This is a genomic window from Dyella japonica, from assembly GCF_040545895.1.
Lineage (GTDB): Bacteria > Pseudomonadota > Gammaproteobacteria > Xanthomonadales > Rhodanobacteraceae > Dyella > Dyella japonica_D.
Genome location: NZ_JBEPMU010000005.1, coordinates 1 through 57,671, shown reverse-complemented (window position 1 = coordinate 57,671; position 57,671 = coordinate 1). Strand labels below are relative to the sequence as shown.

At 62.1% G+C, this 57,671-nt stretch carries 46 protein-coding genes (1 of these 46 running past the window's edge); 23 read left to right on the top strand and 23 right to left on the bottom strand.

What is annotated here, in order from left to right:
* Both ABIC75_RS16120 and ABIC75_RS16115 read right to left on the bottom strand, forming a co-directional pair.
* Positions 1-222, bottom strand: partial view of an SO2930 family diheme c-type cytochrome gene (locus tag ABIC75_RS16120; RefSeq protein ID WP_354014911.1) — the 5' end (the start) only. 924 nt of this gene lie to the left of the window's left edge; 222 of the gene's 1,146 nt are visible here — the first part of the coding sequence; its start codon is at positions 220-222; the stop codon falls past the left edge of the window.
* Between the two features lie 11 nt (positions 223-233).
* Positions 234-1,472 (bottom strand): parallel beta-helix domain-containing protein, encoded by a 1,239-nt coding sequence (locus ABIC75_RS16115; protein ID WP_354014910.1) that lies wholly within the window; start codon positions 1,470-1,472, stop codon positions 234-236.
* A gap of 613 nt (positions 1,473-2,085) precedes the next feature.
* On the opposite strand from ABIC75_RS16115, the gene ABIC75_RS16110 reads away from it, so the two are divergent.
* The gene (locus ABIC75_RS16110) at positions 2,086-3,309 is read left to right on the top strand and encodes a sulfotransferase family protein (protein WP_354014909.1); all 1,224 of its coding nucleotides are present in this window, start codon (positions 2,086-2,088) and stop codon (positions 3,307-3,309) included.
* 398 nt (positions 3,310-3,707) lie between these two features.
* Here the strand turns inward: ABIC75_RS16110 and ABIC75_RS16105 are convergent, their stop codons facing one another.
* From ABIC75_RS16105 to ABIC75_RS16090, 4 genes are all read right to left on the bottom strand, one after another.
* Entirely contained in the window at positions 3,708-5,309 is a 1,602-nt protein-coding gene (locus ABIC75_RS16105) for a tetratricopeptide repeat protein (protein ID WP_354014908.1), read from the bottom strand.
* 884 nt (positions 5,310-6,193) lie between these two features.
* Positions 6,194-6,817 carry a lysozyme inhibitor LprI family protein gene (locus ABIC75_RS16100; protein ID WP_354014907.1) on the bottom strand — a complete coding sequence of 208 codons (624 nt, stop codon included), beginning with the start codon at positions 6,815-6,817 and terminating at the stop codon, positions 6,194-6,196.
* A gap of 129 nt (positions 6,818-6,946) precedes the next feature.
* Positions 6,947-8,221, bottom strand: coding sequence for a PQQ-dependent sugar dehydrogenase (locus tag ABIC75_RS16095; RefSeq protein WP_354014906.1), 1,275 nt, complete (start codon positions 8,219-8,221; stop codon positions 6,947-6,949).
* A 172-nt stretch (positions 8,222-8,393) separates the two neighbouring features.
* A complete protein-coding gene (locus ABIC75_RS16090; protein ID WP_354014905.1) occupies positions 8,394-9,614 on the bottom strand; it encodes a DUF418 domain-containing protein in 1,221 nt (406 codons plus the stop codon).
* A gap of 305 nt (positions 9,615-9,919) precedes the next feature.
* Between ABIC75_RS16090 and ABIC75_RS16085 the strand changes: the two genes are divergently transcribed.
* The 5 genes from ABIC75_RS16085 (at position 9,920) to ABIC75_RS16065 (ending at position 27,523) form a co-directional block, all read left to right on the top strand.
* Positions 9,920-10,870, top strand: a complete 951-nt coding sequence (locus tag ABIC75_RS16085) for a helix-turn-helix domain-containing protein (protein WP_354015293.1) — start codon at positions 9,920-9,922, stop codon at positions 10,868-10,870.
* Positions 10,871-11,343: 473 nt separating this feature from the next.
* Complete coding sequence (locus ABIC75_RS16080) at positions 11,344-22,290, top strand: autotransporter-associated beta strand repeat-containing protein (RefSeq protein WP_354014904.1); 10,947 nt, start codon at positions 11,344-11,346, stop codon at positions 22,288-22,290.
* Between the two features lie 197 nt (positions 22,291-22,487).
* A complete protein-coding gene (locus ABIC75_RS16075) occupies positions 22,488-23,786 on the top strand; it encodes a dicarboxylate/amino acid:cation symporter (protein ID WP_354014903.1) in 1,299 nt (432 codons plus the stop codon).
* 53 nt (positions 23,787-23,839) lie between these two features.
* A complete protein-coding gene (locus ABIC75_RS16070) occupies positions 23,840-25,045 on the top strand; it encodes a threonine synthase (RefSeq protein WP_354014902.1) in 1,206 nt (401 codons plus the stop codon).
* A gap of 99 nt (positions 25,046-25,144) precedes the next feature.
* Entirely contained in the window at positions 25,145-27,523 is a 2,379-nt protein-coding gene (locus tag ABIC75_RS16065) for a glycosyl hydrolase family 95 catalytic domain-containing protein (RefSeq protein ID WP_354014901.1), read from the top strand.
* A 24-nt stretch (positions 27,524-27,547) separates the two neighbouring features.
* Here the strand turns inward: ABIC75_RS16065 and ABIC75_RS16060 are convergent, their stop codons facing one another.
* The 3 genes from ABIC75_RS16060 to ABIC75_RS16050 form a co-directional block, all read right to left on the bottom strand.
* Positions 27,548-27,910 carry a YciI family protein gene (locus ABIC75_RS16060; RefSeq protein ID WP_354014900.1) on the bottom strand — a complete coding sequence of 121 codons (363 nt, stop codon included), beginning with the start codon at positions 27,908-27,910 and terminating at the stop codon, positions 27,548-27,550.
* Positions 27,911-28,077: 167 nt separating this feature from the next.
* A complete protein-coding gene (locus tag ABIC75_RS16055; protein WP_354014899.1) occupies positions 28,078-28,281 on the bottom strand; it encodes a hypothetical protein in 204 nt (67 codons plus the stop codon).
* Positions 28,262-28,927: a glutathione S-transferase family protein gene (locus ABIC75_RS16050; RefSeq protein WP_354014898.1), complete on the bottom strand. Its 666-nt coding sequence runs from the start codon at positions 28,925-28,927 to the stop codon at positions 28,262-28,264. The genes ABIC75_RS16055 and ABIC75_RS16050 overlap by 20 nt, the downstream gene beginning before the upstream one ends.
* 130 nt (positions 28,928-29,057) lie before the next feature.
* On the opposite strand from ABIC75_RS16050, the gene ABIC75_RS16045 reads away from it, so the two are divergent.
* Positions 29,058-29,522 carry an Lrp/AsnC family transcriptional regulator gene (locus ABIC75_RS16045; protein WP_354014897.1) on the top strand — a complete coding sequence of 155 codons (465 nt, stop codon included), beginning with the start codon at positions 29,058-29,060 and terminating at the stop codon, positions 29,520-29,522.
* 197 nt (positions 29,523-29,719) lie between these two features.
* On the opposite strand, the gene ABIC75_RS16040 is transcribed toward ABIC75_RS16045, so the two are convergent.
* Positions 29,720-31,063: a DUF1254 domain-containing protein gene (locus tag ABIC75_RS16040; RefSeq protein ID WP_354014896.1), complete on the bottom strand. Its 1,344-nt coding sequence runs from the start codon at positions 31,061-31,063 to the stop codon at positions 29,720-29,722.
* Positions 31,064-31,491: 428 nt separating this feature from the next.
* On the opposite strand from ABIC75_RS16040, the gene ABIC75_RS16035 reads away from it, so the two are divergent.
* The 4 genes from ABIC75_RS16035 (at position 31,492) to ABIC75_RS16020 (ending at position 35,443) form a co-directional block, all read left to right on the top strand.
* Positions 31,492-31,773: a hypothetical protein gene (locus ABIC75_RS16035; RefSeq protein ID WP_354014895.1), complete on the top strand. Its 282-nt coding sequence runs from the start codon at positions 31,492-31,494 to the stop codon at positions 31,771-31,773.
* Between the two features lie 317 nt (positions 31,774-32,090).
* Entirely contained in the window at positions 32,091-32,906 is an 816-nt protein-coding gene (gene ppk2 / locus ABIC75_RS16030; protein ID WP_354014894.1) for a polyphosphate kinase 2, read from the top strand.
* Positions 32,907-32,967: 61 nt separating this feature from the next.
* Entirely contained in the window at positions 32,968-34,662 is a 1,695-nt protein-coding gene (locus ABIC75_RS16025; protein WP_354014893.1) for a SulP family inorganic anion transporter, read from the top strand.
* 343 nt (positions 34,663-35,005) lie between these two features.
* Complete coding sequence (locus ABIC75_RS16020) at positions 35,006-35,443, top strand: universal stress protein (protein WP_354014892.1); 438 nt, start codon at positions 35,006-35,008, stop codon at positions 35,441-35,443.
* Between the two features lie 120 nt (positions 35,444-35,563).
* Here the strand turns inward: ABIC75_RS16020 and ABIC75_RS16015 are convergent, their stop codons facing one another.
* A complete protein-coding gene (locus ABIC75_RS16015) occupies positions 35,564-35,851 on the bottom strand; it encodes a UTRA domain-containing protein (protein ID WP_354014891.1) in 288 nt (95 codons plus the stop codon).
* On the opposite strand from ABIC75_RS16015, the gene ABIC75_RS16010 reads away from it, so the two are divergent.
* The 6 genes from ABIC75_RS16010 to ABIC75_RS15985 all read left to right on the top strand — a co-directional run bounded on the left by ABIC75_RS16010 (position 35,804) and on the right by ABIC75_RS15985 (position 40,724).
* Positions 35,804-36,250, top strand: coding sequence for a hypothetical protein (locus ABIC75_RS16010; protein WP_354014890.1), 447 nt, complete (start codon positions 35,804-35,806; stop codon positions 36,248-36,250). The genes ABIC75_RS16015 and ABIC75_RS16010 overlap by 48 nt on opposite strands.
* A gap of 224 nt (positions 36,251-36,474) precedes the next feature.
* Positions 36,475-36,801 carry a nucleotide pyrophosphohydrolase gene (locus tag ABIC75_RS16005; protein ID WP_354014889.1) on the top strand — a complete coding sequence of 109 codons (327 nt, stop codon included), beginning with the start codon at positions 36,475-36,477 and terminating at the stop codon, positions 36,799-36,801.
* A 314-nt stretch (positions 36,802-37,115) separates the two neighbouring features.
* On the top strand, positions 37,116-39,326 hold the full coding sequence (gene dcp, locus ABIC75_RS16000) for a peptidyl-dipeptidase Dcp (protein WP_354014888.1): 2,211 nt from the start codon (positions 37,116-37,118) through the stop codon (positions 39,324-39,326).
* 136 nt (positions 39,327-39,462) lie between these two features.
* Positions 39,463-39,846, top strand: a complete 384-nt coding sequence (locus ABIC75_RS15995) for a hypothetical protein (RefSeq protein ID WP_354014887.1) — start codon at positions 39,463-39,465, stop codon at positions 39,844-39,846.
* 120 nt (positions 39,847-39,966) lie between these two features.
* Positions 39,967-40,266, top strand: a complete 300-nt coding sequence (locus ABIC75_RS15990; RefSeq protein ID WP_354014886.1) for a hypothetical protein — start codon at positions 39,967-39,969, stop codon at positions 40,264-40,266.
* A 113-nt stretch (positions 40,267-40,379) separates the two neighbouring features.
* On the top strand, positions 40,380-40,724 hold the full coding sequence (locus ABIC75_RS15985; protein ID WP_354014885.1) for an antibiotic biosynthesis monooxygenase family protein: 345 nt from the start codon (positions 40,380-40,382) through the stop codon (positions 40,722-40,724).
* Between the two features lie 3 nt (positions 40,725-40,727).
* Here the strand turns inward: ABIC75_RS15985 and ABIC75_RS15980 are convergent, their stop codons facing one another.
* The 4 genes from ABIC75_RS15980 to ABIC75_RS15965 all read right to left on the bottom strand — a co-directional run bounded on the left by ABIC75_RS15980 (position 40,728) and on the right by ABIC75_RS15965 (position 44,827).
* Positions 40,728-40,961: a hypothetical protein gene (locus ABIC75_RS15980; protein WP_354014884.1), complete on the bottom strand. Its 234-nt coding sequence runs from the start codon at positions 40,959-40,961 to the stop codon at positions 40,728-40,730.
* Positions 40,962-41,094: 133 nt separating this feature from the next.
* Complete coding sequence (locus tag ABIC75_RS15975; protein WP_354014883.1) at positions 41,095-42,117, bottom strand: DUF2955 domain-containing protein; 1,023 nt, start codon at positions 42,115-42,117, stop codon at positions 41,095-41,097.
* Positions 42,114-43,280 (bottom strand): HlyD family secretion protein, encoded by a 1,167-nt coding sequence (locus ABIC75_RS15970; RefSeq protein ID WP_354014882.1) that lies wholly within the window; start codon positions 43,278-43,280, stop codon positions 42,114-42,116. The genes ABIC75_RS15975 and ABIC75_RS15970 overlap by 4 nt, the downstream gene beginning before the upstream one ends.
* A gap of 20 nt (positions 43,281-43,300) precedes the next feature.
* On the bottom strand, positions 43,301-44,827 hold the full coding sequence (locus tag ABIC75_RS15965; RefSeq protein ID WP_354014881.1) for an efflux transporter outer membrane subunit: 1,527 nt from the start codon (positions 44,825-44,827) through the stop codon (positions 43,301-43,303).
* Between the two features lie 443 nt (positions 44,828-45,270).
* On the opposite strand from ABIC75_RS15965, the gene ABIC75_RS15960 reads away from it, so the two are divergent.
* Entirely contained in the window at positions 45,271-45,765 is a 495-nt protein-coding gene (locus tag ABIC75_RS15960; protein ID WP_354014880.1) for a hypothetical protein, read from the top strand.
* Between the two features lie 141 nt (positions 45,766-45,906).
* On the opposite strand, the gene ABIC75_RS15955 is transcribed toward ABIC75_RS15960, so the two are convergent.
* Positions 45,907-46,605 (bottom strand): response regulator transcription factor, encoded by a 699-nt coding sequence (locus tag ABIC75_RS15955; RefSeq protein ID WP_354014879.1) that lies wholly within the window; start codon positions 46,603-46,605, stop codon positions 45,907-45,909.
* 286 nt (positions 46,606-46,891) lie between these two features.
* A complete protein-coding gene (locus ABIC75_RS15950; protein WP_354014878.1) occupies positions 46,892-47,743 on the bottom strand; it encodes a hypothetical protein in 852 nt (283 codons plus the stop codon).
* Positions 47,744-48,109: 366 nt separating this feature from the next.
* On the opposite strand from ABIC75_RS15950, the gene ABIC75_RS15945 reads away from it, so the two are divergent.
* The gene (locus tag ABIC75_RS15945) at positions 48,110-48,718 is read left to right on the top strand and encodes a hypothetical protein (protein WP_354014877.1); all 609 of its coding nucleotides are present in this window, start codon (positions 48,110-48,112) and stop codon (positions 48,716-48,718) included.
* Between the two features lie 167 nt (positions 48,719-48,885).
* On the opposite strand, the gene ABIC75_RS15940 is transcribed toward ABIC75_RS15945, so the two are convergent.
* Complete coding sequence (locus tag ABIC75_RS15940) at positions 48,886-49,596, bottom strand: OmpA/MotB family protein (protein WP_354014876.1); 711 nt, start codon at positions 49,594-49,596, stop codon at positions 48,886-48,888.
* Positions 49,597-49,670: 74 nt separating this feature from the next.
* On the opposite strand from ABIC75_RS15940, the gene ABIC75_RS15935 reads away from it, so the two are divergent.
* The 4 genes from ABIC75_RS15935 (at position 49,671) to ABIC75_RS15920 (ending at position 52,683) form a co-directional block, all read left to right on the top strand.
* Positions 49,671-50,426, top strand: coding sequence for a MarC family NAAT transporter (locus tag ABIC75_RS15935; RefSeq protein ID WP_354014875.1), 756 nt, complete (start codon positions 49,671-49,673; stop codon positions 50,424-50,426).
* A gap of 279 nt (positions 50,427-50,705) precedes the next feature.
* Positions 50,706-50,918, top strand: coding sequence for a hypothetical protein (locus ABIC75_RS15930; RefSeq protein WP_354014874.1), 213 nt, complete (start codon positions 50,706-50,708; stop codon positions 50,916-50,918).
* A 176-nt stretch (positions 50,919-51,094) separates the two neighbouring features.
* Positions 51,095-52,168, top strand: a complete 1,074-nt coding sequence (locus ABIC75_RS15925) for an AI-2E family transporter (protein ID WP_354014873.1) — start codon at positions 51,095-51,097, stop codon at positions 52,166-52,168.
* A 62-nt stretch (positions 52,169-52,230) separates the two neighbouring features.
* Positions 52,231-52,683: a potassium channel family protein gene (locus ABIC75_RS15920; RefSeq protein ID WP_354014872.1), complete on the top strand. Its 453-nt coding sequence runs from the start codon at positions 52,231-52,233 to the stop codon at positions 52,681-52,683.
* A 48-nt stretch (positions 52,684-52,731) separates the two neighbouring features.
* Here the strand turns inward: ABIC75_RS15920 and ABIC75_RS15915 are convergent, their stop codons facing one another.
* The 5 genes from ABIC75_RS15915 to ABIC75_RS15895 form a co-directional block, all read right to left on the bottom strand.
* A complete protein-coding gene (locus tag ABIC75_RS15915; RefSeq protein WP_354014871.1) occupies positions 52,732-53,499 on the bottom strand; it encodes a TIGR00266 family protein in 768 nt (255 codons plus the stop codon).
* 146 nt (positions 53,500-53,645) lie between these two features.
* Positions 53,646-55,064: an amidohydrolase family protein gene (locus ABIC75_RS15910; RefSeq protein ID WP_354014870.1), complete on the bottom strand. Its 1,419-nt coding sequence runs from the start codon at positions 55,062-55,064 to the stop codon at positions 53,646-53,648.
* Between the two features lie 222 nt (positions 55,065-55,286).
* Positions 55,287-55,601: a HigA family addiction module antitoxin gene (locus tag ABIC75_RS15905; protein WP_354014869.1), complete on the bottom strand. Its 315-nt coding sequence runs from the start codon at positions 55,599-55,601 to the stop codon at positions 55,287-55,289.
* 139 nt (positions 55,602-55,740) lie between these two features.
* Complete coding sequence (locus tag ABIC75_RS15900; protein WP_354014868.1) at positions 55,741-56,085, bottom strand: hypothetical protein; 345 nt, start codon at positions 56,083-56,085, stop codon at positions 55,741-55,743.
* Positions 56,086-57,051: 966 nt separating this feature from the next.
* Complete coding sequence (locus tag ABIC75_RS15895; protein WP_354014867.1) at positions 57,052-57,525, bottom strand: hypothetical protein; 474 nt, start codon at positions 57,523-57,525, stop codon at positions 57,052-57,054.
* Positions 57,526-57,671: the final 146 nt, after the last annotated feature.

Genomic DNA, 57,671 nt, shown 5'->3' with positions numbered 1-57,671 from the left:
CAGCTTGTGCGCGTAATCGGTGAACAAGGGCGTGTTGAGGTCGTAGGGCACCACGCCTTCGTTGACCACGAGCTTGCCGTCGCGCACTTCCACCACGTGCCAGTCGCTGAGTTTTTGCGGACGTCCATCGGCGTGGAAGGCCACCGGGTCGAGACCGCGGTGGCAGGCAGCCACGAGCATCAATGCCAGCACCATGCCGGCACGCACGAACCACGTCATCATCTGCTGCAACCTCAGGCCTTCGGTTCCGGATCGAGCACAACCGGCGGCAGCTTGGGCAGCGTGCACTGGTACGGCTTGGTGTCGGTGCTGGGATTCTTGTAGTCGTGCGGGCCGTCGGCGTTGATCACGCCCACGTCGCCGTTCTGGATGCAGAAGCGATCGCTGTCGGGCGGCAGGCCGTTCACCAGCTTCGTCTCATCCACATAGCCATCCCACAGGATGTCCGGGAACTTGCCGTTGAGGCCGAACACCGCGGTCTTAAGCGTTTTCAGCTTCAGACCGTCCGGCGAATCGCCGCCGCCCTTGAAGCGGTTGTCGTAGATGAAGATGCCCTTGGGATACGGGTTGTAGTCGGCCGCCACGCCCTTGGTGTTGTAGTAGTTGGTGGAGAAGTAGCTGGAGATGATGACGTTCGCCGTCTGGTTGTCGGCAATGTCGTTGTCGAAAATCTCCACCTTGTCGTTGGAGTTGACCACGACGCCCGAACCACGCGGCACGCTGGCCACCGCCGCGCCCTTGGCGGCGAAGTTGTCGGTGTTGTTGCCGATCGTCTTGTTCTTGAACACGCGCGTGCTGTGCCCAGCCTGCGAGAGGTTGGGCATGTTGAACACCAGGATGCCGCCGGTGTTGTTGGTGGCGGTGTTCTCGTACACGTCTGCGTTCACCGAGTTTTCGATCTCGATGCCGGCCACGTTGTACTCGGCGCGGTTGCGGCGCACCACGATGTTGTTGGACTGGCCCACATAGATGCCGGCATCGGAGGCACCAATGACCACGGAGTCTTCCACCAGCACGTTCTGCGTCTTCACCGGATACAGGCCGTACGCACCGTTGGTGGTCTTGGGCCCGCCCGTCCATTCCACGCGCACGCCGCGGATGGTGATGTTCTTGCCCTGGTTGATCTTGAGCGCGTCGCCCTTGGTGTCTTCCAGCGCGAGGTTCTCGATGGTGAAGTCGTTCGCGTTCACCAGCAGGCCTTCGGGCCCCACCAGTTGGCCCTTGAACGACAGCACGGTCTTGTCCATGCCCGCGCCCTTGATGGTGACGCCGTCGGTGCGCAGACTCAGGCCTCGCTGCAGATGGTAGATACCCGCGGGAATGTCGATGACGCTGCCCGGCTTGGCGTCCAGCAACTGCTGTTGCAGCTTGGCCTCGAACGAGGCATCGCCGCTGCTCTGCGCCGCCTGTTCTTCGTGATGGCAGGCCGCCAGGGCCAATGGCAGTGCGAGAAACAATAGGGTCTTGCGCATGATCGCTTTCCTCCCCAGGAGCGCTGGCTGCGTGACATCCCACTGTCCCGGAAACCGCAGCGCACAAGGGAGGGCAGAACGGACGTCGAAGGGGGGTAAATCGGCCAGTGTGACGATCGTTTGAATGTCGTCGGATTGTGAAGGTCCGTTTCAGGTAACGGGTTTGACCAGAGCGTCGTCGCTTGTGTGCATCTGGCCGACGCTGGTGAATCCGCACACGTTGCCGCATGGAGTTCGAGCTATGCCGATTTGCGACCGCAGGCGCGGCTCTCCTTCCGACCTTCATTGCGCAGGGCAACCAAAGAGTGGCATGGGTGCACTCACGTGAAGATTCGACATCGAGACGGCGGCCAGGGTGCCGGCACCCTGCGCAGGTGTCGTTGCAGCCTATCCCATGCCGACCACTGGGGCCTCTTAGACATGCTGAAGATTCAGGTTGGCCGTGCTTGCGCCTTGAATGGCGAAGGCAAACCGCGGGAACAGGGCAAGCCCTGTCCACCGCTTACCCACATGCACGTCGCTTTGCCGATTCACGCGCCCTCTCAGGACAAGACTTTGGCGCAAAGGAACGCCTCTGAAGCGTTGGCTCCACGCAGCTCGCAGAGCGCGTGACATGAGCCGTGACCTCTTGAATATCGTCGATCTCGAGGCGCAGCTCGATCAGCAGCTGCAAAGGCCGCGCGTCACGAATCTGGGCGCCGTGCGTCAGGCAGCCATCGCCTGGTCTCATGCGGTGTGGTCCGTTGCCGAGTCGGCCGGTCCACTGATGCTCACAATGGGCGAGATCGAGCGGGCGTTCGCCATCGCGGATCGGCCCGTGTTTGTTTTCGGTGCTCACCGAAGCGGCACGACGCTGGTACGCGATCTGCTCGATCATCATCCGGCCCTCTCGGTGCTTCCCGCCGAAGGCACCATGCTCACGAATTTCGCGTGGCATCTGAAGCGGCTCGCGCCGGATAGCTGGCTGCCATTCCTCGGCTGCGAATGGTTGCGAAGGCTCGCCAACCCCATCAACCAGCAGCCCTACTGGCTGCTTGGCCGTTCGTCGACGGAAGGCTCGCCATACGTTGAATTTGCCCGCGCCTTGCAAGCCTGGTGGCCCCTGGTCAGCACGCGGCTCGGACCTCGCACGACATCCTGGCCGCTGGTGGCGATTGCGCTTGCGTACGCGCATGGCACGACAGGGCTTCACGCCGAATCGCTCCTGCAGCGGTGGGTCGAGAAAACGCCGACCAACGAGCGCTTCCTGGCGCGCCTGATGGCCGAATTTCCCCAGGCAAGAATGCTCCACGTCGTCCGCCATCCTTTCGCGGTCTATGCGTCGAGCTGTCAGGCCCTGCGAAATGCCGGGCTTCCATCGAGCGAAGAGACTCGAATCCTGCGTCAGATGCGTTTGTCGTATCGGGAAGCGGCCAGTCGCTCCTTTCAACCTGCGTCGGACTCGTACCTGCTCGTTCGCTATGAGGACCTGCTGGAGGACACTGCGGGCGGCGTCGACCGGATCGCCTCTTTTCTGGGCATCCAGCCGCTGCCCATCATGACCCAACCAACTGCGAACGGCATTCCCACCCCGAGCAATAGCTCGTTTGACAGCGGCAAGATGGCCGGGAAATTGGAGCGCCGTTCGGCGGATACCGAGTTCAGTTCGCTCACTGCGCGCGACCGCGAGCGACTGAGCGCGATGCTGGCCGACGACGCGGAAAAGCTCGGCTATCCGTTGGCACCGCCACCTGCGTTGCGCCGACAACTGCTGCAAATCCGCACACACGCTGGCTGGTTGGTCGATCGCCTCAGGGCACGCTGGGTCCGCTTTCTTTCCGTGTATCAGAGGCCGTAACGAGCAACCGAGCGCTGCAAGCTGGCCCTCGCAGTCAGAGCAGTTTCGGCACGTCGGCGGGACTTCAATGGGCGCTTCGGAAATACGAAGCCCATAAGAGTCCAGGCCTTCCGACCTCTTTCTGGTGCGCAACAAAAGAATCATGTTGCCGCACCTGAACGCGTGTGGCACGACGTGCAGGAGTGCAGGGAAACAAACGGACATGTTTCCTTCGCTCATTCATGCAGCTCCAAGAGCGTGTCTCTATCAGCTCTCCACGAGCGGAATTGATGGCCCTGATCATGACGAATTCGGCAGCACCGATGGAGCCGCCGAATTCGGATCACAAAGACGGGTCAGCGTGTTTTCCCGACAACGTGCTCCTTTTAGATAAGCACTCTTTCCCTTTCGGGCTTGCTCTAGGCACCCTTCGGCTCGGGATGCCTGGCGAGGTAGGTCTGCATTTGGGCGACGGGTTTCTGGAACCTCGGCTGATTCCCATAGTGATCGATAAAGTAGTGGATCGTTTCGTAGCGACCCGGCAAATCGTGGTCCATCAAGTAGCATGCTCGCACGACGTAGCCCTCCGGATACTCCGGGTGCTGCGCGATCAAGGTATCGGCCAGTGCTTTCGCCTTTTCCGGCTGGTGCGCTTCATGGTTGTACAAGTCGCCCAGCTCGGACATCGCCGGCAAGGCTTCCGGGTACCGCTCGATCACGGCGAGATAGGTTTCCTCTGACTCTTGGATACGGCCTGCCTGTCGATAGATATTCGCTACCAACGTGGCAATGGCACTGTTTTCCTGAAATCGGCTAGAAGCCGCCGCGACGGCATCAATGGCACCCTGCTTGTCACCCAGTTTAATCATCAGCTGGGACCGCCACCGCAACGCGTCGACCTCGGTCGGATCAAAGCGGAGAGCTTCGGAGTAGATCTCAACCGCCATTCGAGGGTCGGTGCCGTAAACGGATCCCGCGAGGTTGACCAGGTTGCCCGAACTGAGATTCCGGTCGATGGCGTGCTCCACGCGGCGATGCGTTTCATTGGCGCTGCAGTCGCAATATGCCCGGTACACCTGAGGGTTTTGCGCCACCATGCGCAGCAGTGGATTGTGCGAGGCATCGGCCTCGTCGTTCTCCTGTTGTTGTGCCAAGCCTCCAAACCGCCGCCCCCATTGCGGCTGTGCCTGGTTCATCATCTGGATCCGGATACTGAAGTTGTATGGATCAACCCTCAGGCCTGATGCGGCAGCTTGTTGCTGGTATTTTCGATCGCCCGTAAGGCCACCAAGATGGATCATTGATCCGTAAACTGCCGTCATCTCAGGAACGGCTGCTACTGCGCCATCCAAGTCCTCGCGGGCTAGCATAAGTAGACGACGCATGTCGGTCATTTGTTGCTCGCCAACGTGGGCCGCCGAGTCGTCGCCGCGGACGGCCTGAGCGGCATCCACGTACTGGACACCGCTGGCAGCCATGGCAAAAGCGCTTCCCGGATCCTGCTGCTTCCACGCATCGATAACCCTGCGGGTCTCGCCTGAAGTTTTGTAGAAGCCCGCGTTGGCGAAGGCAATGTCGAGAAGACCGGGATGACCCGGTCGCTTCAGCTGCTCATCCAGATAGTCCCGGAAGGCGTGATCAACCTCCGCTGCGCGCCCCTTCTTGAGCAGCTCGTCTATCTCCGAAAGTCGTATGGTCTTCCGGGCTCGCAGCTCACAATACGCACGCGTGGTTTCAGTGTTCCAGTGGCTTCCCGGCAAATCCGGATAGGCTAGGCAGCGCTGCAGCGGGTCCGTCGTCGCGTCTGCCTTGGTAACAGCATCAAGGAAGGCGGCGTATCTTAATGAGTCCTCTTGTTGAGGCTGACCGCCAGGTGCCGGGCCACCGTGAGGTGTAATCAGCCGAGAGGCTGCAAACGGGATGGCGACGACCGCAAGCAGTGTTGCCAAGAGCACGGTCCGCCGTGGGACGTTGCCCTTCTGATTTGACGCGTCTTTATTACGGACATCCGTGTGGTTCATGTATCTCCCCCTTGAGATGAAAGCCAAGATAACGATGTCGTGCAAGCAGCTGCCGTCGCTGATCGTCTTGCAAGGTCGGCAAGCTATAGCCTGGCGCGCTTGTTAGTAATGATCCAAAGGATTCAGATCTGCCCGGGTTCAGATCTCAAAAGTTGTCCGCTTGGTTCGAAAGCGGGCCTCTCGTTGATAGCCCGAAGTCAAAACAAATTGACGATGCTGATCATCAAGGCCGCGACACCTATCAGGATGCTAAGGACACCACTCGCTACAGCGTCCCTACCGGAAGATCGTGTAATGCGGCCACCCTTTGACCGTGAGACCGCCTGACGGGTAAGCACGGCGCGCACTCCAATTACCAGCCAAATAAGACCGAAGCAAAGAAAGAACAGGCTTGCGGTCCGACTATCAGTCATGGGTCCCCTTCACTCATATCCAGATCGGCATTACGGTACCGCCACCCCTGCGCCTTTATCGGCCGTCAAACTTGCGGCGTCGAATGATCGTTGGCGGTTCGGTGCCTCCCGGGTGCCTGTAAGCATAGAGTGCTTCTTCTTCCGCCTGTGAGGTCGGCACCAGTGCGGTCAGGCGGCCAGAAGCCTCGCAGAACGTTGTGAACTGAACTGAGCAGGCTTGGCAGCCGCACTCACCGGCGCAACGAACCCAACAAGCCGGTTTGCAAACGCAGGGAATGGGGCTGGCGAGGTCCACGTTATATCCCGCCGACTCGGGATAGCGCTTCAGGCCCTCAGCTGTTGGTTCGCACATCTCGTGCTCCTCTCATCGAACACAACACACATCAGGTGTCACGTATCCATCTTCGGAAAATGTCTGCTTCAGATCAAAAGCGGACTTTATCTTTCCATGTGCTACTTCCTGGCCGAGCATCAGCCGCCCGGGGGGCAGTTATTTCTGGTGAAGTCGGCCAGGACTTGCAGGCTCGACCCTGGTGGGTTGAACGACACGGTCAGCTTGCCCACCATCGTGTCATCGCACATCAAGATCGTCCGCCCACCTACCTGACAGAAGGCGCCGTAGCTTCGCTCTGCTGATGTTCCTATGCGAAGCATGGCTTGGCATCCCTCCAACTTCATTGGTGACCCGCTTCGCTCCAGACTCGCCTGAAAACCTTCGACCTGGTTACTGAATTCGGATGCATTGAATACGAAGGCAGTGTTGTCATTGATTCGCGACAACGCTTCCATCCGACGGTCATACGCCGTCTTGAGGCAGGTTCGGTCCATGCAGGCATTGCGCACCTGGAATAGCCATGCTTTCTGATCGGCAGTGATGCCTGCGACCTTGTTCACGGCACTGGTAGCCAATACTGCCTTGTATAGCGCGTTGAGTTGGTCATCTTGTGCAGAGAGTTCCGCGTCGTTGCATACGAGCTTTTCGTTGGCTTCCTGTGCGTGCAAGCAGTCAAAACCCGCTGCGATGGCCTGGTTGCCGAAGGAGAAGAGTAGAACCATTACCGCTGACAAAGATCGAGAACGAAACACCTTTTTCATCACCTACTCCTTAACCTCTCTGGTACTGCAACTCATCCTTAAACGCGCATGACGCTCAGCGAACGTATTCCCTCTTGAGCTCTATTTGCGCTTCATCTGAGATGCCCGCTTTCGCCAAAAGCCGCGCCCCTACGGCCCAGGCGCCGCAATCTTCAACAGCGTGCCGTTGCGATCTTCGGTGACCAGCAAGCTGCCGTCACTCATTTCCGTGATGGACACCGGCGATCCCATCGGATGGTCACCAGGCGCGTTGTTCCAACCCCACACGAGGTCTTGAGGTTCGCCGCTGGGATGGAAGTGATCATCAAGCGCCAAGCTGACAATGCGATGTCCCGAATCGCGATAGCCGTGATAACTGATGATCAAGTGGTGTTGCTGACCCGGCAAGCCGTTGTCCTCATAGATCAGCATGCCCAGAGGTGCGGCGTGAGATGGTAGCAGGCGCGTGGGATGCGCTTTCGTGCTGCAGTCGTATTGCGCATTCTCGGGACTCGCCCGGTTGTCATCGAAACAATAGGGCCAACCGTAGTCGGCGCCGGCCACCAGGTAGTCAAGCGTGTCGTGGGGCATCTCTTCATCGGAATATCCCGGGTCAATCGCATTGATGGCGTCACGCGCGTTGACGGCATCAATGACCTGGCCGTCCGGACTTAGGGCGAGTGCCATGCTGTTGCGCAGCCCCCGGGCAAACACGGGTAATTGCCGGGCGTCCAACGGTTCGCTCGCGCCCAATTTCGCAAGGAGCACCGATCCGCGCGGTGGGGATTCCAGCGTTTCACGACATACGTTGCCATGCGCTGGCTTTCCGATGTCCTGATCGCAATTGTCGGATGCGCTACCCACATTGATATAGAGCGAACCGTCCTTCGCCAAGGCCATGGCTGGAAGAGGATGTCGCCCGCTATCGGGAAGATTCATCACGACATCCCGCCAGGTCGCGCGCGGATCGGATGCCTCGGGATCAATACTCGCAATTCGGCCCGCCAAGGCCATAAGAATGCGCTTGTCTGCGGTCACTATGATCGCGTTGGGTCGATCCAGTCCGCTCATCAGTACTTGCGGAGGCTGGCCACTCCGCAGGCGCAGGAGCCTGCCTTTGTCGGGGACCCAATCCCCGTTGTCGACCACGTAGATGTCATCGCCAAGTACTGCGGCTCCGCGAGGGAAGCCGAGATGTTGGGCCACCAGTCCCACGCAAGTTCCGGGGGCAGTTTGCAGGTCCAGGCGCGGGTAGCCGCCACAGGTGCCGAGCGTCCTGTAGCTTTCATGCGCGTATCCCGGTTGTGCCACGCCAAGCACCATGGGCAGGCATAAAGCGAGCTTGCCGATGAGGCGGAGCCAGTTGTCCAAGCAACAACAGCTCAAAGGATGGCTGATCGCGCCAAACCTGGTTTCAAAAGACATGGGTCCCCCTTAAGACCACTCATCTCGGTGTGCGCTCTGTATCGAGAGCGAAGTTGATCGGCAGGAACACTCACGCCTCGCCAGCCTCCAACGCATTGTTCGACGTTCATCTGACGTATTTAGGCTCTCCGCATGTTCGCTTTGGGCCTAAAGCCAACCTCGGGCCATGAACTTACGTCCTGGGCAGCAGCATCGGCTGGCGAATGCCATACATCAAGCTGCGCCATAACCACTCGATAGGGCCGAATCTGAAGTGGCGGAGCCACCATGCGCTGAGAATGATCTGGGCGATGTAGACCGCGAGACCCAGCATGAAAGTCAGCGCCGCTCCCAAGTGGCCAAACCAGCCAAGGCCGTAGCCATAGAACAGCCATCCAAAAAGCAGTGACTGGCTTATGTAGTTGGTGAAGGCCATTCGGCCCAGAGGTGCGAATATCCCAAGCATCGTGCGTGCCTGCGTGAGCCCCAGCAGCAAGAGCAACACGCTTGCGTATCCCCATGCCAGGGCAACGGGGCCTAATGGCTCAATCAACGCCAACCAGGGTTGATAGTCGGCAGGCACGAGATCGCGTCCTGTGCTGTCCGTGAATGTCAGGGCTGCACCCAGTAAGAGGCCAACCACTGCAGTGCGGACGAGCAAGCGCTTGTGCGCGGCGGGATGGCGAAGCATGCCGCTGCGCCAGACGAGGATGCCGATGAGGAAGAGTGCGAGTGTCCTGGGTGCAATATAGACAAGAAGACGCAGGACCATGGGTATCTCCTGCAGCCGGAAACGCAGCACATCCGCGTAGCCACCGTCGGCATACACATGGTTGGCGTTCGTTACTTGTTGTTGAAGGAAGGCGGTCGTTGGCCAGTAGCTCGGTGGCAAGAGCAGCGAGAGGCCGGCAAAGAGCGCGAACAAACCCAATGCCGTCACGACGAGAATGCGGTTGGGGAGATAGAGGAATGGAATGGCCAGCATCCCGATGAGCGCGTACTCCGTAAGAATGTCGCCGTTCCATATAAGACACATATGGACGAGGCCGAAGACCAGCAGTACCGCGACACGACGAACAAGCAACGACAACCGGGCCTGGCTTGCCTCCAGGTGCTCAAACTGGATGGCCATCCCGACACCGAACAAGAGTGAGAACAGCGAGATCGCCTTCAGCTCCAGCGCCGAGCTGACGAACGTATCCGCGATGCGGTCGATCAGCGGCATCGCCGGATCAGGCGGAAGAAACTGCTGGAAAAGAGAGACGCGAAACTCGGTCATCAGATTGACCATGAGCACGCCAAACAGCGCCAGCCCGCGAAGAACATCGATGGCTTGAACACGCGCCGTAGGACTGACCGGAGCGGAGTGCTCGGTCGTCGAAGCATCATTCACGATCACAGCGGCTTGCTGCATGAGAGCGCCTTTGCGCGGAGCAGCCAATGACGATGGCGGGCGGATGATGCGCGGGTCATGCCGAACCCGCAAGCCTCCAGTGCGCAGGTTCTTGCGAGTTTTTCTTCGAAATGGGTCGGACATTCGCGCTGATTCGCGCGCCGCTTGACGAGATCGTGTGCGGAATCTTGCAGCCAACCCGAATCGTGATGCTCATGGCGCAAGCACGTGGCGCGATCTGCTAGCATCCCGCGCCGAAAGCGATTCCGACGATTGTGCAAGGTCGGACGAGTGGGGCCATCGAAGCCGACAGGGGGCGATTCGTGATGGCTGGGGAAGTGGATGTTGCTGCGGATGTCGTTGATGCGGACGAGCGCAACGTTTCCTTGCGCGACGTGGTTTGGCCCATCGTGGAGATGGCGCCCTTCGCGGAGCGTGATGACGCGTCGCTCACCGGGTCGATGCCTGCGCGCAACATCGGACCATTGTCGACCGGAGTCGTAGCATTCACGCGTCAGCGCGAACATCGCGACGGACATGGCGCGAGGCGGAGCGAAACCGGCCACTATCTTCTGCAGCTTCTGACCACTGACTCGTTGCAAGCCGGTGTCGATGAACAGGCGCCCGGCGCGGGCGTGGGCGACATCTGCATCTTCGATCTTTCACAGACGCCGCAACGCCAGGCCGAGGCGGGATCGATGCTGTCGATGGCGATGCCGCGACAGGCGCTCGAAAAAGCCATCGGCTCGAGCAACCTGCACGGCGTCGTGCTCAAGGCGAATGGGGCCATGACGCCGCTACTCGCCTCCATGTTGCGAGGCGTGAGTTCGCTCGGCGCGCCGTTGCACGACTCGCAGGCCACGGCGGTGCAGGAGGCGGTGGTCACGTTGCTGTCGGCCGCATTGAAAGATGACATGCACGGTGGCGTCGACGGCAGGTCGCTGCTCGGTGCCGGGCTGCGCCAGCGCATCGTCGAGTTCATCACGCACAACGTCCATCTGCTGGAGTTGTCGCCCGATTTTCTCTGCCGCCGTTTCAAGGTGTCGCGTGCCCACCTGTATCGCGCTTTCGCCAGTGATGGCGGCGTGGCGAAGGTGCTACGCGACATACGGCTGGACGCGGCCTTTCGCGAGCTAACGGGAGCCGTGCGAACGACGCGTTCGATCACGGAGATCGCATACAGCCTCGGCTTTTCCAGCAGCAATCAACTGCTGCGGAGTTTTCGGACGCGCTTCGGCATGACGCCGAGCGCAGCGAGGACGAACGAGCAGGGTTAAACAGTGCTGGTTTTGCGCACGCGCCGGGTGCATGTCGCCAGCGACGTCGAATGCATTTGCGTTTGAAAAGAGACGCTACGCCGAGCGAAAAGAGACGTCACGCCGATTTCCTGTCGCATCGGTTGCATACGCTTGCGCCGAGCTTTCCTAAAAGACGCCGCAGGCACGGTACAGGGGATCGATCCACGCGTGTCAGCGGGCCATCGGCCGGAGAACCCCCTCCGGCTCAGGGGCTGTGCCAATACCGACGTTTCCCATGGATTTGAATCGATTCATCTCCGATGGCTGCCTCGTGCGTCCGCGCGCGCGTCGGCGTGCGCGCCGTTGTCGCGGCACCACGGCATGGGCCCGGCTTCTCGTCTATCGGCGCGCGGCGCGCCACCGAACCACAGGCCTGGATTCGGCCTGATATACGGCGGCCAACGCACCGCCAACAACAACTGCATTCGATTGCACATCGACAGGGGAACGTGATGAACCGTGTATTCCGCATCGTCTGGTCCAAGGCGCTCAACGCGTGGGTGGTGGCTTCCGAACTCACCGGCAAGCACGGCAAGGGACGCGGATGTGCCGCGTCGTCGACTATCGACGAACGGTCATCACCGGCTCGCGCCTCGCACGGTGCGTGGACGTTGCGCCTCGGTGTGCTGATGGGACTGGCGTCACTGTATGCGACGCCGACGCTGGCAGCCGATAAGTACTGGGACGTCAATGGCGGTTCGGCGGGCAGTGGCGGCGTGGGCGTGTGGGATACCACGTTGGCCAACTGGAACGCTGCTTCCGACGGCGTCGCCGGGCCCTTCACCGTGTGGAACAACACGTCGCTCGACAACGCCATCTTCGCGGGTACGGCGGCCACGGTGACGCTGGGTACGAACGTCACGGCCAACTCGGTCATCTTCAACGTCACGGGCTATACGTTAAAGAACGGCACGCTCACCCTGGCCGGCCCCACGCCCAGCATCTCGGGTGCAGGCACGATTCTCTCGGTGATCGCCGGCAACGCAGGCCTCGCCAAGAATGGAGCGGGACTCTTGACGCTGGGCGGAGCCAACACGTTCACCGGTGGCATCACCGTCAATGCCGGCACCTTGGCGGTGACCAGCGATGCCAACCTCGGCAATGCGGGCAACGGCATCACGTTGGCGAGTGGCACCGGGCTCACCGCCACCGTGCCGACGGACGGCTCCGGCTCGGCGCTGGCGGCCAGTCGCGTGGTAACGGTGCTCGGCAGCAGCACCATCGCGGGCAATGGCGTCGGCACGGCGCGATTCACCGGCATCGGCAGTCTGAATCTCGGCAGTGGCGTCACCCTGGCCAACAATGCCAACGATTACACCGGCACCACTTCGTTCAATACGGGTGGCAACTACGGTTTCACCTCCGTTGGCAACCTGGGCGAGGTCAGTTCGCTCGGCGCCCCGACCACGCAGGCGAACGGCATCATCACCGTGGCCTCGGGTGGTGGCCTCAACGGCAACCTGTATTACACCGGTGATGGCGACGTATCCAATCGCGACTGGCGGTTCGTCAACGGCGGCACGTCGCTGATCAACCAAGGCGTGGTGGGCAACGTGCTGGACCTGAGCGGCAACATCGCCGTGGGGGGCGGATCGGGCACGCAGGCGTTCAGCGCCCTCAACGGTGATTTCAACTTGCGAGGTGTCATCAGCAACACCGGGACGGGCGAGATCTTCTACACCGGTAACGCGGGGCGGAACATCACGGTGCTGGGGGCCAACACCTACAGTGGTCCGGTCGGCATCACCAACATCAACCTGTATGCATCGTCGTTGGCGGACGCAGGCACCGCCAGCTCGTTTGGTATCGGCACGCTCGGCAACATCAATCTGAGCAATGCCAAGCTGTATTACACGGGAACCAGCGCGGCATCGACCAATCGCACGTACACCTTCCTGGGCGCCAACACCATCGCCAACAATGGCCAGGGAGCGCTCTCGTTCACCGGCGTCGGCGCCTTCAGCGCAACCGGCACCAACTCGCTCACGCTGGGCGGCACGTACACCGGTACCAATACGGATTCCGGCACCATCAGCGGCAACGGCAGCGTCGTGATCAACGGCAGCGGTAGCTGGGTGTTCAGCGGCAACAACACCTATGCGGGTACCACGACCGTCACGGCCGGCACATTGACCGCGGGCAGCACCAATGCCTTCGGTGCATCGACCGGGTTGATTGTCAATGGCGGCTTGCTCGATCTCAACAACCTGGCCATCACGGCGCCCTCGCTGGCGGGCACGGGTGGCACGGTGAATTTTGGCAGTGGTTCGCTCACGCTCAATGCCGCCTCAGGCAGCACCTCGTACGCGGGCAGCATCGGCGGCACCGGCAGCCTCACCAAACTGGGTGCAGGCATGCAGACACTCACCGGCGCCAATACGTATACCGGCGCCACCACCATTGGCGCCGGCACGCTGGCGTTGAATTTCGCGGCTACGGGTGCGCCGGCCAGCAACATCATCAATAGTGCTTCCGCGCTCGATCTCGATGGTGGCACGCTGTCCGTCACGGGCAAGGCCGGTGCCAGCGCGCAGGCATTCAACGGCCTCGATATCACTGGCGGCAACAACCGCATCAGCGCCACCGCGGGCAGCGGCGGCACGCTGGGGCTCTCGCTGGGCGCGATCAACCGCAGCAGCGGCCTGGTCGATTTCGCGTTCAACACCGGCACCACCATCACCACCACCAATGCCGATGGCGCGCTCGGTGGCTGGGCCACGGTGAACTCGTCGGACTACGCGCAGGTGACCGGCGGCATGATCACCGCGTTCACCAATTACGCGGACAAGGACGATGCGAGCACCTGGCAGAGCGGCGACATCGTCAGCGACGAGGGCGGCAACGCCAACACGCCGTACTTTGGCACCGTGAACGGCAACGTCGCGCTGGGCGGCATGAAGGTGGCCGCCGCGGCGACCTCCATCGTGACCGTGGGTACCGGCAATACGCTGAGCATCGACGGCAGCATCATCGTGTCGCCCACGGCGGGCAGCGCAACGGAGACGATCCAGGGTGGCTCGCTGACGGGTGGTGCTGCCGGCAGCCCCCTGGGCGTGCTGCAGAATAGCTCGGGCAATTTCAACATCAGCTCCACCATCGTCGACGACGGCGGCGCCACCAGCTTCGCCGTGAACGGTCTGGGCACGGGCGCAGTGACGCTCTTTGGCGCCAATACGTATACCGGCGCGACGACGGTGAGCGGCACCACGCTGGGCTTCAATAGCGTCGCCAACGGCGGCAGTGCGAGCGCCATCGGCGCCTCGTCCAATGATCCCTCCAACCTCGTGCTGGAGAACGGCACGCTGCATTACACCGGCGCGACCAACGGCACCGATCGCGGCTTCACCCTGGTCGATGGTGGCCCGTCGCGCACAATCCAGGTGGACGGCACCACCGATCTGACTTTCAGCGGCGTAGTGACCAGTCCTGACGATGCGGGCTTCACCAAGACCGGCGCCGGCACCTTGACGCTATCCAACGCCGCTAATGATTTCATTGGTCCGGTCGTCGTGAGCGGCGGCTTGTTGTCGACTGGCACACTGGCCAATGGCGGTGTTGACAGTGGCATCGGCGCAGGCAGCAATGCCTCTAGCAGTCTGGTGCTTCAGAGCGGTGGTGGCCTGGAATACACGGGCGCCGATGTGTCGACCAATCGCGGCTTCACGCTCGCCTCGGGCCAGGCCCATGTCTCCGTCGATCAGGCGACCACCACACTGACTGACAGCGGCGCCGTCGTCGGCAGTGGCGCGTTGAACAAGGACGGCGACGGCACGCTGGTGTTGGCCGGCGCCAACACCTATAGCGGTGGCACGACCATCACGGACGGCACCTTGCGCGCCGGCTCCTCCACGGCGTTCGGTGCCAATGGCCAGATGACGGTCAACGCCGGCGCCACACTGGATGCAGCCACGTTTCCGGTCAGCATCGGTGCGTTGAACGGCGCGGGCAGCGTCACGCTCGGTACGGGCAGCGGGTTGACGATCAACGGCAATGGTGTGTGGGCAGGCTCCATCAGCGGTGTGGGTGGTGTAACCATCGGCAGCGGGCGCACGCAGATCATGACCGGCTGCGGCAACAGCTATACCGGCGCCACCGTCATCCTCTCGAGCACGCTCAGCACCGATTGCCTGGCCAATGGCGGCCAGCCCAGCGGTATCGGCGCGTCGAGCAATGCGGCGTCCAACTTCCAGCTGGGCGGCACGTTCATCTATACGGGTACCAGCGTTTCCATCGACCGTGGCATCCAGCTGATCGCCAACTCCGCGATCAACGTGAGCAATGCCGGTACCACGTTGGGTATCAGCGGACCGATCGTGAACAACGGTCAGATCCAAAAACAGGGCGCGGGCACGCTGGTGCTGAGCGGCAGCAACACCAACGTCGTTGGCACCTACGTGCGCGGCGGCATCCTGCGCGCCGGCGCCACCAACGCGTTCGGCAGCGGCTATCTGGTGACGGACAACGTCGCCGGCTTGTCGGTGGACCTTAACGGCTTCAATACGCAGGCGAGCTATCTGGCTGGCGGCGGCACCGCAGGTGGCAACATCAATCTGGGCAGCGCCACGTTGACGGTCACCAGCGGAAGCGGCGTGGCCTCTACCGCAACCTACGCCGGTGCCATCGCGGGCACGGGAAGCTTCGCCAAGACGGGTGCGAACATCGAATATCTCAGCGGTGGCGCCAGCACCTATACCGGCACCACCACCATCGGCACTCTCAATGTCAACGGCACCACGGCGCTCGTCGGCGGCACGCTGCAGGTGAATGTGCTCGCCGATGGTGGCACGACCAGTTCTATCGGCGCATCGAGCAATGCCGCCAGCAATCTCGTGCTCAACAACGGCACGCTGCAGTATTTGGGTGCGGGCAACACCACCGATCGCCTGTTCACACTGGGGCCGTCGAGTGCGCTGGATGCGTCCGGCGCGGGTGCGCTGCAGTTCACCAATACCGGTGCAGTCGCTTTCAGCGGTGCCGCCAACTCGGCGCAGACCGTCACGCTCACCGGCACCAGCACCGCCAACAACAGCTTGGCGTTGCAGATCACCAACAACGGCACGGGCAATACCTCGGTCAACAAGACCGGCACCGGCACGTGGATCCTGCGCAACGCGGCCAGCACGTACGGCGGCGTCACCACCATCACGGGTGGCGTGCTCGGCGTGGACCATCTCACCAACGGCGGCCAGGCCAGCAGCATCGGCGCGTCGTCGAATGCTGCGACCAACCTGGTGATCGGCAGTGGTGCGACCCTGCGCTACACCGGCGCCGGCGACACCACCGATCGGTTGTTCACCTTGTCGGCTGGCACCAGCGTGATCGAGTCGTCCGGCACCGGCGCCATCGTGTTCAGCAACACCGGTCCGGCGGCGTATGCCGGCAGCGGCAACCGCACCTTGGGCCTGGGTGGCACCAACACCGGCAACAACACCATGGGCGGTTCCATTGTCGATGGCACGGGTGGCGTGACCACCGTGGGCAAGAATGATGCGGGCACCTGGTTGCTGACCGGCAACAACACCTACACCGGCAACACCGTGGTCAACGCGGGCCTGTTGCAGATCGGCAATGGCGGCACCACGGGCGCCATCGCGAGTCCTACCGTCATCGTCGACACGGCGGGCACGCTGGGCTTCGACCGCTCCGACACGATGACGCTGAGCGGCACCATCTCCGGCGCGGGCGACGTGGTGCAGTCGGGCACCGGCACCACGGTGCTCACCGCGACCAACGTCTACACCGGCGGCACGACGATCACCGCGGGCACGCTGCAGTTGGGCAATGGCGGCGCCAACGGTTCCATCGTGGGCGACGTGACCGACAATGGCACGCTGTCGTTCAATCGTTCGGACGTCTATACGTTTGGCGGACTCGCCTCCGGCACGGGCGGCGTGAACCAGTTCGGCAGCGGTACCACCGTGCTCACTGGCACGAACAGCTACGCGGGCACGACAAACGTGCAGGCCGGCACGCTGTTGATCGACGGCAACCAGTCTGCCGCCACCGGTGGGACCACTGTGCAGAGCGGCGCCGCGCTCGGCGGTGTCGGCACCATCGGTGGCAACGTGACGGTGGCAAACGGCGGCGCACTCAACCCAGGCGATGCCAGTGCAGCGGGCACGCTGACCATCAACGGCGGCCTGGCGCTGGGCGCCACCTCGTCGTTGAACTACCAGTTCGGCCAGCCCAACGTGGTGGGCGGCGCGCTCAACGACCTCACCGTGGTGCATGGCAATCTCGGTTTGAATGGCACGCTCAATGTGTCGGCCACGCCGGGCGGCAGCTTCGGCCCGGGCCTGTATCGCATCATCAGTTACGACGGCACGCTGAGCGGCAATGGCCTCACCTTGGGCACGACGCCGGCGGGCACGTATCAGGTGCAGACGTCCGTGGCCAATCAGGTGAACCTGCTCAACAGCAGCGGGCTCACGCTGAACTTCTGGGACGGCCCCAATGGCCACGCGAACAACACCATCGACGGTGGCGCCGGTGTCTGGCAGGCCAGTGCCGGCAACAGCAACTGGGCCGATCAGACGGGCCAGTTCAACGCGCCGTATACCGATGGCGAGTTCGCCATCTTCATGGGCGTGCGGGGCACGGTCACCGTGGACAACACCGCGGGCGCGGTGACGAGCTCCGGCATGCAGTTTGCGGTGGATGGCTATACCGTCACCGGCAGCTCGATCACCCTCGCCACCGGACAGGATGTGATCCGTGTCGGCGACGGCACTGCTGCCGGCGCCAGCATGACGGCGACCATCGGCGCGCAGATGACCGGCACCAACGTGCAACTGGTGAAGGAAGACCTCGGCACGTTGGTGCTCACCAACAGCAACCCCTTCACTGGCAGCCTGGCCATCAATGGCGGCGTGGTGCAGGTATCGAACAATTCCTTCCTCGGCGGTGCCGCGGCCACGCTCAGCTTCGACGGCGGTACGTTGCGCAACACGGCTGCGTTCTCGCTTGCACGCACCACCACGATCAACCAGGGCGGCGCAACGTTCGATACGCAGGCTGACCTGAGTGCGCCTCGCGTCATCTCCGGCGCCGGTGCACTCACCAAGATCGGTGCTGGCGCGCTGACGCTGAGCGGCACCAACACCTACGCCGGTGGTACCACCATCGACGCGGGCAGCATCATCGTTTCCAGCGATGCGAATCTCGGCAACGCGAGCGGCGCACTCACCTTCAATAGCGGCGCGCTGGAGAACAGTGCATCCTTCACTTCCAGCCGCACCATCACATTGAACAATCCGGGCGGTAGCTTGCTGACCGATGCCGACCTCACGCTCACCGGCGCCATCGTCGGCGCGGGCTCGCTGACCAAGGGAGGCAATGCCGGGCTCGTGCTCACCGCGGACAACACGTACACCGGCGGCACGACGATTGCCGCTGGCGCATTGCAGCTTGGCAATGGCGGCACCACGGGCTCGATCCTCGGCAACATCACCAACAACGGCACGCTGGTGTTCGATCGTTCCGACACGCTCGCTTTCACGGGCGCCATCTCCGGTAGCGGCGCGCTGGAACAGCAGGGCAGCGGAATCACCGTGCTCAGCGCCGCCAACAGTTACACCGGTCCGACGGCCGTGCGCGCGGGCAGCCTGATCATCAACGGCGACCAGTCCGCGGCCACGGGTGTCACCTCGGTCGACAGCGGCGGCACGCTCGGCGGCAAGGGCGTTATCGGCGGCGACGTGAGCATCGCCGACGGCGGCACGCTCAGCCCGGGTGATGTCGGCAGCGCACCGGGAACGCTGACGGTGAAGGGCAGCGTGGCGTTGAGCGGCGCGTCCAATCTCAGCATCAACCTGGGCCAGGCAAACGTCGTGGGCGGTCCGCTCAATGATCTGGTGCAGGTCAATGGCGACCTCACGCTCGACGGCACGCTCAACGTCTCGGTGTCCTCGGGCGGTACGTTCGACCCGGGCATCTACCGCATCATCGGCTACACCGGCGCGCTCACCGACAACGGCCTCACCATCGGCTCGGTGCCGTCGCCGGATTACTTCCTGCAGACCTCGATTGCGCAGCAGGTGAACCTGGTCAACACGAATGGTTTGTCGGTGAACTTCTGGGACGGCAACGGCGCGCGCGGCGATGGCCAGGTGCAGGGCGGCGACGGCGTGTGGCAGGGCAGCACGGGCAACGACAACTGGACCTTGCTCGACGGCTCCATCAATGCGCCGTACCAGGACAGCAGCTTTGCCGTGTTCGCCGGCGCGGCCGGTACGGTGACCGTCGATGCGACCACGCAGGGTGCCGTCAACAGCGACGGCATGCAGTTCGCCACCGACGGCTATCGCGTGGAAGGTGACGCCATCGCGCTGGTCGGCACGGCGCCGGTGATCCGCGTGGGCGACGGCACCACGGCCGGCGCGGGCATGACGGCGACGATCGCCTCCGTGCTCACCGGCAGCAACGGCATGACCAAGTCCGATCTCGGCACGCTGGTGCTGGCGGGCAACAACAGCTACACCGGCGGCACCACGATCAGCGGCGGCACGCTGCAGCTCGGTGAGGGCGGTGCGAGCGGCTCGATCGTGGGCGACGTGGTCGACAATGGCACACTGGCGTTCGATCGTTCGGACGTCCAAACGTTTGGCGGCGCCATTTCCGGCACCGGCGGCGTGACGCAGATGGGCAGCGGTACCACCACGCTCTCCAGCAACAACACGTATACCGGCGCCACCACGGTGTCGGGCGGCACCTTGCTTGTCGACGGCGACCAGTCCGCCGCCACGGGTGCAACGACGGTGCAGAACGGCGGCACGCTGGGCGGCTCGGGCATCATCGGCGGCGACGTGACGGTGGCCAACGGCGGCACGCTCAGCCCCGGCAACTCGCCGGGCACGCTGACCGTCAACGGCAACCTCACGCTCAACGCAGGCGCCACGCTCGACTATCAGCTGGGCCAGGCCGGCACGGTGGGCGGCAGCCTCAACGATCTCACCGTCGTGCACGGCAACCTCACGCTGGATGGCACGCTCAACGTGTCCACCACGCCGGGCGGCACCTTCGGCGCGGGCGTGTATCGCTTGTTCAACTACGACGGCACGCTCACCGACAACGGTCTGGCGATCGGCAGCACGCCGAGCACCAACGTGTTCGTGCAGACCTCGCTCGCCAACCAGGTGAACCTGGTGAACACCGATGGCCTGACGTTGAGCTTCTGGGACGGCCCCGGCCACGCGAACGACGGTGCGATCACTGGCGGCACCGGCACCTGGCGCCTAGCCGACAACGACTACTGGACCGACGCCACCGGTGCGCTCAACGCGCCGTACAGCAACGGCACGTTCGCGGTGTTCGGCGGCACCGGCGGCACGGTGACGGTGGACAACACGAACGGGCAGGTGACTGCCTCGGGCATGCAGTTCCAGAGCGACGGTTATCGCCTCACCGGCGGCAGCATTGCGCTGGCGGGCGGCGCCGCCACCATCCGCGTGGGCGATGGCACCGCGGCTGGCGCAGGCATGACGGCCACCATCGACTCCGTGATTACCGGTGGCGCGATGCTGGTGAAGGATGACCTCGGCACGCTGGTGCTCAACGGCGCGAACACCTACATCGGCGGCACCACGATACAAGCCGGTACGTTGCAGATCGCCAACGACGGCAACCTCGGCCTCGCTTCGGGCAGCCTCTCGATCAACGACGCGACGCTGCACACCACCGGCACGATGCAGACCAACCGCACCGTCGGTCTGGGCGGAGCGGCCACCATCGACACCGACAACGGCACCACGCTCACGATCAGCAATGGCCTGCAGGGTTCGGGCAGCCTCACCAAGACCGGTGACGGCACATTGGAGCTCGGCGGTGCATCGACGTACGCGGGCGATACCACCGTTGCGGCGGGCACCTTGAGTGCGGCAGTGGCGAATGCGTTTAATGCATCGTCCGCAACGACTGTGCAAAGCGGCGCCACGCTCGATCTCGGCGGCTTCGCGCAACGTACCGGCGCACTCACCAACGCAGGCAGCGTGAACTTCGGCCGCGCACCGGGCACCACGCTCACGGTGCAGGGCGATTACGTCGGCCAGGGCGGCATGTTGAACATCAACAGCGCACTGGGTGGCGACAACTCAGCTACCGACATGCTGGTAGTGACGGGCAATACCTCAGGCAACACGACGGTGCAGGTGACCAACGTAGGCGGTGCGGGTGCGGCCACCACGCAGGGCATCAAGATCATCGACGTGCAGGGCGCATCGAATGGCACGTTCGCGTTGAAGGGCGACTACGTGTTCCAGGGCCAGCAGGCGGTGGTTGCCGGTGCCTACGCGTATCGCTTGTACAAGGACGGCGTCAATGGACCGGATGGTGACTGGTACCTGCGTTCGGCGTTGACGGATCCGCCGACGGATCCCGGCAACCCGACCGGCCCGACCAATCCGGGCAATCCCACCGGCGGCGGTGGCACGCCGCTGTACCAGCCGGGCGTGCCGCTGTACGAAGCCTATGCCGGCATCCTGCAGCAGGCCAACACGTTGGACACGCTGGTGCAGCGCACGGGCGATCGCCAGTGGGCCGATGGTCAGCCCAGCGATGCGATGACGCCGGGCGAAGGCGTGTGGACGCGCGTGCAAGGCGGCGATCACACCATCAAGCCCGAATCCAGCACCACTGGCACCAACTACGACATCTCGGACTGGAAATCGGAAGTGGGCCTGGATGCGACGCTGTCCGACAACGGCTCGGGCAAGCTGGTCGGCAGCGCGTCGCTGCACTACGACCACTACAACTCCGACGTGAGTTCGGCTTATGGCGATGGCCGCATCAACACTCGCGCCTATGGCGTGGGCGCCGCGTTGACCTGGTACGCCAACAACGGCCTCTATGTGGATGGCCAGTTGCGCTGGATGCATCTCGATTCGGACCTGCACTCCAACACGCTGGGCATGGCCGAGAACGACAACAAGGCCGCTGGCTACGCTGCGGGCGTGGAAGTGGGCCAGCGCTTCCGCCTGAGCGATGCGTGGTCCATCGTGCCGCAAGCGCAGGTGACCTGGGGCAACGTCTCGTTCGACGGCTTCAACGACGCGTTCGGTGCGCGCGTGTCGCAGCAGAGCGGCACCGCCGCCGCGGCGCGCGGAGGCGCGGCCATCGACTACCTGAGCACGCATTCGGGCGACTCGGGTCCGGTCGTCACGCACGTGTACGCCATCGCCAACGTCTACGACAACTTCAAGGACACGGCGCAGGTGAACGTGGCCGGCACCGACTTCAGCACGCGCAACGAGCGCTGGTGGGGCGGCTTCGGCCTTGGCGGTTCGCTGGATTGGGCCGGTGGCCGCTATTCGGTGTATGGCGAAGTGCAGGCGCAGACCGGGCTGTCGCACTTCGGCGATTCGCATGCGGTGAACGGTACGCTCGGCTTCCGCATGCGTTGGTAATGGATCGCCGCATCGAGTCCACATCACCGGTGCGGGCTCGATGCGCGGTGCGAACCTGGCTTCGGCTTTCGTCGCACGCCGTTTGGCCATCCATGGGAATATGGATAGAACACTTCGTCATAAGCATTGCGCGGATCGGCAAGAAATAGCGGACATCTGACGGTACGACTGCGGTAACCTCGATCCACTCAAGCGAGGTGCGGGCATTGGCTGATCGGAAAGAACGGTTGCTGCAGGATGCCGGAAAGCGATGGCTCACATGGGCGCTCATCGTGGCCACGTTGCTCGGCGTGGCCGTGGGCTGGTGGTGCAATCGCTCGCTGTCGCCGGAAAAGGCGGCCCAGGTCGCGGCGAATCTTTCCATCGTCACGGATGCGTTTCTTCGCCTGATCAAGATGATCGTGGCGCCACTGGTCTTCGCCTCGCTGGTGTCGGCCATCGCGCGCATGGGCGGCGCCGCGGAGATCGGGCGCGTTGGCCTCAAGGCGCTGGTGTGGTTCGTGGGCGCATCCATCGTCTCGCTCACGGTGGGCCTGTTGATGGCGCATGGGCTGGCACCGGGCGCGTCGCTGCACGCCAGCGGAAACTTCGTGCAGGTGCCGTCGGCGACGGCGAGTGATGGCGGTTCGACTCTCTCCGTTGCCGAGTTCATGACGCACCTGATTCCGCGATCCATCATCGAAGCGATGGCGGGCAACGAGATCCTGCAGATCGTGGTGTTCTCGCTGTTCATCGGAACGGCGGCGGCATCGCTGAAGGAACAGTCGCTACGCTTCGTGGAGCTGATCGAGCAGCTCGCCACCGTCATGTTCCGCGTGACGGACTATGTGATGAAGGCCGCGCCGCTGGCGATCTTCGCCGCGCTGGCCAGTTCGATCTGTTTGCACGGTATCGCCATCATGGGCACCTACGCGCGTTTCGTGGCGGGGTTCTATCTGTCGCTCGGCGTGCTCTGGCTGCTGCTACTCGCCGCGTTGAGCCTGATCATCGGCAAGCGCAGCCTGCGCCTGCTGGCCAGCATCCGGCAGACGGTGTTGCTGGCGTTTGCCACGTCCTCGTCCGAGGCGGCGTATCCGCGCCTGCTGGAACAACTGGTGGCGTTCGGCATACCGCGTCGCATCGCCAGCTTCGTGCTGCCGCTCGGTTACTCGTTCAATCTCGATGGCGCGATGATGTACTGCACGTTCGCCATCCTCTTCATTGCACAGGCTTACGGCGTGGAGCTGAGCCTCGTGCAGCAGATCACGCTGTTCGGCCTGCTCATGCTGACCACCAAGGGGCTGGCCGGCGTGCCGCGTGCGGCCATCGCGGTGGTGGCGGTCACGCTGCACTACTTTCATCTACCCGACGCCGGCCTGGCGCTGGTGCTGGCGGTTGACCACGTGCTGGACATGGGGCGCTCGGCCACCAACATCGTGGGCAATTCCGTGGCCGCCGCCGTGGTGGCGTCGTGGGAAGGCCAGCTCGAAGCGCCTTCCGAAGCGAATGCCTCTTGAACGCTTCCGTTTGCGCCGTCTCTCATTGCACTGCCCATCCTTAGCGAGGTCGTATGCCTGCCATTGCCTATCTTGAATGCTCCCGCTGTCACGCGCGGCTGCCCGCCGACGTACCGCAAACACTGTGTACGCAGTGCCCTGCTGACCAGCCTGCCGGTGCGCTCTATGTGAGGTACGACCTCACATCGCTGCAAGGCACCTCGCCTGCGGACGTGGTGCAGGGACAGGATGCATCCACACCATGGCGCGGCATGTGGCGCTATCGCGCCGTGCTGCCGGATGCCACGCCCGTGACATTGGGCGAAGGATGGACGCCCATGCTCCGCAGCAAGCGATACGACGGCATCTTCCTCAAGGAAGAAGGCGCCAACCCCACGGGCTCGTTCAAGGCGCGCGGATTGGGCCTGGCCGTCACGATGGCGCGGCACTACGGCTTGCGCAAACTGGCGATTCCCTCGGCGGGCAATGCGGCCGGCGCGCTGGCCGCGTATGCGGCAGCATCGGATATCGAAGCGCACATCTTCATGCCGCGCGACGTGCCGCTTGCCAACTATGTGGAAGCCACCGCGTATGGCGCCAAGGTCACGCTGGTGGATGGCGTCATTTCCGACTGCGCGCGCATCGTCGCCGAGCGCAAGAAGGACGAAGGTTGGTTCGACATCTCCACGCTGAAAGAACCCTTCCGTGTGGAAGGCAAGAAGACCATGGGTTACGAGCTCGTCGAGCAACTCGGCTGGGAATATCCCGATGCCGTGTTCTACCCCACCGGTGGCGGCGTGGGCCTGATCGGCATGTGGAAGGCGTTCGAGGAACTGGAACAGCTGGGCTGGGTGAAGCCGGGCAAGCGGCCGCGCATGTTTGCCATCCAGTCGAGCGGATGCGCGCCGGTGGTGCGCGCCTTCGACGAGGGCGCGCCTGTCAGCCAGATGTGGCAGAGCCCGCAAACCGCGGCGTCGGGCCTGCGCGTGCCCAAGGCTTATGGCGACTACATCATCCTCGACATTCTCCGTGCCTCCGGTGGCAAGGCCGTGGCCGTTTCCGACGAGGACACGTTCGTGTCGCTGCAGGACTGGGCCGCCAATGAAGGCATCTTCCTTTCACCCGAAGGTGCCGCCGCCACGGCCGCGTACGCGCAACTCATCGCATCGGGCGACCTGAAGGCGTCGGATCGCGTGGTTATCTTCAACACCGGTGCCGGTTTGAAGTACACCGATGTCATCGCCGGCGTCCTGGGTTTGTCGCCGACGGAACGCGGGTGATCACGACCTTTGCTGGAAACGTTGCTTCGTAGCCTGGTCACAAGGGCGGGTTGCTTTTACGGCAGAATGCCGTGTCTCCAGCTTCCGTCGGGAATACCCATGCGCAGCACACCATGGAATCAACGCGTGGCCCTGGTGTTGATCCTTGCGAGCCTGGTCTTCCCGGTGGCGCATGCGGAGGTGGCCGGTGAAGTGAGTCGATCCGACATCGCCATCGGCCAGCCCAACGTGTTGCCCAGCCAGGCAGTGGGGTTGGGCAACGGCAAGCTCGGTGCCGCGTTCTGGGCGGCCGATGGGCTCACGATTCAACTCAACCGCATCGACACGCTGCCGTATCGGCGCTCACCGGGCCAGCTGGTTTTCCCGGATCTCAAGATCATGACGGCCGATCGCGCCTTCCATGGCCGCGTGCGGTTGTACGACGGTGCGCTGGAGGAATCCGGCGGCGGCGTTGCACTGAATGCGTGGGTGGACCGCGATACGGATCGTGTCGTGATCGATCTCGATGGACTGCCCGCATCAACGACGCAGCGCATCCGGCTTCAGCTGTGGGCGCCGCGCACGCCCCACGCTTTCACCGATGGCGACGCGGCGCTACTCGCCGAAAGTTGGCGCGACGACACATTGCCCGGTGCATCGGGCCGCTCGTTCGGCTCGCTGGCGGGCGTGCGCGTATTGGGCAGGCAGGTGCATGCAGCGGTGATCGATGCTCGCACGGTCGAAGTCACCGCGTTGCCGGATTCTAGCGGGCATCTGCGCGTGATCGCCGGTGCGCCCGCGTTCGACGGCAGCAACACCGCGCGCGAGGCCATCCAGCAGGCCTTGAGTGTTCCCGTGGATCGCACTAACACCGAACGATGGTGGCATGCGTATTGGACGCAAGCGTTGCGCATCCAGGCGACATCCGCCGATGGCGTGGCTCGCTATGCCGAAACCCTGCGTACGCTTTATCTATTCGCCGCCGCTGCACACGCAGGCAGTGCCATGCCCGGTGCGCAAGCGGGCATCGCCGATCTTTTTTCTTCCAGTGCGGACGATCACTTCTGGGATCCCGCGGCCTATTGGTTCTGGAATACGCGCATGCAGGTGGGCGCGAATCTCGCCGCGGGTCTTCCCGGGCTCAACGATTCGGTATTCGCGCTCTATCGCAACAACCTGGCCGCGGTGAAGCAATGGACGCTACGCCACATGGATGGCCGTGAGGGCGCATGCATTCCCGAAACCATGCGCTTCAACGGCAACGGCGTGGAATACGAGAGCGACCGCTTTCGGCCGTTCGCCATCGTCACGCACAGTTGCGATCTCTCATGGACGCCCACTTCCAATGCGCGAACGTTGACCACGGGCGCCGAAGTGGGGCTATGGGTCTGGCGAACTTATCTGCAAACGGGAGATCACGAGTTTCTCCACAGCAACTACCCGCTGATGGCAGAGGCTGCGCGCTTCCTGCTGGCATATCAAAAACGTGGCGACGACGGCCTGCTGCACACCTCGCCTTCGAATGCGCATGAAACGCAGGTGGATGTGACCGATCCGGCCACGGACATCGCGGCGATACGCGCGCTCTATCCCGCCACGGTGGCTGCCGCGCAAGCGCTGGGCGTGGACGCGGATCTTTCAGACCGCTTGCTCCAGGCACTGGCAAAGACCCCGGCGCTTCCCACCATGTCTTCATCCACGGGAAGCGACGCAGGAGCTCAGGTACTGGCGGCAAGCGCCGATGCGCATGCCCCGTATCAGAACGGCGAGAACATCGGCCTGGAAGCCGTGTGGCCGTATGGGCTGATCGGCGTCGACAGCGCGTTGTTTCCGGTGGCGCAACGGACGTATCTGTCGCGGCCCTTCAAGTACGCCGCGACGTGGAGCTACGATCCGGTGCAAGCCGCGTACCTGGGCCTTGGTGACGAGGCGGCGAAGGCCATCTTCGAACTGGTGCAGCGCTACCAGGTGTATCCCAACGGCATGGCGGCCTTGCTTCACGATCAGCCCAGCGAGTTCTATCTCGAGCAGGCCGCCGTCACCGCGCTCGCGTTGCCGGCCATGCTGGCGATTGAAGACAACCATCACCTGGTTCGCATCGCCCCGGCCCTTCCTTCCGGTTGGACCATGCGCGCGACGGTTGCCATCACGCATGGCGGCACCGTGGAGGTGGAGGCCGTGGAAGGCAAGCTGGTGTCATTTGCCTTCGAGGGCGAGGGTGACACGCCACGGGAATGGATCACGCCCTGGGCGCACGCACAGGTACTCGTGTGGCGCGACGGCAAACCGCAAGCGAGCATCGATGCACCAGCGGGCCGCTTCTCGTTTCATCCGGCAAGCGGCCATGTATACCGGTTCGCGCTGTCGGAGCACGCGCCCGTTCCCGTGTTCGATATTTCCGCCGACGCTACCGTCAAATCGCTCGGTCGCGCCTCGATTGGCCTTACGCCACCGTGCTGCGCCCCACCGGCACATTACGTATGGACACAGGACAAATAGGCGCGCGCGGCGCCGATTTGGCGACTACTTCTTCGGCGGCACATTCGAACGAATAAACGCCCGCACTTCCACCGGCGCACGGCAGGCAACGACAGCCTTGCGCCCCCATGCCACCGCCTCGTCCATATCGGCGGCATCCAGTATCCAGAAGCCGCCGACGTGTTCCTTGCTCTCGGTATACGGGCCATCGGTAACGACCACGTCGCCCTCGGATGGCTTGCGCAGCGACTTCGCCCTGTCGATCGATTCCAGCCCGCCCGCGAAGAACCTGGCGCCTGCCGCCTGCATCTCTTCGTTGAGCGCGTGGATGTCGCGCATCATTGCCTCGCCCTCAAGGGACGGGTCGTAATTTTCAGGGTGATGAATGGCAACCAGATACTGCGGCATGGCGCGCTCCCAGGGTTCAAGTTCAGGCGGCCCGATGGCCGGCTTTCACTATCACGACGAACGACCATCGGGGATTTCGACAGTTCGATCGAAACGTTCGTAACGGGTTCGCATTCGACTCGAAGCGCACCGCTCCATGCTTGGGGCATACGCACGGAGCCCATGTCTCATTGAGCGCGTAAAACGCCGTCGCCGATGCCAAGGCATAGCCGCGTGGAGCGCGCGACCTGCCTGGCCAGCGTGAGCAGTCCCGGTTGCGCAGGGGGCTTGGGTGGAGATTCGGTGGCTGGGCGAGTGGCGAGTCGGCGCAGCAGTTCGGTATCGGTGATGTAGCCATGCAGGCTGAGCAGGTCAATCCATGGCGAGGGCATGCTGAACTTCCGTGTGCGGTGTCGGGGGACGATCGATGGTGTCGCCGGAGAGTGGCGTGGCGCGCATCGATGGGCGTGCACAGAAGCGCCGGTACCAGGCGGACAGACGAGGACGCTCCACTTCGAAGTCGTGGATGTGCCGGAATTCGATCCAGCTGAGCGCGGTGGCGAGCGCGATATCACCGACGTTCACCGCCTGACTATCGTCGAGATGGGCTTCCAGATAGTCGCAGGCGGCGATGACTTTCAGCAGCTGGCCTTCGAGCAGCGGCGGCCATCGCAAGGCTTCGGGGCGGCGCCTGGATTCCCAGCGCACGGCTATGCCGGCATCGGCCAATCCCAGCGCCACGGCTTGATGGAGCAGGGCGCGAAAACGCGGCGCCGGCGTGGACGGAAAGAGCTTTCTTCCATCGTGCAGGCCATCGAGGTATTCGCAGATGACGCTGGACTCGAACAAGGCAGTGCCGTCATCGCAGATCAACACGGGCACCTTGCCCAGCGGGTTGAGTGAAAACACCTCATGGTTCTGTTCGACCGGACTCGTCTCGTGGTGAATCACCTCGATGCGATTGGCAAGGCCTGCTTCGTGGGCGAACACGAGCACCTTTCGCGCATAAGGCGAATGGGATTGGTAAAGCAGCTTCATGTCGTGGGGCTCTGGCTGGTGGGAGCGAACGTCATGCTAGAGTTCGCCCGCGCGGCCAGACCGCGAGTTGCAGTGGATCGGCGCTTCTATTTCCCGTCCCTCATGGAATCCGTGCATGCCCGAAAGTGAGATGGACAAGATCGACCGGCGCATCCTGACCATCCTGCAGAAGGATGCGCGCCGGGCCGCGGAGTTGATCGGCGCTGAGGTCGGGCTCTCGGCCTCCGCCGTGCAGCGCCGCATCGTGCGCATGCGCGAGGAGGGCATCATTCTCGCCGAGGTGGCGGTGATCGACCCGAAGCGCGCAGGCAAGGCGTTGACGATGATCGTGGACGTTGAAGTGGAGCGCGAGCGACCGGAGTTGCTGGCGAGCCTCAAGCAATGGATCGCGGCCGAGCCCTGCATCCAGGAGGCGTGGTACGTCACCGGCGCGGGCGACTACGTGCTGATCGTGCTGGCCCGTGATGTCGAGGATTTCGAAGCGCTGATGCAGCGGCTCGTGGCCGACAACGCGAACGTCCGCCGTTTCCAGACCCGGGTGGCGTTGAGCACGCTCAAGCGCGGCATGTGGGTACCGCTGGATCCATCTAGCTGAGCGAGCAGCGTATCCCAGCCAAGGCGACGTGTCGCCAGCGTGCAGGCGCCCTGCTTTCCGGTACAACGCACTACGCAGCCATGGCATACCAGAGGCCGATGTGCACAGGTAATGGATGGTCATTGCGTTGCACACCACGCCGGGAATTCCCGAATTCCTGCATCCGGCGCGAACGTGTCGAGCTCGCTCTTTCGGCGCTATTTGCTGGCCACTTTCACGACCGGTGGCGGGCTCCAGCTGCCGTCCGTGACCGGCGCATCGGGCCAATAGGCGCGGATGTAAAGCGAGAAATCGTCGGCGGGCGCAGGCAGCCAGTTGCTTTCCTTGTCCTTGCCCGGCGAACCGTGCTGCACGTAGATGGTCAGCGAACCGTCCGCATTGGTCTTGAGGCTCTTGTTCTTCGTGCCCACCGAATAGCGGTTGAGCGCATTGGGCTCGAAGAAATGATGCTTGTTGTACATCGTCAGCGACCAGAAGCCGTTCACCGGGGGCGTCTGGCCCTTCGGAAAGGTAATGGTGTACGCATTGCCGCCTGCGCCATTCAAGCGTGCGCCCTTGGCATCGAAATCCGTATAGATGTAGCGCGTCTCCTGTGGCGCGTTGTCATACATGTTGGACTTGGCCGTGGCCGTGCGCGAAAGATAATCCACGCCCCATTGCGCGCCGTTCGGCGGCGAGGTCCAGCCGTTGCCTACCGGGCGGCCGTTGTTGCGGAACTCGAACAGCGGGGCAACGATGTCCTTGTCGGCCTCGACGGCGGTCTGCACGAGTGTTTGCTTGATCTGCGCATCCTTGCCGGCAGCAACAAGAACGGACTCGATCGTTGCATAAAGGGATTCCTCGCCAGGCAGTGGCGGAATCTGCTTCATGACGATGGGCAGTTCGTCGAAGAACTTTTCCGGCTCGACCCAGCGAATTTCGCCGCCGCCCGGGATCTCGGGCGCGGGATAGGAGGGCAGCTTGTGCCAGTCCATGGTCTTCATCTTGCCGTCGAACTTGTCCAGCGGATAGACCACGATCTGGCTCAACACCTTTTGTATCGCTGCCTTGTCTTCCTGCGTGTCGTCCATGAAGGCGCGCGGCAGCACCGTGACCAGATCCGTCGTGGAACGACACACTTCAGTGATGCCCTTGGGGACGTCGCCCTTCCAGTTCGGTCCCACGAGCAGATAAAAACCCGGCTTGGATTTGTATTGCTTGCCGATGGAACAGAACGAATCGGTGCGTGCGTCGGCAATCTGATACACGTAGAAGCGGTCGCCGAAATCCGGCACCTGCACCACGACCGGTTGCGTGTCCACGTGCTGATAGCCGGCGCCATAGACCGTGTCCTGGTTGGGACAGGTGATGAAGTTCTGCTCGGGCTTGATGTAGTCGGTGAGCATGGCGATGGCGCCCGGAGGCGACACCGGAAGCACGCCGCCATTGAGTCCCGGCCCCGGCTTCTGCGCCACCGCCTGTGACCGGTTGTAATTGTTCACCAAGGGCCAACCCCAGATGTACGCCATGCGCGCCACCGCCTGCACATACGCCTTGGTCATGACGGTGCCGGGTGGTGTCCCCTTCACATCCTGTGCGCGCGTTGCCGTTGGAACCTGGGCAGACCCCACGGTTGAACCAGGATCGACGGCGGGGCAGGCATTCGCGTGGCAGCAGGCGAAGAAGAAACCAAACGCGCCGGTAAGGGAAAGCATCGCCTTTTGCATGACTGTTGCCCCATCAGATTGACGACGAAGCCACGCTCCCGAAGGGCCGGCTCTGGACGGCATCATGCGAGCACAGTTTGCAGCGCGCCGCCTCAGTGCTACTACGCGGAGAAACTCGGTACAACTACGTAACGCCGTATCCGTGGCGTCCGTGCTGAGGCGTCTGCCTTGGTCTTGGAGCGGGTGGGCGCTTGCTGTGCCAGGCGTTGCCGCGCGGCATGGAAGTGTAGAATCAAGCTTCGCTCGCAGGCAGGAGGTCCCCGATGTCCGACCCGACCGATGACGCGGGTACGATCCAGGTATTGCTCGATCGGCTGGTGAAGTTCCGGCTGCCTCGGACGCTCGCGATAAAGCAGCGAATCGACAGCGGCGAGCGCCTGAGTGAGACCGAGCTCGAATTTCTGAAGAAATCGCTCGAGGACGCCAAGGAAGCGGAGAAGTACGTGGTGCGCAATCCCGAGTTCCATACCTTGGGTGCGAGGATCGCCCAGCTCTATGGCGAGATCATTAACAAAGCTCTCGAAAACGAGAAGGGCGCGCAATGAAGCGTGCACGAGCTTTGTGTGCGACCGTGCTTCGGCGCGCCACGGAAGTTCATCGCGCAGGTGAGAGCGATGTTCGTTCCGCTGGCGCCGACATCATCTTCGGTCCCGACCATGGGCCGAGGATCGTGGTCGATACGGTCCATCGCGACCGTCGGTAGAGATATCCGCTGCCGCCCGCGAGTCTTGGCTTAGTGGTCCATGTTTTGCGGACATTGTTGGAGTGCCCTCAGCAAGGAGCGTGTACTGCAACCTGGAGATAACGGGTGAGTGGTTGCAGATCATGGCAGGGGATCATGACCCACCGTGGAGCAAACGACATGAAACGCGACGAAGAAGACGACGCGGCTGGCGCAAAGCCCGAGAAAATGAAGCGGAAGGAGTACGAAGAAGAGCTCGAAAAGTTGCACGTCGAGCTGGTCAAGCTGCAGCTGTGGGTGATCGCCAAGGGGCTCAAGGTTTGCGTGGTATTTGAAGGGCGTGACACGGCGGGGAAGGGTGGGACGATCAAGGCTCTGACCGAGCGCGTGAGTCCTCGCGTATTCCGGGTGGTGGCATTGCCCGCACCGACGGACCGCGAAAAAAGCCAGATGTACATGCAACGCTACATGGAGCACATGCCGGCCGCCGGGGAGGTCGTCATCTTCGACCGCAGCTGGTACAACCGCGCCGGCGTTGAACGCGTGATGGAGTTCACGCCGGAAGCAAAGGTGCGCAGGTTCCTGCAGGTTGCGCCGCTGATGGAGAAAGCCATCGTCGAGTCGGGTGTTGTCCTTCTGAAGTATTGGCTGGAAGTGAGCGAGGCGGAGCAAACCCGGCGGCTGAAGGAGCGAGCGAACGATGGACGCAAGCTCTGGAAGCTCTCGCCGATGGACCTGAAGTCGTATGGCCGGTGGTACGACTATTCGCGAGCCCGGGATGAGATGTTTGCCACGACCGATACTCCGTATGCGCCGTGGTATGTGGCGCGAACGGACGACAAGCGTCGTGGACGCCTCAACATCATCCGGCACGTGCTCGACAAAGTTCCGTATAAGGAGCTTCCGCGCGAGAAGATCAAATTCCCAAAACGGCAGAAGCGCGGCGACTACGTCGAGCCGGACTATCCATTCAAGTACGTCAAGGAACAGTACTGACCGCAGGTAGCGATCGTTCGTTAGTGACCTTCGATTCGTTCCACTCTGCAAAGGACAAGGCATGAACGGCTGGCAGCGTTGGCTACCCGGACTGCAGATCGCCCGCGAATACAAAGCGGCCTGGCTGCCGCACGACGTGATGGCCGGCCTCGTGCTGACCACCATGCTTGTCCCGGTCGGCATTGCCTACGCCGTGGCATCAGGTGTCCCGGGAATCCATGGCCTGTATGCCACCATCGTTCCGTTGCTCGCCTATGCCCTGTTCGGTCCAAGCCGCATTCTCGTGTTGGGGCCGGATTCTTCGCTCGCCGCCGTGATTCTGGCCGTCGTGCTGCCTCTTTCTGCAGGCGATCCGCTACGCGCCGTCGCCGTCGCCAGCTTGATGGCGATCGTGTCCGGGTTGGTGTGCACGTTGATCGGGGTTATGCGCCTTGGCTTTGTCACGGAGTTGCTGTCCAAGCCGATTCGCTATGGCTATATGAACGGCATTGCGCTCACGGTGCTCATCAGTCAATTACCCAAGTTGCTTGGCTTTTCCATCGACAGTGCCGGGCCGCTGCGCAACCTCGTACGGATCGCGCGAGCGATTATTGAAGGTCGTGCCAATTGGGCGGCGTTCTTCGTTGGTCTCGGCACGCTGATCCTGATCTTGTTTCTCAAGCGTTGGAAGCGAATCCCAGGACTGCTGATTGCCGTGGTGGCCGCCACGATCGTGGTCGGTTCGTTCGGCCTGGCCGACAGCGCGGGAATCAAGGTGCTTGGTCCACTCCCGCAAGGCCTGCCATCGTTTGCCATGCCGTGGATCGGTGTGGCCGATCTCGGTCAGGTGGTGATCGGCGGCTGCGCCGTGGCCATGGTCGCGTTCGCCGATACCAGTGTGCTGTCACGCACATACGCGGCAAAGACCCATGCGGTTGTCGATCCCAATCAGGAAATGATCGGCCTGGGCGTCGCGAACCTGGCGGCGGGGCTATTCCAGGGATTTCCGATCAGCAGCAGCTCGTCGCGCACGCCCGTCGCCGAAGCCGCGGGCGCGAAGACCCAACTCACGGGCGTGGTTGGTGCGGTGGCGGTGGCACTCTTGCTGGTACTGGCACCGAACCTGCTCGAATACTTGCCGAGCAGCGCCCTGGCGGCGGTGGTGATTGCCGCGGCGATCGGCTTGTTCGAGTTTGACGACCTGCGCCGCATCTTCCGCATCCAGCAGTGGGAATTCTGGCTTTCGATCGCCTGCTTCGTGGGTGTGGCAGTCCTCGGCGTCATTCCAGGCATTGGCATCGCGATCGCCATAGCGATCATCGAATTTCTCTGGGACGGTTGGCGCCCGCACTACGCGGTGATGGGCCGGGTCGACGGCATCAGGGGCTATCACGATATCAAGCGCTATCCTGCGGCGCGTCTTGTTCCGGGGCTCATCCTGTTTCGATGGGACGCGCCGCTCTTCTTCGCCAATGCCGAGTTGTTCCATCAGCGCCTACTCGAGGCGGTGGCGCAATCGCCAACACCGGTGCAACGAATCGTCGTGGCCGCAGAGCCGGTCACCAGCATTGACGTGACGTCAGCGGACATGTTGGCCGAGCTGGAACGGGCATTGCGCGAATCCGGCATCGAACTTCGATTCGCGGAAATAAAAGATCCCGTGAAGGAAAAGCTGGAGCGCTTCGGGCTGCTGGAGCGCTTCGGCACGCTCCATCCCACCATTGGCGCCGCCGTCGATGCCTACCTTGAGGAATATCGGGTGGACTGGAAGCCGTGAAGAGTCCTCAGCGGCTGTTGAATGACGCGGTGCAGGCGTTTTGGCCCGGTTTGCACAGTTCGATCAGATGCAGTTGCACGCCACGCTCGTGGGCCCAGGCAAGTTACAGCTTTTCGGTAGCAACAAGGCTTTGGCAGTATGCATAGCCTTCGCAAATGAACTGGCATCATGCCGCGCACGTTCTGCCTAGTGGGCTCGTTCTCGGCGGGTGAAGCAGAGGCGATACGTACGATCGCGACGCAAAGATGCCTTGCCTGGCGGCTGTCCGGCTGGCGATGTCGCCGTGAAATCCTGGCGAGCCAATGTTTGAAGAGCAATGTCTTGCTGACCTACGGTGAGTGACATGTTCAAGCATATTCTGCTGCCTACGGATGGCTCCGAACTTTCGCTCCGAGCCATCGACATAGGAATCGATGTCGCGGCCAAGTATGGCGCCCGCGTTCTCGCGCTCCATGTCATCAAGCCCTCGCCAGCCGTCCAGCACCTTTCGGACTCGCTCGTGCTGCAGGAGGACGAAAGAGCCTTGAAGATCACGCGCCGAGCTTCTGCCTACCTTGACGAGGTTCGCCGGCGCGCAGAGGTGGCGCATGTGGAGTGCAACGGTGCCTACGAAATGGACAAGCGTCCCTACATGGCCATCGTGACAGTGGCCCGAAGGCAGCAGTGCGATCTCATCGTCATGGGGTCGCACGTACAAACCGGGACGGACCGGCTGCGGCGGGGAAGTCAGACCGCCAAGCTATTGGTGAGCACCAGCATTCCTGTACTCGTTTGCCGCTGAGCGTGAGCCGAGATGCCCCTTGGATGGGGAGACACCGATGCTCAGGTATCGCCGACTTCTGTGCGAGGTCTGACGCTACCAACACGCAACATCTCAGCGCGGCGTTGAGATGCCGGTGAGTCAAAAATCGGAGCTCGCTCGGATGCAGCCATTCATCGCGCCGTTCGGACCTGCACGGAGCATCCTCGCTACCGTGACAACGCCAGCCGCCGACCAGGTCTTTCGAAGGACCTCAAGGGCCGGCGTGCCGCTGGGCACCGCAAGTAGCTGCTCCTCCCGTGCCGAGATACTGACTGCGCGGACCTGTTCGCTGCCCTGTCGATAGGGTCGGATGCGCATCAAGCGCGAGAACAGGGTCTGATGGCTCAGGTCGATGGCCATCCCATCAGGGATGAATACGGGATCCATCCAGCGATCTTCCAGCTCCAACGATATCTCGTCCTCGAAATGAACGATATCGTTGTCACGCTCACCGCCGTTAGGGCTCCGCTATTCAAAGCCGGGTGGATCCGGCCCGGCACGCATGTCGCCAGCATGGGCTCAGACGCCAGCGGAAAGCAGGAGCTTCCACCAGCGCTTTTCCACCGCGCGTCACTGTTCTGCGATCTGCCGGCGCAAGCGGTCGTCCTGGGTGACCTGAAGCACTTCTCGGGCGACGCAACGCGGATCACGCCCATCGGGCGAGTGCTTTCGGGACAGGCGCCCGGGCGCAAGGATGATCAGGACATCACAGGATTTGAAAGCGCAGGAATTGCCCTGCCTATACATAGCCTGGAAACTCGTGCTCGCTGCTGTCGCATGACCTGATCGCCGGGCGCGAGCCGGCGGCCTATCATTCACTCAGCGAGGATCTTGGAAAACAGGGCTGGAACCATGTTGCTTCCAAACACCCGTACCGAGCGCGTTCTTGCTTATTCGAAATGAATGAACCACGGGACGCGGTGCAGAATAAGGTCTGCTTCCGGCCCAAAGCGGACGGTGGCGCTGGTCATCCTCACCCGCCATACCTTCCCATATCAGGTGCAATCAGCATGAAATTTGGTGATCTTGAGAAGTCAGCCTTACAGCTAAACGAGCTTTACGAACAGCTGGAGATAAAGAAGTGGGGTCGCATCTGGACTACAGCAGAGCTTGCGCTGGGTTTTGTAGGGGACGTTGGCGATCTGGCGAAACTGATCCAGGCCAACGCTGGTGTCCGGGATATCGAAGACTGCAGTGCCAAACTAGGGCATGAACTATCGGACTGCTTATGGTCAATCATCGTTCTTGCGAGCAAGTGCGGCATTGATCTAGAGGCGGAGTTTGTCAGGAATACCAGAGAGCTGACCGAATACGTGTCTGGAGAGCTGCACGCATAGTCGAAAGCTCCGCCGCGACGAATTTGACGCGGCTCTGCGTTACGAGACTGCTGCATGGGCGCGAGCGCAAGGCGCTTCGGCCGAAGAATAGAGAGGCCATTTTGCGTGTCCGCTTTCGATCCGCGGCGGATATAACCGTACGTGGCCTGCCGGGCGAACGTTCCTCGCTGTCCAAAATCGCGACATTTCGCGAATGGTTGACGAAGGAGGCCGCGGTAGCCGGCTCAGTGGGTGCAGGCCTGACTTTCGACCCATGGCAGATGCGGCGGGATGTGGTTAGGTCGGGGTTTGTGCAATCCACTGGGGAACTCCTGATGCCACGCCTTCGTACGCTTGTCATAGCCACGTCCATTGCGCTGGCCGCCTGTTCGCAGCAATCGAACGAACAGGCTGCGCCGCCCGCTCCCGCACCGGCCGGCACCGCGCCCGCCAAGGCATCCACGGCGGCACCGGCCGCCGAGGTCAGTGCCGTCAATCCGTTCCTCGAGCCCAGCACGCTGCCGTTCCAGGCACCGCCGTTCGACAAGATCAAGGATGGCGACTACCAGCCTGCGCTGGAGGAGGGCATGAAGCAGCATCTGGAGGAGATCAACAAGATCGCCGACAACCCGGATGCGCCGACCTTCGAGAACACCTTCATCCCCATGGAGAAGTCGGGCCAGCTGCTGTCACGCGTTCGCCGCGCTTTCTTTGCGGTCACGGGAGCCAACACCAATGACGTGCTGCAGAAAGTGCAGCAGGAAGAAGCGCCCAAGTCTGCCGAGCATCAGGACGCGATCGTGATGAACAGCAAGCTGTTCGCGCGCATCGAGACGATCTACAACCAGCGCGATTCGCTCAAGCTCGATCCCGAATCCAAGCGCCTGGTGGAAGTGACCTACAAGAACTTCGTGCGTGGCGGCGCAAAACTCTCCGATGCCGACAAGGCCAAGCTCAAGGAACTCAACAAGGAAGAGTCCGGCCTGCGCGCCCAGTTCACCAAGAAGCTGCTGGCTGGCACCAAGGCCGGCGCGCTGGTGGTGGACGATAGAGCCAAGCTCGATGGTCTCTCCGATGGCGACATCGCCGCCGCGTCGCAGGCGGCGGCCAGCCGCAAGATGGATGGCAAGTGGGTGATCCCGCTGCAGAACACCACGCAGCAGCCGGCCCTGCAGAGCCTCAACGATCGCGCCACGCGCGAGCAGCTGTTCAAGGCGTCGTGGAATCGTGCGGAAAAAGGCGACGACAACGATACGCGTGAGCTGATTTCGCGCATCGCGCAGATTCGCGCCGAACAGGCCAAGTTGCTGGGCTTCTCCAGCTACGCCGCGTGGAAGCTGGAAGATCAGATGGCCAAGACGCCGGAAGCGGCGATCGGCTTCATGGACAAGCTGGCCCCGGCGGCCACCGCGCGCGCCGAGCGCGAGGCGAAGGACATCCAGGACGTGATCGACCAGCAGAAGGGCGGCTTCAAGGTCGAGGCGTGGGACTGGAACCACTACTCGGAGATGGTGCGCAAGGCCAAGTACGACATCGACGAATCGCAGATCAAGCCGTACTTCGAACTGGACAACGTGCTGCAGAACGGCGTGTTCTACGCCGCCAACCAGCTCTACGGCCTGACCTTCAAGGAGCGCAAGGACATCCCCGTCTGGCAGCCCGACGTGCGCGTGTTCGAAGTATTCGACAAGGACGGCACCTCCATGGCGCTGTTCTATTGCGACTACTTCAAGCGCGACAACAAGCAAGGTGGCGCCTGGATGAGCAACCTGGTGGCGCAATCCAAGCTGCTGGGCACCAAGCCGGTGATCTTCAACGTCGCCAACTTCACCAAGCCGGCACCGGGCCAGCCGGCGCTGCTGTCGTTCGACGACGTGATCACCATGTTCCACGAGTTCGGTCATGGCCTGCACGGCATGTTTGCCAATTCCGAGTATGCGAGTCTTTCGGGTTCGGCCACGGCGCGCGATTTCGTGGAATTCCCGTCGCAGTTCAACGAGCACTGGGCGACCGATCCGAAGATTTTCGCCAACTACGCGAAGAACTATAAGACCGGCGAGCCGATGCCGGTCGAACTGGTCGAGAAGATCAAGAAGGCCAAGACCTTCAACAAGGGCTACGACATGACCGAACTGCTCGGCGCTGCTTTGCTCGACATGAGCTGGCACAGCCTGGGCGCGGACGTGCCCAAGCAGGATCCGGACAAGTTCGAGATGGAGGCGCTCACCAAGGCCAAGATCAACCTGAGCTACGTGCCGCCGCGCTACCGCTCCAGCTACTTCCAGCACATCTGGGGCAACGGCTACGCTGCCGGTTACTACGCCTACCTGTGGACCGAAATGCTGGCTGACGATGCCTTCCAGGGCTTCGTGGACAAGGGTGGCCTGACCCGCGAGAACGGCGATCGCTTCCGCGCGATGATCCTCTCGCAGGGCAACACGCACGACCTCGCCACCATGTACAAGAACTGGCGCGGCAAGGAGCCGAGCATCGAGCCGATGCTGCTCAATCGTGGCCTGAAGGAAGCGCCGGCCAAGAAGCAATGACTTCCCGGTGTTGAAACAGGAGAGGGCCGGCCACACCGGCCCTCTCCTTTTGGACGGCCATCAAGAACATTCATCCACGAACTTCCAGACTTTCCAATTCGGATCGATGGCGGAATCCATGAGCAGAGGTAATGGCATGCTGCGTGTGCTGTTTGCGATGGCAGTCACCCCTTTGATCCTTCAGCTTCCTTATCTGATTCCGCCGTACGGACCATTCACGCTGTGGTGGATCAAGCTTGAATTGTTTATCTATTACATGGTGATGGTGCTGTTCGGGTCGCCTGTTATCTGGATCTTCATGCGAAAGCGGTGGCTCGCATGGTGGCAGGTTTGTCTGGGAGCGATATCGGTCGCCGCGTTGTTTCTGGTGGTCTGGTTCGCCACCTTGACGGACTACTCTTTTACCGACGGTCTGCCTATGGTGCTCTCAACAGTACTGACCGCGACTGTCGCTGGGTTGGTGTTTTGGCTGCTGGCGTTCTGGCGCAATACACGGTTTCACAGGGCTACACATTCTTGATGGCAGGTCCGCTCTTTAGGCCGAAACGGATGCACCTGGATAGTGAAAACATTCCGGTGGCGTGGTCGGCCTGGAATGAAGCCCGGTGCATACACTTCGCATGATCGTGGGGTCGTATCGATGACAAAGGCGGGAAAAATCAGCCGGAACAAAGTCACTGGCGCCGTGATGGCGCTGGTGTCGTGGCCTTTTTGCTTATTGTCTTTCGACCCGCCCCGATCCTATCTGTTTGCGTGTGCGGGGTTGTGCTTCGCCTGGTATGAGGCCTTCGGCCTGCTTCCCAACATAAGTAACAACGCCACCATTCCCGACATCTATCGCGCCTTTCGCGCCATGCCTGCGCAAGGCAGCGGCTTCGGTGCACGCGTTGTCGGTTCGCTTGGTATCGCGCTGGTCATCGCCGGGATACTTGTTCGGTAGTGAGTAAGGCCGTGCGGTGGGATAGCCGGGCCTACTCACGATCTCTGCATCTCTGCATACTCGTGAAGGCCGACGTGCTCAACCAACGTGTTCGCTGACACCTTAGGAAACCCATGAACGAAACGCCTCCCGTGTTCTGCGCGATCTACCGTTGGCGGCTGCATCCTGGATCGGAGGCAGCGTTTGTCCAGGCGTGGTCGCGTATTACGCACTTGCTGCTGACTGAGCGAGGTTCCTTGGGATCGCGTTTGCATCGCGGTCCAGATGACGTTTGGTACAGCTACACGCAGTGGCCCTCCGCCGAGGCAAAGGCGGAAGGACTGGCGCGCGAGTCGGTCGATCCGGAAGCGTGGCAGCGATTGCGTGATTGCATCGCCGAGAGCTTGCCCGAAGTGATTCTTGAGCCGATAGCGGACTTTCTGGCTCCGCTTCCGCCGGGAGGCGGTCTTCAGGGCTGACGCCTAGGCCTCTTCCGGAGGCGGCCGCAATGTCGCGGCCAATTCATCAAGTGCGGCGATCTGCTCGTTCAGGGCGTCATGCAGCTCGCTCTGGCGCGTCATCAACGCTTCGATCGGTCCGGCCTGCTTGAGCTTCTTGAGCTCGCCGTCGAAAAGCAGCCATTGCGTCGTCAGCGCTTCGACGTTGTTCTTGGCGTAGTGGCGCATCTCCTTCAGTTGCGCGAGCACGTCGTTCACGTGTTCAAGCGGGGTCTTGGTATCCGCAGTCATGGGAGCACCTCATGTTTCACGCGTGAGCCCAGGGTAGCCGCGTGAAGCTGGCTGCCGCCGAAACGGGGGCGTGATCCTCAGATGGCTGGCCGCATGGGCTTCAGGGAGATGGGCGCCTGGCGCGATGCCAGATCAACGTCATCATGCTCACGGCAAAAGCGCCGGCAAGCGCAAATTGGAGTACGCGCATCAGCCACAAGGAGAGTGAGCCGCTATCGGAGGAGATCGCGGTGCTCAGGATGATCAGCATCGCATTGCAGGCGAGTACCGCAATGCCGGCCGTTGGGCCGCCGGCGCTGATGGGTTTGCCGAAGCCGAGCAACACGACGAATAGCGATACTGTCAGGAAAGGTAGGGTTGGCGTGGTGAGCAGCAACGTGTGCAACAACAACCCCAGCAAGCCGCCGGCAAAGTTCCCGATGATCATGGCGAATGCATGCATGCGGCCGCGCTGCAGGTCGAAATTAGCCACGAGCATCACCGTGGCGATCATCACCGGCAACACATCGGCCAGGCCAAACAGCAGGTAGACCAGCATCAATGGCATCACGATGACGACGCCACCCAGGGCCACCGTCACCAGGGAAACCTTGCCCGGTGGCGCCGATGGCGCGGGTTTCGGCGCAGCGGTGACTGGCCAGATCAGGTACACCAGCCAGATGATTGCCAGCGCGACGGCCATGCCGCGCACCAAGGCAATCGGCAGGAGGTTCGCCTGCGCTGGCGCAATCATCGCCACCACGGGAATGGTCGACAGGCAGATCAACAAGAGCAGCCACGGCAAGGGCGGTCGTCCGCTGAGCATGGTGTGGAACGCCAGGAAGACGGACAGCCCGATCAGGCCGAACAACACCATGGGCGTATCGCGAAAAAGCGATGCGATGACGAAAGCGAACAGCGACGTCATCGTCATCACGATCACCAGTCCCAACGTCATCTTCCACGGTGGGCACATGGGAAGGTTCGTCAGCAGCACGGCCGCCAGCAGGGGAGCGATGAAGCTGGGAGACCACCGCATCATTTCGCAGATGACGAATGCGGCTGTCACGCCCACGGCGAACCGCAGCGTGGCCTGGAGCGTGGCCTCATCCCGTGGTTCGACGTGCTGGCTGACCGCGTTCATCGCAGGTAGCTCAGCATGGCGACGATCCATATCCACAGGCGTGACAACGGATTCCATAGCGAGCGGTCACGGGTAAGCACCACCACGTTGGCTTGCGCGCCGCTGCGGTTGGGTGGCAGTTGATCGGCGGCGTCGGCGGGAGGGTCCACCACGATGCGCACCGGAAAACGCTGCGGTTCGCGCAGCCAGCCGGTGGGCGCGGTGACGGTGGGCAGCTGTCCATTCGGCGTTTCTCCGCCCTGGGCGATGCCCCAGCCCACACTGTCGACGCGCGCGGCATAGACCTTGCCGGGCCGGTCATCGAACACGACGTAGGCGCGGTTGCCGGGCACGATATTCCCCAGCTGGTTCTCGCGCATGGCGGCGCTGATCCAGCGTGGGCCTGACGCGACGAAACTGAGCACGGGCTGGCCTCGGCTGGCGAACTGTCCGGGCGACAGGCGCAGATTGGTGACCACGCCATCGCTCGGCGCCACCACCGTGCTGTGGCGCAAGTCGAGCTCGGCCTGATCCACGGCGGCGATGGCCTGTCGCACTTGCGCATTGTTGTTGCCGGTGTCGCCCATGCGTATGCGTGCGCGCTCCGCTTCCGCCTCGCCGCGGCTGATGTCCGCGCGGTTCTTGGAAATGTCGGCGCGGGCGCGTATGGCCGATGTTTCCGAGAGCGCGCGCTTGGCCGACAGGTCCAGCACGATCTTGCCCAGTTCCTGGGATGCCGCCAGATCCACGCGCTGCCGGCCCAGTTGGGCTTCCGCCACGCGAACGTCGGCGGCCGATGCATCGGCAGCCTGTATCGCCAACGCGAGATTGGCTTGCGCCGAACGCAACGCAATCTGAAAAGGCTGCGGATCGATGCGGAACAACACCTGACCTTTCTTCACCTGGCGGTTGTCCGAAACGTCCACTGATACGACCGGGCCCGTCACCTCGGGTGCGATCTGCACCAGATACGTGTCGATGGTGGCCTGCGATGTGTACGGCGTGATGCGATCGGCGATCACGTGGTAGACGAACATCACCAGCAACACCAGTAGCGTCCACAAGACGATGCGGCGCATGCGTTGGGGACCGGCCGCAGCCGCAGCGGGCGGCGCCGCGCCGGCTGGCGCGTCCGCAGGCTCGGAGGCAGTGGCTTTGTGTTCGGAAGACGGATCGGTGGGCATCGTGGCTCTCGTCGCTGGACTCACCGCGGAGAAGGCCGGGCGCTGGAAACGCGCGGCGTATCGGTATCGTGATCAGGTCTTGCCGGCTGTTGCGCGACGGGCAGTGGCGCCACCTGGTCGATCCAGTCGCCGCCCAGCGCGCGATACAAATCCACCAGGGAACGGTAGCCGTCGCCACGCGCCGAACTCAGCGAGAGTTCTGCCGAGAACAGGCTGCGTTCGGTGTCCAGCACTTCCAGATAATCGGTGTAGCCGTTGTCGTAGCGTTCCCGGGTGAGCTCTACCGCGCGCTTGAGCGCGACCACCTGACGTTGGAGCGATGCGATCAGCGTGCGCTTGGCCTGAATGGCGACGAGGGCATCGTCCACATCGCGAAACGCGCTCTGGATGGTTTTCTGATACACCTCCAGCGCCTGATCGCGGCGGGCCTCCGCCTGCTGGTTGGCTGCGGCGATGGCGCCGCCCGAAAAAATCGGGCCGAGCAACTGGCCCGCGAAAGACCACGTGCGCGACGGGCCGGAGAACAGGTCACTGAGCTGCCTGCTGGCGCCACCACCGGTAGCCGTCAATGCGAGCGTGGGAAAGTACAGCGCGCGAGCAGCGCCTATCAGCGCGTTGGCAGCCACCAGCTGTTGCTCGGCCTGCAGGATATCCGGGCGCCGGGTGATCAGGTCGGAAGGCAGGCCGCCGGGCACGGGCGGCACGCTCAGTTGCTCCAGTGCGCGTCCGCGCCGGATCGGTCCCGGGTTGCGACCGATCAACACGCTCAGCGCGTGTTCCTGCTGGGCGATGGCCTGCTGCAACACGGGGATGGAGGCCGCCGCGGTTTCGTACTCTGCAGTGACCTGCATCATCTCGAATTCGGATACGGCACCGCCATCGAGGCGCAGCTGAAACACGTCGACCGTGCGCTTGCGACCATCCAGCGTGGCCTGCGCGATTTCGAGCTGGCGATCGAGGTCGAGCAGCGTGATGTAGCTGGAGACGATGGTGGACACCAAGGTGAGCGCGACGCCGAGCCGCGCTTCTTCCGTGGCGAACAGGTTGGCCTGCGCCGCTTCGTTCTGGCGACGAATGCGCCCCCAAAGATCGAGCTCCCAGCTGGCAGACAATAGCGCCGAATAGTTCTGGCCCACGGGATTGGCGCCCGGTGGCAAGGCCGTCGTGCTCTGGCTCACGCGTTGCCGGCTGGCACTGGCGCCGTAACCCACCTGAGGCAGGCCTTGCGCGCGCGACGTGACGACAAGCGCGGCGAATTCATCCACCCGCGCCGTGGCAATGCGAAGGTCGTGATTGGCAGCCAATCCTTCTTCCACCAGGGTATCGAGTTCGGCATCGCCGAAGGCGTGCCACCAGGCGGGCACGCTGGGCAACGTGGCGTTGGAAGTAGGCTTCGCCACGTCTGCAAAGCGATACGCTTTCGGTTCGTCGACCGACGGCCGCACATAGTCGGGACCCAGCGTGCATCCGTTTTCCACGCACACCGCTGCGACCAAGGCCAGGGCGATGGGTAATGGAAGCTTGCTGATTCGCAATCTGCGACTCACGCTGCCCCCTTTCTTCAGTGCTCGCCCCTAGCGACAAGTGTCGATTTCGCGCGTCTCTTCGGAAGGTCGAGGTCGCGTGTATGCCGGAGGAAATTTGGAACGGTCGACGTGGCCTTGGTGTGAATTCGCCAGCCTCCGACCATCGTGCGCTGGGTTCCATCGGCGATGGTCAAACAACCAGCATGATCGGCTGCGGTCGCAGGCACAGCATCGTGTCACATCCATGCACCGATACTGAGTAGTTCTACTTAATCGCCACTAGGTAGATGGCGCAGCGCAAGTCGCTCCGCACGTGCCCTGTTGGCCCATTTACACACCGGTCTGGACGTCTAATCGATATGTCGACGAACTCTGCGCTATCGTGCGACATCGGCGCAGGAAGCGTGTCGTACCGGTAGGAGTGCTGCCTTGCGCCTTGTTCTGACCCTGAAGGAACCCTTGTCATGAGCAGCGAAGCCCTCATGCCGGTCACGGCGGAAGCGCCATCGAATAAGCAACGCCTGTTCGTTCGTTACTACACCGGGATTCTGATCGACCTGGTCGTGCTGAATCTCTTTGCCGAGTATTGGAGCAACGTGTTCGTCGACACGTTCACCACCTCATTGCTCGCCGCGATCGTGCTGCAGGTATTGTTGAAACTGACGGTGGCCGCCGAGCACTGGGTTGGCGGCTATTTCAAGAAGCGGCCGGGCGGATTCATGAAGTTCATGCGGTTCTTCTGCGCCTGGCTGATTCTGTTCGGATCGAAGTTCGTGATACTCGAGGCGATCGCACAGCTCTTCGGTGAGGACGTGCGGTTCTATGGCGCGTTCCATGGCATCGTGGCGCTGATCGTGGTGGTCGTGGTGATGCTGGTCGCCGAGGAACTCATCGTGCGTTTTTATCGAAAGCTCGGTGACAAGATGCCCTTGGACCCTGCGGTGCCCGCGGAAGGCTAAACGCTCGTCAATGGAGGCGGCCGGCAGGGCACGTGTGGCCCTGCCGGATGGTTGATCGCCATCCTTGAAGCGCACCTACGCTTCCTGGTTTGCGCATCGGCGCCCTGCGGGTGTCTGCCAAGCGCCGTGCGCCGGGTCCGCTCAACTCAAGGCAGGATCCATTGACATCTCGGCCATTCGCCGAGTCATCCCCTGCCGTACGAGGCCTTGCTTCTCGGCCTCGCGGATGAGGGCGATGCTGTTATGCACGCCAAACAGGCGCAGCAAGGCCTGCCGGTGACTTTCCACCGTGCGTGGCGATATGCCCAGCGAACTGGCGATCTCCGCGGTACGAAAACCTTCGGCGACGCAGTTGATGACCTGCCCCTGTCGACGTGAAAGCCGGTGAGTCATGGGCGGCGCAAGCATGATGGCGGTGAGCGCGCTGGGGCTCAGGTATTGATAGCCGCGCACAACAGCCTCCACCGCGCGACAGAGTTCTTCGCCCGCCAGCTGCTTGACGACGAAGCCATTGCAACCCGAAAGCAGGGCTTCGCGCGTGCAGGCCGGGTCGCCGTGTGCCGATAGCGCAATGAACGGCACGCTGGAGCCTTTCTCGCGCAGTTTTTGCAGTGCCTGCAAGCCGCTGAGCAGTGGCAACGTCATGTCCGAAACGACGAGATCGATGGCACCCGTGAGTACGCGTTTGACCAGGGAGTAGCCATCGTGTGTGATCTCGTACGATCCCACCACGGGCGACAGCGTATCTGCCAACGCCTGCGCCTGGCCGGGGTCGCCATCCGCTACCAACACGCGCAACGCGGGCACGCCGCTCGCTTGAAAAGAAGTGTTGTCTTTCATGGTGTCATACCCTCCCTGCTACAACCTCGATGATCGATGAGGTCCGGCGATTACAGCGCCGGCCAACCAAGGTTTGGCTTGTGATGGAAAGAGTCGCGGACGTGCGTCGCCCGACAAAAATCCACCGCCACGCGTTGCGCCGCTTGCCTGGCGCTCGCCAGCCATCAACCACTCTCGCTCCCCGACCGCCTTCACCCCGCGCGAAGGCGAACAGGCGCTGCGACATGGATGCATCGATGTCTGCACGCCTGCCAATCAGAAGGCATCCCTGACCATTGCCCCGATATCAGAATTGCCAGGTGTAGTTGAAGCTGGGTCCGCTCAACTCCGCCCGTTTGAGAAACTTGTCGTCACCGCCTTGCTCATATTTGATGTCGCGATAACTCAGTGCGATATCGCCCCAATGGAATGAATAACCCACGCCGATATTCAATTGATAGGTATTGTCGGAATCGCCCGTGCCCACATCGGCGTAATAAGGGAAATACCAGCCCGTGCCGGCGAATGGCGTCCAGCGCCCGCGCACACCGATGATGCCGTTTCCCGCATGCGTCTGGTTGTGCAGGTGGCCACTGCCTTGCAGGATCAGGGCATTGCCACCGGTGACGTTGAGGTTCCAGCTGATGTTGCCTTTCAACCACACATAGCGCGCGCCGAACATCAGGTCGGCATATCCCAGCGTGCCATGGGCCATGGTGTACAGGCCGGCCAGCGTAATCAGGCCACCCTTCATGCCCCAGCGCGTATCCAGATCGCCGCTGCCCTCGATGCGTTCGCCTCCGATCGACCTGAAACGGCCTTTCTCGTCGGAGAACTTGATCCAGTCGATATCGCCGAACAAGCCCCAGTTCCCTTTGCGGATATCGCCTTCGAGTAGCAGGGCGCCGCTGAGACTACTCAAGGGATCGCTCTTGTTCTTGACCTCGACTTCGGGGCCATTGGGAAGCTGATAGCGCGTCTCGCCCGATACGCCGGGCAACCAGCCGTACGGTGTGATGCTGCCGTGCCAATTGCCGTCCCAGGCATCGTTCGAGTCTGCGAAAGCCGGAAGCGAGAAAAGCGCTCCGGTGCTTGACGTCAAGACGACTCCGAGTACCAGCGTGGCACGAGTAGAGAACCAATTGGAGCGGTCACTCATGATGACCTCCTCTACGCCCGAAACCACGAAACATCTTGGCGCAATTAATTATGAAAACCTAGCAAAATATTACCGACCTTAAGACCTAAGTATATTTACGCGGCGCGAATATGGTTCGCATTATGCGAACTGCCAGTGGTGGATTTTCAGTTGCGTATATTTACAGAGCGCTGTTACGTATTTCGCCACTGGAGATTGCGGCCATCGCAACTCATGCTGGACACCTCGTAATGCGAGTGCCGCCGCGAATAAAGGGGAGCGAGTGGCGAAAGGTGAAAGACAGGTTGATTATCATCGATGGAAACAGATGCCTTGCCGTTGCCACGGCAAGCGTGCCCCTGAATCGTGCCGACCGAGAGATCCGTTATGAGCACCTTTGACTATCTGCGCTGCTCGTTGCTTGGCGTCGTCATCGCCGCCTTTCCCGCGTTGTCGGCATATGCGCAACAGTCGACCGAAGCGACGCCGGTCACTGCCACGGCACACGAATTAGCAAATGAGACGGAGACTGTCACGGCAACCGTCGTGCAGATCGACCCGCAGACGCGCCACGTGACGCTACGGACGCCGGCCGGCGAAGACACCGTCGAAGTGGGGCCGGGCGTGAAGAGGCTCGATGAGATCAAGGTGGGCGACAAGGTCAAGATGACCTATCAACACGCGCTTGCACTCGAGCTGCTGCCGGCGAACAGTGCAGAAGCGGGTACCGAGATGGAAGGCAACGTGACGCGCGACGAGAAAACCAGCGCGCCGGGCGGCACGGTGGAGCGCGCGGTGACCGTGACGGCAAAACTGACGGCGATCGATCTCAAGAAGCACACCGTGACCTTGACCGGGGCCGATGGCAAAACCCGGATGATCGAGGTCAAGGACCCGTCGCGTCAGGCCCGCCTTTCCAAGCTCAAGGTGGGCGACATGGTGCGCATCACGTACGCAGAAGCCCTTGCGGTAACGGTGATACCGCAGGGCAAGTAGTGCGTGGTCGGAACATGGGGCGCGGCGTCGCGGCGAGAGCATTCCGCGCGCCGAGCGTCTGAGGTGTCCCCAATAGCCGAGGCCATCAATCAATGGGCCGGCCGATGGCCGACCCATTGCCCGTGAACCTGGTTGCGACGCACACGAAGCGCTGTTTCCGCGCTACGTCACTGGCTTGTATTCGCCACGGTGAGTTCCACACGCCGATTCTGCGCGCGACCTTCCGCCGTATCGTTTGAAGCGACCGGATTGGATTCGCCAAAACCCTTGGCCGCGACAAGGCTGGGATTCACGCCTTGCGAGATCATGAATTGCTGCACATTGTCCGCGCGCTTCTGGGACAGGATGAGATTGGTCGTGATGCCTTGCTTCGCCAGCTCAGGCCCGATGGGCGTGCTGTCCGTATAGCCATTCACGTCGATCTTGTTCTTCTGATGCGGCGCCAGGATCTTGGCAACCTTGGCGATGCTCGTCTTGGCTTCGGCGGACATCTCCCAGCCACCCGAGGGGAACAGCAGCTGGTCGTTGAGCGATACCTTGATCGCATCCTGCATCCGCGAGATACGCACATCGCGCGACTGGATCTCCGAACCCATGCTGGCATTTAGCTGCTGGTATTGCGCCTCGAGCTCAGCATTCTTCTGCTGCGACTCGTCGTATTTCTGTTGAGAAACGCACCCTGTCGCCAGGAGCGCCACGCTTAGTACGCATAGCCCGGGAAGCTTGATCATGGGGTTGTCCTCACGCTGAGGTTTTATGAAGAACCGACCTTGAACGCGCCAGAGAATGCTGTTCCAAACAAGTCTCACCCTGTTATGGAATCTTTGCTGATATTGCGTTAATAAAATAGGAAGAAAAGCGGTTTTGTGTTTGCTCATTCGCGAATGGCGAAATGCATTAGGTAGAAACACACAATCGGCCTGAGTAGAGATACGTTTAAAATGATGGATCAATGTCTTGCCTGCCAGTCACGCTGCCATCATTGGAAATAGCGGATAAGGTGCGGGCCCTCGTTGAGGTTGCCCCAATAGTCGACATGCATGTATTTCTTACCGACGTCGCGGTGGGATTGCTGGGCCTGACGACCATCGCCAATCCGGTGACCAGTGCCACGGTGCTGTTGGCGCTAACGGCGCGCTACCCGGATTCCGAGCGCAATCGGCAGGTCTTTCGCGCCGCCATCTACGTGGCCCTTGTGCTGTTGCTCTGCTTCTATGCTGGCAGCCTGATCATGCGCCTGTTTGGCATCTCCATGCCCGGGCTGCGGTTGGCTGGTGGTTTGATCGTTGCGTACATCGGCTTCAGCATGCTGTTTCCGCCGGAGCGAATGTCGGAGCCGGGGATCCAGGCAGAGCTGTCCGAAGCGACGCCATCGACGCATCTGCGCGACATCTCGTTCGTGCCGCTGACCATGCCGTGCACCACGGGCCCTGGCACCATCGCCTTCATCATCAGCGCCGCCTCGACCATGCCAGAGCGCAGCTACACCTATTCAGTGCATCTGGCCATCATCACCGTCGTGGTGCTCTTTACCTTGGAATTCTGGATCTGCCTCCGGGGCGCCACCACGGTGTTGCGCTTGCTTGGAGAGAGTGGGGTGGATGCCTTGTCGCGCATCATGGGTTTCTTGCTGGTGTGCATCGGCGTGCAATTTGCCATCAATGGGATCCATGAGCTGCTGCAGATATGGCACGTCATGGCCGCCTGAAACTCGCACCGGGTCCATGGCGATCCACATCGAGGACGGCCATCGGTCCGGGCATGAATGACTACGTATTTTTGCTCAGGTTCGACCGGTGGCGGAAACTTCGAATCGTGCGTTCACACTCAATGGACGCGAGTAGTTCTATCTAACCAGCACAACGTCATCGCGTGTTCCAGCGGGTGGCGTTGCTTGGGGATATGACGCACTACCGTTCTTTTCCTTGGCGCATCACGGCGCTTGTCGTTGCCGGTTGGGCCTAAGGCCGGACGCAGAATCGGTGCCATGCCGAGAACCAACATCATCGTCATCGTGGACGACCGGGGCGAAGTGGCTGCGGTCGATGCCTGGTTCGTCAAATGGCGCTCGGCGCTCAGCCATGTGTCCGAAGATTTCGGTTGGAGCTGCTGTATGCATATCTGGCAGTTGGAGGGCCCGGCAGAGGCGTTGGCAGAACTGCCGCCGTCCATCGTCGCCGGCGGCGAATGGACAAGTTAGCCAACAGGCTTTTCCCAACGGTCGTAGATCAACCCTGGTCAGCACGTACGGCTACTGAAATTGTCCCGTTCATGGCATCTACGTCGCTGTCGCGGTGCGTAGCCGCATAGCGGTAACCAAGACCTTCCGTCGAAGGGGATCAACCCATGTTTCTCAGTCCAACGTCCGAGAAGGCCATGTCCCGCGGGTTGCTCGATGTACTGATTCGTGCCGGACTGATCGCCGTGCTGGTGATCTTCTGTTTTGAGATCTTCCGTCCCTTTCTGCACTTGATGCTCTGGTCGGTGATCCTGGCGATCACGCTCTATCCTCTGCAACGCAAACTCAGGGGCAGGCTGGGCAATCGCGACGGCCGCACGGCAACGCTGATCGTGGTGATCTCCATCGCCATCCTGCTGGTGCCGGTCTACCTGTTGGGCACCTCGATGACGCAGTCGGTGGAACATGCACTGATGGTAGTCAAGGAAGGCAGCATCAGTATTCCTGCGCCGACCGAGTCGGTAGCCAGTTGGCCGCTCATCGGAAAACCCTTGTATGGCTTCTGGGTGCAGGCAGCCACGGACCTGACCGGCCTGGCGCAGAAGTTTGCACCGCAGATCAAGGATGTCAGTCTCTTGCTGCTGGGGAAGATGGCCAACATCGGCCTGGGTCTGCTGATGTTCATCGCTGCGCTGATCATCGCCGGCATCTTCATGGCCTATGGCGAGAGCGGCAATCGCAGTGCGGTGAAGATTTCCTCCCGCATCTTCAGTTCGGGCAGAGGGCCGCAAATCACGCAACTGTGCGCGGCCACCATCCGCGCGGTGGCTCAGGGCGTGATCGGTATCGCCTTTATCCAGATGCTGCTGGTCGGCGTGGGCTTCGTGCTCATTGGCATTCCCGGTGCCGGGCTGTTGGCGCTCGCCGTGCTGTTGCTCGGCATCATGCAGCTGCCGGCCACCTTGATCACCATCCCGGCCATCATCTTTGTCTTCGCCACCGAGGGCGTCAGCGTGGGCACCATCGTCTTCGCGGTCTATGTCTTCATCGCCGGCCTCGCCGACAATGTGCTCAAACCCCTGTTGCTGGGTCGCGGTGTGGATGTGCCGATGCCGGTGGTGCTGATTGGCGCGCTCGGCGGCATGGTGACCGGCGGCATCATCGGCCTCTTCATCGGCCCGGTGGCGCTTGCGGTGGGATACCAGTTGTTCTGGCAGTGGGTGGATGAGCAGCCACCGATCGACACGCCCGACGAACAGAAGCCAGCCTGAGGCGACCCGGCCGGAGATTTCCATGCCGCCTGTCCGCGGCGCATTCGCTGAGGAGATCACGCGTGCTGCTCAACCTGTTGATCGGCCTGCCCGTGATGCTGGTTTGCCTGCTGCTGCAGGCGTTCTTCCTCAACATGAGCCTGCGCCATTACTCGCGCTTCAAGCTTGCCCATCAGGGGCGTGAGTCGGCCAGCGTCAACGTGATGTTGTTGTACACGGTGTTGCTGTTGCTGACGCTTGGCTATTTCACGCAGATGATCATCTGGGCCGCGCTGTTCATGCTGCTGGGCGAGTTCGAGAATTTCGCCACCGCGCTCTACCACTCGGGCGTCAACTTCGTCACGCTGGGTTATGGCGATATCGTCATGTCGCCGCGTTGGCGCCTGCTCGGCCCGCTGGAGGCGGCCAATGGCATCCTGATGTTCGGCCTGTCCACGGCGGTGATGACGGCTGCGGTGCTCGATATCACCAAGCAGAACGCGGCCAAGCTGAAACAGCGCGAACCTCCCTCATAGCGGAGGCTGTGCGGCCACTTGGCGCGTCCCTGGTTTCCGGCGTGCGACTCAGTTGTCGTCGTTGCTCAGGAGCGAACCGACGATGCCACCGAGCAGCGCACCGCCGACGGTTGCGCGCCCGCCGCCTTCGTTGCCGGGCAGGTATTCGGCAATCTGATGCGCCAGTCGCGAGATGGGCAGCGTCTGCAGCCACACCGTGCCGGGGCCGGTCAGCGATGCGAGGAAGATGCCGTCGCCACCGAAGATCGCGTTCTTGATGCCGGGAACCGTGGTGATCTGGAAGCTCACCGACGACTGGAACGCACCGACGTGTCCAGGATGCACGCGCAGGGTTTCACCGGGCGCCAGATCCTTCCGGATCAGTTCGCCGGAAAGTTCGAGCCATGCGGTGCCGTTGCCGCCCAGCTTCTGCAGCACGAAACCGCTGCCGCCGAAGATGCCCGCACCCAGCGATTGCTGAAAACCCACGCCAATGGTGACCTGCGGTGTGGCGCAGAGAAAACCATGGCGATGCACCAGGTATTCGCTACCCGGGCTCACTGACACCGGCACGATGTGGCCGGGCACCTTGGTGGCGAACGCCACTTCGCCCGGTGCCTGCACGGCGCGGTATTCGGTCATGAACAGGCTGCCGCCGCTGACCACGCGCTTGAACACGCCGAACAGGCCGCCACCGCCGCCCATCTGCGTGTGCGTGGTCATCTGGATCGACGAGGTCATCCACGAAAGTTCGCCGCTTTCGGCGAAGACGCTTTCATTGGGATCGAGCCGTACTTCCAGTACGGGCATCACCGTGCCCTGGATGCGTGTCTGCATGTGGTGTTCCCCTGAGGATGGATGATCGCCGGCGTGCTTTCGAAAGAACGTGCGCTTCATGGTTCCGAAGCGAGCCCATCAAGATTACACAGCCATGGCGCGTGCGGCAGCAAGTCGGCTGCACGCCATGAATTCGGCGGGTGAGATCAGTGTTTGTCTCGTGCGTCGGGTCGCGCCATCTGCGCGCTGGCGGCTTCATCGAGCAAGGCATCCAGCTGCGGCCGCAGCAAAAGTCGACCATCGAGCACCACGGCTCGGATGCGCCGGGCGTTATCGATGTCCTTGGTGGGGTCGGCATCGAGCAACACCAGGTCAGCGCGCTTGCCGACAGCCACCGAGCCGGCGATGTCGGTGATGCCAAGGAATCGTGCGGGCTCCAGCGTGGCCGAGCGCAAGGCGTCCAATGGCGTAAGCCCCGATTCGACCAGCAACTTCAACTCTTCCTGCAAGGCGAAACCGGGATAGACGCCCGGCATCGGCGCGTCGGTTCCCGCCATGATGGTCACGCCCGCCTGGTGCATGATCGAGACGATCCCGTGCGCAATCGGCCAACGTTGCCTGGCCAGCGCCGCATCCTTGGCCGTGTAGCCGGCGAGGAATCGTTGCCAGCGCGTGCGCTCGTCGGCGCGCAGGAATCGCCAGCGTGGATCGTGTTCGGGCGAAGCGCTTTTCGCGAACGCGTCTTCGTCGGCGAGCACCAGCGTGGGAACCTGCACCTGGCCAGTGGCGGCGAGGTTTCTGGAAACGCTTCGGCAGGTGTCCTTGTCGAAGGCAGCGAGTGATCGCGCCTCCTGTTCCTCGCTGCGCATCGTCAGCGCGTCGCCATCGAGGCCCTGGCGTTCCGCGAGCAGTGTTGTTTCGATGGACGAGCATGCCTCATAGGCTTGCATCAGGTGCTCGTCGCTGCGTTGCCCCGCTTGGGCGGCCACCAGCAACGGCACGCCCGCGGGCACGTGGCCAACCACGGGCAGCGCGCGCGTTTGCGCCTCGGCAAGAATGGCGCGCCAATGCGATGCGGGAACATCGGAGAACACCTTGATGAAAGCAGCGCCCGCGTCCGCCGCCGCATCCACCTGGCGCGTCGCATCTTCCGGCGACTTGCCGTGCACGGCGATGCCGGCAACAAGAACGCGTGGCGCCACCAGTTCACCCTGGGCCAGCGCCGCGCGCCAACGATCCACCAGGACGATGGACGCCGCGTCCGCGCGCATGTCGCGTACCGCGAGCACGCCATTGGCGATGTACATCGGAAACGACCAATCATTCGGCGGCCGATGCGACGAGAGATTGAACAGATGGACATGCATGTCCACCAGTCCCGGCATGAGGAATCGCCCGCGGCCATCCACGCGCCGTGCTGTTTCGGGAATGACGGCGTTACGCGGAACCTCGATGGAAGCAATGCGCCCCTCATCGACCAGCACCGTTCGCGGCCCCACCACGCGCCCTTGTTCGACATCCACGATCATCACATCGGTGATCGCGATAGTCTGGCGCGCGGGCAGCGGCGCGGCGGACGCCATGGACGTCCAGACAAGCAAGGCGAGGGCACACAGCCTGATCAAGGGCACCTCCAACCATCCACATCGGTACGCATGCTGAACTCGCTACTCCATTGCCAGAGTCGACATGCGCGGTTCGGACGGGGTCTGCGTTGGGTCGAAAGCAGACGCCGCTTTTTCCGGGCAATGGTCGTAGCACTCAGAGCAAAAGGGGAGGGAGGTAGTTAATTCGAACCACGACGGTGGAACTTAACTACGTCCGCCCCGTTTGTCGTGCCTTTGTCCTTAATCAACAAGCGGACGATACGCGCGCACCACAGGCTTTGCCCTTTCCAGATCGTAGCGCGCCTGAAGTGCCAGCCAGTAGAAGGCAGTGGTGTCGAAGGCGAGGGAAAGGCGGAGGGCGATCTTGGGGGTGATGGGATGGGTGTCGGCGATGAAGGCTTTGATGTGGGTGGCGGGTATGCCAGTGCGGCGGGCAAGGCGGGCGGGGTTGAGGGCGTTGGGGATGAGGTAGGCGTGCAGCAGGATGTCGCCCGGGGCTTGCAGGGGTTGCGAGGGGTCCACATCCGAATGCGGGGTGAGCTGGATCAGTTCCATGGGGGTCTTCCCTTGTCGGGCACGGCCGTGCAGCGGATAGGCGCTTACAGCGCTCCGTGTCAGTGAATGCTTGGCAGCGTCGTCGGTGATCGCCCGGATGCGGCGCATCGCCTTGCCGGCCGATGCGCCGCCACGGCGATCATCGGAGGCGTGTGATGTTCACTCGTGGCTCGTCACCGAGCAGGCGGGCGAGGCCGCAGATGGCCGTGCCCAGGCTGGCCGTGACGGCCACGGGAAGCGGCCAAGGCAGCGGTCTGCCGGGGAATCCTTGCGCCTGCGCGTTCCTGCATTGCTCGCTGTCGACGCGCAAGCGTGTGAGCGCGAGCACCGCCAAGGCGATGTCACCGCGTGTGCGTAGCGCGCGTAAACGCAGGGTTTCGGGCTCCGCCGCACGCGTGTGTGATGCGCCGCCAAGTGGAGGAGTGAAGGTGTCGTCAGGGGGAACGGACGAGCGAATGCGTACCGTATGATCGTGGGTAGCCATGATCAACTCTCATCTAGTTGGTGATGGTTAGCGGGTCGTGGGTGTTGCAAGCACTCACGGCCCGCGCCTCATGACTTTGTCGTCATGGTCATTCGCGAAGCCCTGGAACACGACAGCGCGAGTGACAAACCGACCCTAACGAGCAGGGTTCGCATCGTCTGTCAGGGTTGAGCGAGATGGCTGTCCGCGTGGCCGCAGGCAAGTGTGAGTGCTCGGGGCCAACAAAATGTGAGCGCCCTCTCCGGAAAGCCGAAGAGAGAAGGCAGCCCTCTGCGCAGAAGTGAGCAGCGGAGCGAAATGAACCCCTCCGTTTCACAAACATGGTATGAGCGAGTCCAGCCGTCTGAGGGACACGCGACAACTGCGTACTCAATGATCATTTCCAACCGGCCAGTTCACGGCCCCAGCTGAGTCTCGCCCTAGTACCGCGAAAGGTCGGCTATGGGTCGGAAGCAGACATTGCGGCATACCGACTATTGCTATGCCAATCACTCCGCCCTTATGCGAGATATTTAGCGCGATCCGGCGAGAAACTCTAGGATCAAATACATCGGAAGAGTCCACAGAAGAAGCTCCCACGCCACGCCAAAACCAAACAACAGCGGGGACGTGTCATACCTATACACAACGAATCGAGTCACGCCAATCGTATTGACGTGACCGCGCATGACATTCAATAGCAAACCAACGACTTGCAGTACGGAGACAACGATCAGGGGTGTAAAAAATAGATATTTCATCCACATGAACGTGGTCGTGCCAGGAAGAGGCCTGTAAAACAAGGAAACGAGGAAAAACAGTGCGACATCAATTGCAATTATCGAGCACAGGGACTTGTAATACCTCATTTTCGCCTCGCGCTGCCGCGCTGATTTGATGGAAATCCCGTCTAATCAGGCCCGCTGGCACACTAAGGTCCGCCATAGGTTGCGTCGACGGGTTGAAGCCGCAGTCGGAAGCGGACACTCAGGGATGAACTGAAATTGTGATCTTTGGTGCAGCCATTGATGCGACCTCGATCGTGTGATTCAAGCAGTAGATCCCCCAGTGCACAAATGGCCCCGGAAAGTCTGACGATGCGAAGGTCACCTTCGCTAGGTGGTCGAGATATACAGACTTCGTGTATCGAACGAAAAGACGTCCCTCGCCCTCTGAATCTTTTGGCTCCGGGACATGGAAACTCTCGTTCTGGACGGCATAGCCGATATAGCTCTCCCACACGATCTCAAAGATGCGGCAACCGGGTCCGTGAAGAATCGGTCTCGCCGCTGAGAATGGCCCTGGCAGGGCCGTTACTTCATCCGGTCCAGTCATCTGACCAGGCAGAACGTCACTCGTAGCTTCGAGTATGACGAGGCGAAGGCGATTGTCCTGCGGCTCGGCGATCGAACCCATGTATAGGTACTTGGCCGACCGAATAGCTTCAATCTGACTATCCATTTTCGATCACCTTGCTACTCCTTGGTCTTTGCCAGAAGGTCCGCTTCGGGTTGCGACTTCAGACGGTCAACGCAACACACTATAGACGCGCAAGCGGAAGGAGTGTTGCATGGCACCCAGACTTCGGCGGCACATTACTGATAGCG

What these genes read in the sequence shown, in the direction of transcription:
- ABIC75_RS16115 (WP_354014910.1), bottom strand. Translation starts at nt 1,472, where the DNA reads ATGCGCAAGACCCTATTGTTTCTCGCACTGCCATTGGCCCTGGCGGCC.
- ABIC75_RS16110 (WP_354014909.1), top strand. Translation starts at nt 2,086, where the DNA reads ATGAGCCGTGACCTCTTGAATATCGTCGATCTCGAGGCGCAGCTCGAT.
- ABIC75_RS16105 (WP_354014908.1), bottom strand. Translation starts at nt 5,309, where the DNA reads ATGAACCACACGGATGTCCGTAATAAAGACGCGTCAAATCAGAAGGGC.
- ABIC75_RS16100 (WP_354014907.1), bottom strand. Translation starts at nt 6,817, where the DNA reads ATGAAAAAGGTGTTTCGTTCTCGATCTTTGTCAGCGGTAATGGTTCTA.
- ABIC75_RS16095 (WP_354014906.1), bottom strand. Translation starts at nt 8,221, where the DNA reads ATGTCTTTTGAAACCAGGTTTGGCGCGATCAGCCATCCTTTGAGCTGT.
- ABIC75_RS16090 (WP_354014905.1), bottom strand. Translation starts at nt 9,614, where the DNA reads ATGCAGCAAGCCGCTGTGATCGTGAATGATGCTTCGACGACCGAGCAC.
- ABIC75_RS16085 (WP_354015293.1), top strand. Translation starts at nt 9,920, where the DNA reads ATGGCTGGGGAAGTGGATGTTGCTGCGGATGTCGTTGATGCGGACGAG.
- ABIC75_RS16080 (WP_354014904.1), top strand. Translation starts at nt 11,344, where the DNA reads ATGAACCGTGTATTCCGCATCGTCTGGTCCAAGGCGCTCAACGCGTGG.
- ABIC75_RS16070 (WP_354014902.1), top strand. Translation starts at nt 23,840, where the DNA reads ATGCCTGCCATTGCCTATCTTGAATGCTCCCGCTGTCACGCGCGGCTG.
- ABIC75_RS16065 (WP_354014901.1), top strand. Translation starts at nt 25,145, where the DNA reads ATGCGCAGCACACCATGGAATCAACGCGTGGCCCTGGTGTTGATCCTT.
- ABIC75_RS16060 (WP_354014900.1), bottom strand. Translation starts at nt 27,910, where the DNA reads ATGCCGCAGTATCTGGTTGCCATTCATCACCCTGAAAATTACGACCCG.
- ABIC75_RS16055 (WP_354014899.1), bottom strand. Translation starts at nt 28,281, where the DNA reads ATGCCCTCGCCATGGATTGACCTGCTCAGCCTGCATGGCTACATCACC.
- ABIC75_RS16050 (WP_354014898.1), bottom strand. Translation starts at nt 28,927, where the DNA reads ATGAAGCTGCTTTACCAATCCCATTCGCCTTATGCGCGAAAGGTGCTC.
- ABIC75_RS16045 (WP_354014897.1), top strand. Translation starts at nt 29,058, where the DNA reads ATGGACAAGATCGACCGGCGCATCCTGACCATCCTGCAGAAGGATGCG.
- ABIC75_RS16040 (WP_354014896.1), bottom strand. Translation starts at nt 31,063, where the DNA reads ATGACCAAGGCGTATGTGCAGGCGGTGGCGCGCATGGCGTACATCTGG.
- ABIC75_RS16035 (WP_354014895.1), top strand. Translation starts at nt 31,492, where the DNA reads ATGTCCGACCCGACCGATGACGCGGGTACGATCCAGGTATTGCTCGAT.
- ppk2 (WP_354014894.1), top strand. Translation starts at nt 32,091, where the DNA reads ATGAAACGCGACGAAGAAGACGACGCGGCTGGCGCAAAGCCCGAGAAA.
- ABIC75_RS16025 (WP_354014893.1), top strand. Translation starts at nt 32,968, where the DNA reads ATGAACGGCTGGCAGCGTTGGCTACCCGGACTGCAGATCGCCCGCGAA.
- ABIC75_RS16020 (WP_354014892.1), top strand. Translation starts at nt 35,006, where the DNA reads ATGTTCAAGCATATTCTGCTGCCTACGGATGGCTCCGAACTTTCGCTC.
- ABIC75_RS16010 (WP_354014890.1), top strand. Translation starts at nt 35,804, where the DNA reads ATGGCTCAGGTCGATGGCCATCCCATCAGGGATGAATACGGGATCCAT.
- ABIC75_RS16015 (WP_354014891.1), bottom strand. Translation starts at nt 35,851, where the DNA reads ATGGATCCCGTATTCATCCCTGATGGGATGGCCATCGACCTGAGCCAT.
- ABIC75_RS16005 (WP_354014889.1), top strand. Translation starts at nt 36,475, where the DNA reads ATGAAATTTGGTGATCTTGAGAAGTCAGCCTTACAGCTAAACGAGCTT.
- dcp (WP_354014888.1), top strand. Translation starts at nt 37,116, where the DNA reads ATGCCACGCCTTCGTACGCTTGTCATAGCCACGTCCATTGCGCTGGCC.
- ABIC75_RS15995 (WP_354014887.1), top strand. Translation starts at nt 39,463, where the DNA reads ATGCTGCGTGTGCTGTTTGCGATGGCAGTCACCCCTTTGATCCTTCAG.
- ABIC75_RS15990 (WP_354014886.1), top strand. Translation starts at nt 39,967, where the DNA reads ATGACAAAGGCGGGAAAAATCAGCCGGAACAAAGTCACTGGCGCCGTG.
- ABIC75_RS15985 (WP_354014885.1), top strand. Translation starts at nt 40,380, where the DNA reads ATGAACGAAACGCCTCCCGTGTTCTGCGCGATCTACCGTTGGCGGCTG.
- ABIC75_RS15975 (WP_354014883.1), bottom strand. Translation starts at nt 42,117, where the DNA reads ATGAACGCGGTCAGCCAGCACGTCGAACCACGGGATGAGGCCACGCTC.
- ABIC75_RS15970 (WP_354014882.1), bottom strand. Translation starts at nt 43,280, where the DNA reads ATGCCCACCGATCCGTCTTCCGAACACAAAGCCACTGCCTCCGAGCCT.
- ABIC75_RS15960 (WP_354014880.1), top strand. Translation starts at nt 45,271, where the DNA reads ATGAGCAGCGAAGCCCTCATGCCGGTCACGGCGGAAGCGCCATCGAAT.
- ABIC75_RS15955 (WP_354014879.1), bottom strand. Translation starts at nt 46,605, where the DNA reads ATGAAAGACAACACTTCTTTTCAAGCGAGCGGCGTGCCCGCGTTGCGC.
- ABIC75_RS15950 (WP_354014878.1), bottom strand. Translation starts at nt 47,743, where the DNA reads ATGAGTGACCGCTCCAATTGGTTCTCTACTCGTGCCACGCTGGTACTC.
- ABIC75_RS15945 (WP_354014877.1), top strand. Translation starts at nt 48,110, where the DNA reads ATGAGCACCTTTGACTATCTGCGCTGCTCGTTGCTTGGCGTCGTCATC.
- ABIC75_RS15940 (WP_354014876.1), bottom strand. Translation starts at nt 49,596, where the DNA reads ATGAGCAAACACAAAACCGCTTTTCTTCCTATTTTATTAACGCAATAT.
- ABIC75_RS15935 (WP_354014875.1), top strand. Translation starts at nt 49,671, where the DNA reads ATGTCTTGCCTGCCAGTCACGCTGCCATCATTGGAAATAGCGGATAAG.
- ABIC75_RS15930 (WP_354014874.1), top strand. Translation starts at nt 50,706, where the DNA reads ATGCCGAGAACCAACATCATCGTCATCGTGGACGACCGGGGCGAAGTG.
- ABIC75_RS15925 (WP_354014873.1), top strand. Translation starts at nt 51,095, where the DNA reads ATGTCCCGCGGGTTGCTCGATGTACTGATTCGTGCCGGACTGATCGCC.
- ABIC75_RS15915 (WP_354014871.1), bottom strand. Translation starts at nt 53,499, where the DNA reads ATGCAGACACGCATCCAGGGCACGGTGATGCCCGTACTGGAAGTACGG.
- ABIC75_RS15905 (WP_354014869.1), bottom strand. Translation starts at nt 55,601, where the DNA reads ATGGAACTGATCCAGCTCACCCCGCATTCGGATGTGGACCCCTCGCAA.
- ABIC75_RS15900 (WP_354014868.1), bottom strand. Translation starts at nt 56,085, where the DNA reads ATGGCTACCCACGATCATACGGTACGCATTCGCTCGTCCGTTCCCCCT.
- ABIC75_RS15895 (WP_354014867.1), bottom strand. Translation starts at nt 57,525, where the DNA reads ATGGATAGTCAGATTGAAGCTATTCGGTCGGCCAAGTACCTATACATG.